The sequence below is a fragment of the Eilatimonas milleporae genome, assembly GCF_003688555.1.
Lineage (GTDB): Bacteria > Pseudomonadota > Alphaproteobacteria > Sphingomonadales > Kordiimonadaceae > Eilatimonas > Eilatimonas milleporae.
Window position 1 is genome coordinate 1 of sequence record NZ_REFR01000002.1, and the last position, 57,671, is coordinate 57,671.

49 protein-coding genes and 1 tRNA gene (1 of these 50 running past the window's edge) are annotated in these 57,671 nt (G+C 60.9%); 17 read left to right on the top strand and 33 right to left on the bottom strand.

All coding sequences use genetic code 11. The annotated features are described in order from the left end of the window. Positions 1 to 91: 91 nt before the first annotated feature. The 4 genes from BXY39_RS00405 to BXY39_RS00420 all read right to left on the bottom strand — a co-directional run bounded on the left by BXY39_RS00405 (position 92) and on the right by BXY39_RS00420 (position 2,892). Positions 92 to 319 (bottom strand): Trm112 family protein, encoded by a 228-nt coding sequence (locus BXY39_RS00405; RefSeq protein ID WP_121936876.1) that lies wholly within the window; start codon positions 317 to 319, stop codon positions 92 to 94. Positions 320 to 353: 34 nt separating this feature from the next. Beyond that, a complete protein-coding gene (locus BXY39_RS00410; protein WP_211332021.1) occupies positions 354 to 1,073 on the bottom strand; it encodes an LON peptidase substrate-binding domain-containing protein in 720 nt (239 codons plus the stop codon). Between the two features lie 94 nt (positions 1,074 to 1,167). Continuing rightward, positions 1,168 to 2,136, bottom strand: coding sequence for a tetratricopeptide repeat protein (locus BXY39_RS00415; protein WP_121936877.1), 969 nt, complete (start codon positions 2,134 to 2,136; stop codon positions 1,168 to 1,170). Positions 2,137 to 2,337: 201 nt separating this feature from the next. Further along, positions 2,338 to 2,892, bottom strand: coding sequence for a prolyl-tRNA synthetase associated domain-containing protein (locus tag BXY39_RS00420; RefSeq protein ID WP_121936878.1), 555 nt, complete (start codon positions 2,890 to 2,892; stop codon positions 2,338 to 2,340). Positions 2,893 to 3,052: 160 nt separating this feature from the next. Here BXY39_RS00420 and BXY39_RS00425 point away from each other — a divergent pair. The 4 genes from BXY39_RS00425 to BXY39_RS00440 all read left to right on the top strand — a co-directional run bounded on the left by BXY39_RS00425 (position 3,053) and on the right by BXY39_RS00440 (position 7,874). Further along, positions 3,053 to 3,127, top strand: a tRNA-Gly gene (locus BXY39_RS00425). A 734-nt stretch (positions 3,128 to 3,861) separates the two neighbouring features. Next, positions 3,862 to 5,199: a hypothetical protein gene (locus BXY39_RS00430; protein ID WP_121936879.1), complete on the top strand. Its 1,338-nt coding sequence runs from the start codon at positions 3,862 to 3,864 to the stop codon at positions 5,197 to 5,199. Positions 5,200 to 5,692: 493 nt separating this feature from the next. Continuing rightward, entirely contained in the window at positions 5,693 to 7,108 is a 1,416-nt protein-coding gene (locus tag BXY39_RS00435; RefSeq protein WP_121936880.1) for an NAD(P)/FAD-dependent oxidoreductase, read from the top strand. A gap of 157 nt (positions 7,109 to 7,265) precedes the next feature. Next, positions 7,266 to 7,874, top strand: a complete 609-nt coding sequence (locus BXY39_RS00440; protein WP_211332022.1) for a glutathione S-transferase family protein — start codon at positions 7,266 to 7,268, stop codon at positions 7,872 to 7,874. Positions 7,875 to 8,115: 241 nt separating this feature from the next. On the opposite strand, the gene BXY39_RS00445 is transcribed toward BXY39_RS00440, so the two are convergent. From BXY39_RS00445 to BXY39_RS00475, 8 genes are all read right to left on the bottom strand, one after another. Beyond that, a complete protein-coding gene (locus BXY39_RS00445; RefSeq protein WP_121936882.1) occupies positions 8,116 to 9,171 on the bottom strand; it encodes a vWA domain-containing protein in 1,056 nt (351 codons plus the stop codon). Between the two features lie 14 nt (positions 9,172 to 9,185). Continuing rightward, positions 9,186 to 10,274, bottom strand: a complete 1,089-nt coding sequence (locus BXY39_RS00450; RefSeq protein ID WP_121936883.1) for a vWA domain-containing protein — start codon at positions 10,272 to 10,274, stop codon at positions 9,186 to 9,188. A 7-nt stretch (positions 10,275 to 10,281) separates the two neighbouring features. Further along, positions 10,282 to 11,088, bottom strand: coding sequence for a MotA/TolQ/ExbB proton channel family protein (locus tag BXY39_RS00455; RefSeq protein ID WP_121936884.1), 807 nt, complete (start codon positions 11,086 to 11,088; stop codon positions 10,282 to 10,284). A 4-nt stretch (positions 11,089 to 11,092) separates the two neighbouring features. Next, entirely contained in the window at positions 11,093 to 11,263 is a 171-nt protein-coding gene (locus BXY39_RS19240) for a hypothetical protein (protein ID WP_170163516.1), read from the bottom strand. Between the two features lie 30 nt (positions 11,264 to 11,293). After that, complete coding sequence (locus BXY39_RS00460) at positions 11,294 to 13,651, bottom strand: PEGA domain-containing protein (RefSeq protein WP_121936885.1); 2,358 nt, start codon at positions 13,649 to 13,651, stop codon at positions 11,294 to 11,296. Then, the gene (locus BXY39_RS00465) at positions 13,648 to 15,030 is read right to left on the bottom strand and encodes a hypothetical protein (protein WP_147453409.1); all 1,383 of its coding nucleotides are present in this window, start codon (positions 15,028 to 15,030) and stop codon (positions 13,648 to 13,650) included. The genes BXY39_RS00460 and BXY39_RS00465 overlap by 4 nt, the downstream gene beginning before the upstream one ends. 78 nt (positions 15,031 to 15,108) lie before the next feature. Then, positions 15,109 to 16,395, bottom strand: a complete 1,287-nt coding sequence (locus BXY39_RS00470; RefSeq protein WP_121936887.1) for a hypothetical protein — start codon at positions 16,393 to 16,395, stop codon at positions 15,109 to 15,111. Beyond that, positions 16,392 to 17,363 (bottom strand): hypothetical protein, encoded by a 972-nt coding sequence (locus BXY39_RS00475; RefSeq protein ID WP_147453410.1) that lies wholly within the window; start codon positions 17,361 to 17,363, stop codon positions 16,392 to 16,394. The genes BXY39_RS00470 and BXY39_RS00475 overlap by 4 nt, the downstream gene beginning before the upstream one ends. 287 nt (positions 17,364 to 17,650) lie before the next feature. Here BXY39_RS00475 and glk point away from each other — a divergent pair, with 287 nt between their 5' ends. The 3 genes from glk (at position 17,651) to BXY39_RS00490 (ending at position 20,769) form a co-directional block, all read left to right on the top strand. Next, positions 17,651 to 18,655, top strand: a complete 1,005-nt coding sequence (gene glk / locus BXY39_RS00480; protein ID WP_170163517.1) for a glucokinase — start codon at positions 17,651 to 17,653, stop codon at positions 18,653 to 18,655. 183 nt (positions 18,656 to 18,838) lie between these two features. Continuing rightward, positions 18,839 to 19,621 (top strand): 3-hydroxybutyrate dehydrogenase, encoded by a 783-nt coding sequence (locus BXY39_RS00485; protein ID WP_121936890.1) that lies wholly within the window; start codon positions 18,839 to 18,841, stop codon positions 19,619 to 19,621. 50 nt (positions 19,622 to 19,671) lie between these two features. Next, positions 19,672 to 20,769 (top strand): patatin-like phospholipase family protein, encoded by a 1,098-nt coding sequence (locus BXY39_RS00490; protein WP_121936936.1) that lies wholly within the window; start codon positions 19,672 to 19,674, stop codon positions 20,767 to 20,769. A gap of 56 nt (positions 20,770 to 20,825) precedes the next feature. Here the strand turns inward: BXY39_RS00490 and BXY39_RS00495 are convergent, their stop codons facing one another. The 4 genes from BXY39_RS00495 to BXY39_RS00510 all read right to left on the bottom strand — a co-directional run bounded on the left by BXY39_RS00495 (position 20,826) and on the right by BXY39_RS00510 (position 25,588). After that, positions 20,826 to 21,584, bottom strand: a complete 759-nt coding sequence (locus BXY39_RS00495) for an enoyl-CoA hydratase (protein WP_121936891.1) — start codon at positions 21,582 to 21,584, stop codon at positions 20,826 to 20,828. Next, the gene (locus BXY39_RS00500) at positions 21,581 to 22,066 is read right to left on the bottom strand and encodes a MarR family winged helix-turn-helix transcriptional regulator (RefSeq protein WP_121936892.1); all 486 of its coding nucleotides are present in this window, start codon (positions 22,064 to 22,066) and stop codon (positions 21,581 to 21,583) included. The genes BXY39_RS00495 and BXY39_RS00500 overlap by 4 nt, the downstream gene beginning before the upstream one ends. 91 nt (positions 22,067 to 22,157) lie before the next feature. Further along, positions 22,158 to 23,936 (bottom strand): alpha/beta hydrolase, encoded by a 1,779-nt coding sequence (locus BXY39_RS00505; RefSeq protein ID WP_121936893.1) that lies wholly within the window; start codon positions 23,934 to 23,936, stop codon positions 22,158 to 22,160. Positions 23,937 to 24,202: 266 nt separating this feature from the next. After that, positions 24,203 to 25,588 (bottom strand): NADP-dependent isocitrate dehydrogenase, encoded by a 1,386-nt coding sequence (locus tag BXY39_RS00510; RefSeq protein WP_425458903.1) that lies wholly within the window; start codon positions 25,586 to 25,588, stop codon positions 24,203 to 24,205. Between the two features lie 282 nt (positions 25,589 to 25,870). Here BXY39_RS00510 and BXY39_RS00515 point away from each other — a divergent pair, with 282 nt between their 5' ends. Together BXY39_RS00515 and BXY39_RS00520 are read left to right on the top strand one after the other, a co-directional pair. Further along, positions 25,871 to 26,848, top strand: a complete 978-nt coding sequence (locus BXY39_RS00515) for a LysR substrate-binding domain-containing protein (protein ID WP_121936894.1) — start codon at positions 25,871 to 25,873, stop codon at positions 26,846 to 26,848. Positions 26,849 to 26,958: 110 nt separating this feature from the next. Then, positions 26,959 to 28,026, top strand: a complete 1,068-nt coding sequence (locus tag BXY39_RS00520) for an alpha/beta fold hydrolase (RefSeq protein ID WP_121936895.1) — start codon at positions 26,959 to 26,961, stop codon at positions 28,024 to 28,026. Positions 28,027 to 28,076: 50 nt separating this feature from the next. Here BXY39_RS00520 and BXY39_RS00525 read toward each other — a convergent pair whose 3' ends face one another. Beyond that, positions 28,077 to 29,861, bottom strand: coding sequence for an AMP-dependent synthetase/ligase (locus tag BXY39_RS00525; RefSeq protein ID WP_121936896.1), 1,785 nt, complete (start codon positions 29,859 to 29,861; stop codon positions 28,077 to 28,079). 444 nt (positions 29,862 to 30,305) lie between these two features. On the opposite strand from BXY39_RS00525, the gene BXY39_RS00530 reads away from it, so the two are divergent. After that, positions 30,306 to 31,499: a PAS domain-containing protein gene (locus tag BXY39_RS00530; RefSeq protein WP_121936897.1), complete on the top strand. Its 1,194-nt coding sequence runs from the start codon at positions 30,306 to 30,308 to the stop codon at positions 31,497 to 31,499. Positions 31,500 to 31,678: 179 nt separating this feature from the next. After that, positions 31,679 to 36,496 (top strand): NAD-glutamate dehydrogenase, encoded by a 4,818-nt coding sequence (locus BXY39_RS00535; protein ID WP_121936898.1) that lies wholly within the window; start codon positions 31,679 to 31,681, stop codon positions 36,494 to 36,496. 103 nt (positions 36,497 to 36,599) lie between these two features. On the opposite strand, the gene BXY39_RS00540 is transcribed toward BXY39_RS00535, so the two are convergent. The 7 genes from BXY39_RS00540 to BXY39_RS00570 form a co-directional block, all read right to left on the bottom strand. Then, positions 36,600 to 37,430, bottom strand: coding sequence for a pirin family protein (locus tag BXY39_RS00540; protein WP_121936899.1), 831 nt, complete (start codon positions 37,428 to 37,430; stop codon positions 36,600 to 36,602). A 50-nt stretch (positions 37,431 to 37,480) separates the two neighbouring features. Further along, positions 37,481 to 38,437, bottom strand: a complete 957-nt coding sequence (locus BXY39_RS00545) for a glutathione S-transferase family protein (RefSeq protein ID WP_121936900.1) — start codon at positions 38,435 to 38,437, stop codon at positions 37,481 to 37,483. Positions 38,438 to 38,603: 166 nt separating this feature from the next. Beyond that, the gene (locus tag BXY39_RS00550) at positions 38,604 to 39,512 is read right to left on the bottom strand and encodes a LysR family transcriptional regulator (protein WP_121936901.1); all 909 of its coding nucleotides are present in this window, start codon (positions 39,510 to 39,512) and stop codon (positions 38,604 to 38,606) included. Positions 39,513 to 39,655: 143 nt separating this feature from the next. After that, a complete protein-coding gene (gene infC, locus BXY39_RS00555) occupies positions 39,656 to 40,144 on the bottom strand; it encodes a translation initiation factor IF-3 (RefSeq protein ID WP_245998929.1) in 489 nt (162 codons plus the stop codon). A 178-nt stretch (positions 40,145 to 40,322) separates the two neighbouring features. After that, positions 40,323 to 42,317, bottom strand: coding sequence for a threonine--tRNA ligase (gene thrS, locus BXY39_RS00560; RefSeq protein WP_121936903.1), 1,995 nt, complete (start codon positions 42,315 to 42,317; stop codon positions 40,323 to 40,325). Positions 42,318 to 42,522: 205 nt separating this feature from the next. Next, the gene (locus tag BXY39_RS00565) at positions 42,523 to 43,080 is read right to left on the bottom strand and encodes a VOC family protein (protein ID WP_121936904.1); all 558 of its coding nucleotides are present in this window, start codon (positions 43,078 to 43,080) and stop codon (positions 42,523 to 42,525) included. A 33-nt stretch (positions 43,081 to 43,113) separates the two neighbouring features. Further along, positions 43,114 to 43,890, bottom strand: a complete 777-nt coding sequence (locus BXY39_RS00570; RefSeq protein ID WP_121936905.1) for an aldo/keto reductase — start codon at positions 43,888 to 43,890, stop codon at positions 43,114 to 43,116. Between the two features lie 131 nt (positions 43,891 to 44,021). Here BXY39_RS00570 and BXY39_RS00575 point away from each other — a divergent pair, with 131 nt between their 5' ends. The 3 genes from BXY39_RS00575 to nth all read left to right on the top strand — a co-directional run bounded on the left by BXY39_RS00575 (position 44,022) and on the right by nth (position 46,467). Next, on the top strand, positions 44,022 to 44,951 hold the full coding sequence (locus BXY39_RS00575; RefSeq protein ID WP_121936906.1) for a LysR family transcriptional regulator: 930 nt from the start codon (positions 44,022 to 44,024) through the stop codon (positions 44,949 to 44,951). A 76-nt stretch (positions 44,952 to 45,027) separates the two neighbouring features. Continuing rightward, on the top strand, positions 45,028 to 45,822 hold the full coding sequence (locus tag BXY39_RS00580; RefSeq protein WP_121936907.1) for an alpha/beta hydrolase: 795 nt from the start codon (positions 45,028 to 45,030) through the stop codon (positions 45,820 to 45,822). Positions 45,823 to 45,831: 9 nt separating this feature from the next. Continuing rightward, a complete protein-coding gene (nth, locus tag BXY39_RS00585) occupies positions 45,832 to 46,467 on the top strand; it encodes an endonuclease III (RefSeq protein ID WP_121936908.1) in 636 nt (211 codons plus the stop codon). Positions 46,468 to 46,500: 33 nt separating this feature from the next. Here the strand turns inward: nth and BXY39_RS00590 are convergent, their stop codons facing one another. The 5 genes from BXY39_RS00590 to BXY39_RS00610 all read right to left on the bottom strand — a co-directional run bounded on the left by BXY39_RS00590 (position 46,501) and on the right by BXY39_RS00610 (position 52,597). Then, complete coding sequence (locus BXY39_RS00590; RefSeq protein WP_121936909.1) at positions 46,501 to 46,950, bottom strand: GNAT family N-acetyltransferase; 450 nt, start codon at positions 46,948 to 46,950, stop codon at positions 46,501 to 46,503. A gap of 12 nt (positions 46,951 to 46,962) precedes the next feature. After that, the gene (purH, locus tag BXY39_RS00595; protein ID WP_121936910.1) at positions 46,963 to 48,567 is read right to left on the bottom strand and encodes a bifunctional phosphoribosylaminoimidazolecarboxamide formyltransferase/IMP cyclohydrolase; all 1,605 of its coding nucleotides are present in this window, start codon (positions 48,565 to 48,567) and stop codon (positions 46,963 to 46,965) included. A 50-nt stretch (positions 48,568 to 48,617) separates the two neighbouring features. Further along, positions 48,618 to 50,351, bottom strand: a complete 1,734-nt coding sequence (locus tag BXY39_RS00600) for a heparinase II/III family protein (RefSeq protein WP_121936911.1) — start codon at positions 50,349 to 50,351, stop codon at positions 48,618 to 48,620. A 61-nt stretch (positions 50,352 to 50,412) separates the two neighbouring features. After that, positions 50,413 to 51,072, bottom strand: coding sequence for a ribulose-phosphate 3-epimerase (gene rpe, locus BXY39_RS00605; protein WP_121936912.1), 660 nt, complete (start codon positions 51,070 to 51,072; stop codon positions 50,413 to 50,415). 127 nt (positions 51,073 to 51,199) lie between these two features. Beyond that, on the bottom strand, positions 51,200 to 52,597 hold the full coding sequence (locus BXY39_RS00610; protein WP_170163518.1) for an RsmB/NOP family class I SAM-dependent RNA methyltransferase: 1,398 nt from the start codon (positions 52,595 to 52,597) through the stop codon (positions 51,200 to 51,202). Between the two features lie 210 nt (positions 52,598 to 52,807). Here BXY39_RS00610 and BXY39_RS00615 point away from each other — a divergent pair, with 210 nt between their 5' ends. From BXY39_RS00615 to olsB, 3 genes are all read left to right on the top strand, one after another. Next, positions 52,808 to 53,572, top strand: coding sequence for a hypothetical protein (locus BXY39_RS00615; RefSeq protein WP_121936914.1), 765 nt, complete (start codon positions 52,808 to 52,810; stop codon positions 53,570 to 53,572). Beyond that, complete coding sequence (locus tag BXY39_RS00620; RefSeq protein ID WP_121936915.1) at positions 53,569 to 54,897, top strand: AmpG family muropeptide MFS transporter; 1,329 nt, start codon at positions 53,569 to 53,571, stop codon at positions 54,895 to 54,897. The genes BXY39_RS00615 and BXY39_RS00620 overlap by 4 nt, the downstream gene beginning before the upstream one ends. A 142-nt stretch (positions 54,898 to 55,039) precedes the next feature. Next, on the top strand, positions 55,040 to 55,930 hold the full coding sequence (gene olsB, locus BXY39_RS00625) for a l-ornithine N(alpha)-acyltransferase (protein WP_121936916.1): 891 nt from the start codon (positions 55,040 to 55,042) through the stop codon (positions 55,928 to 55,930). Between the two features lie 42 nt (positions 55,931 to 55,972). Here olsB and BXY39_RS00630 read toward each other — a convergent pair whose 3' ends face one another. The 4 genes in view from BXY39_RS00630 to BXY39_RS00645 are tightly spaced (at most 25 nt apart) and all read right to left on the bottom strand, a layout consistent with a single transcriptional unit that may run on beyond the window. Further along, on the bottom strand, positions 55,973 to 56,626 hold the full coding sequence (locus tag BXY39_RS00630) for a DUF938 domain-containing protein (protein ID WP_121936917.1): 654 nt from the start codon (positions 56,624 to 56,626) through the stop codon (positions 55,973 to 55,975). 25 nt (positions 56,627 to 56,651) lie between these two features. Then, positions 56,652 to 56,894 carry a DUF6460 domain-containing protein gene (locus BXY39_RS00635; RefSeq protein ID WP_121936918.1) on the bottom strand — a complete coding sequence of 81 codons (243 nt, stop codon included), beginning with the start codon at positions 56,892 to 56,894 and terminating at the stop codon, positions 56,652 to 56,654. Next, a complete protein-coding gene (locus tag BXY39_RS00640; RefSeq protein WP_121936919.1) occupies positions 56,875 to 57,444 on the bottom strand; it encodes a hypothetical protein in 570 nt (189 codons plus the stop codon). Before BXY39_RS00640 ends, BXY39_RS00635 begins: the two co-directional genes overlap by 20 nt. Continuing rightward, positions 57,441 to 57,671: the end of an EI24 domain-containing protein gene (locus BXY39_RS00645; RefSeq protein ID WP_121936920.1), read on the bottom strand. Its footprint extends 471 nt past the window's final position; 231 of the gene's 702 nt are visible here — the last part of the coding sequence; its start codon lies beyond the right edge, outside the window; the stop codon is at positions 57,441 to 57,443. The genes BXY39_RS00640 and BXY39_RS00645 overlap by 4 nt, the downstream gene beginning before the upstream one ends.

The following is a 57,671-nucleotide window of genomic DNA, read 5'->3' on the forward strand; positions in this document are numbered from 1 at the left end:
GCTCAAATCAAAACGCGCCATCATCCAACTCCTTCAAGGAGCTTGAAGCACAACCCACTCTATTTGGGAACCCTGTTTATGGGTACACTGCCTAGTCCGCGCGCAGGTCGCGGGCCTCATCCACCAGTAGGATCGGGATGCCGTCGCGGATGGGGAAGGCGAGACCGGCCTTTTCGCTGATCAGTTCCTGGGCGCCCGCGTCATAGGACAGCGTGGTGTGGGTCAGCGGACAGACCAGTTTTTCCAGAAGCCTGGGGTCGGTGCTGCCGCGCTTGCGGGGGATGCCGGTTTCGGTGGCCGCGTCTGTTGTCGTCCGCATGTGTCGATATGGACCCTGTGATGTGGGGGACGGGTCAGTTGACCGGTGCCGGGCCGTCCTCATCGCTGTCGGACGTTACACCCTCGCCGAGGGCCGAGCCGAAGGTTTCCATGGTCAGCAGGGCGCTGAGCATTTCGCCTCGGTCCGCCAGGCTGCCGGCTTCCAGCAGGGCCTGTTTTTCGGCGGACGCGACCGGCAGGATCATCGACAGCGTGTTGACCAGAACGGCATCGGGCGATTGGGCGATGGCGTCGAAGTCCGCTTCCAGCCCTTTCTGGTCCAGATAGGCCTTCAGATGCGCCAGCAGTCGGTCGCGGGCCACGCCGTCACGCGCCGGCGGTTCGATCTGGTCCTCCGTGAACGCGGACCAGTCGGCATTGACCTGCCGGTAGGGCGTGGTGGCGGACAATTCCTCGATAATGCGGAAGCGACTGATCCCTTTCAGCGCGATCAGAAAACGCCCGTCCGGCGTTTCGCTGCATTCCTCGATCCGGCCGACCCCGCCGATGTCATACAGGCAGGGCGTGGTGCCGCCCGTCTGTTCGCGCGGCTGGATCATGCCGATCAGTTTTGTGCCGGTCAGCGCATCGCGCACCATGGCCAGATAGCGCGGCTCGAAAATATTCAGCGGCAGTGTGTTGCCGGGCAGGAGAATGGCACCGGTCAGCGGAAAAACGGGAATGACGCTGGGCATGGCAAAGGGATCATAGGCGTCCTCGCGGCTGTGATCCATATCGCCGTCATCCTGCATCATGTGCGCCCCTTTTCCCTTGTTTCCCCCGGACAGCATAGCAGATAGACCGATTTGGCCTCATGACCAATATTGCCATGCTGCCCGCTGTCGCCCGTCAACTGAACAGGATCGAGGACAGGCGCCGCCGGTATTTGAGCGTGAAGGGGTCGGTCGGTCCGGCGGCCTCGAACAGTTTGAGAAGCTGTTCGCGGGCCTTGCCGTCCTGCCATTCGCGGTCGCGCAGGATGATGGCAAGCAGCTGTTCCGCCGCCGCCGGGGCATCGCCCCGGCCCTGATAGGCCAGCGCCAGGTCGAACCGGGTGTCCATGTCGTCGGGGGTTTCGGCGATACGGGCCTCAAGCGCGCCGGCGTCGCCCGCATCCGAGGCCTCCGCCGCCAGGGCAAGGGTGGTGCGCACCCTGTCGAAGCGCTGTTTCAAATCAGGTTTGGCCAGGGCGTTTTTGACGATGTCGTCGCTGCCGGCGGCCGCATCGAGCGTGTCGATCACCGACTGTGCCTGATCGCTTTGGCCCAGGGCCAGGGAGGCTTCGGCCAGGCCGACAAGGGCCTGCGGATGACCGGGCTGATGCTGAAGGATCTGCTGATAGATCCGCGCGGCCTGCATCGGCTCGCCGCCGGTGAGCGATTCGTCGGCCTGCGCCAGCGCGGCCTCCAGCGGATCGTCGTCACTGGCGCCCGTGGCTTTCAATATCTGGTCGAGAAATTCTTTCAGCTGTGCCGGCGGCAGCGGCCCCTGAAAACCGTGCACCGGCTGTCCCCGGAAAAAGACAAAGACGCTGGGTACGGTCTGCACGCGCAGTTGCGCCGCCAGCGACTGGCTTTTGTCCATGTCCATCTTGACCAGTGCGACCTTGCCGCGCGTATCGCGCACGGCCCCTTCCAGCACCGGGAGAAACTGTTTGCACACATCGGACAGCGCCATCTGGAAACAGACCAGAACGGGCTGGCTGTCCGATGCCTCGATCACGTCGGCCATGAAGCCGGCTTCACTGCTGTCCTTGATCATGTCGTCCGCCGCGCCGTCTGTCCGGCCCGCACTGTCGCCGACGAGAAAATCTGTCATCTGTCTGTTCGGTCCCTGTTTCTGGCTGATGCTGTTTTTCGCAAAGGCATCTGCCCCGCACTTCCTGTCACGGCCGGGCGGGGCAGGTGCCGCCGCGAACCGTGGTTCGGACCATAGGCATATGCACGGGCTTTTGCCAGCCCCGGTTTTTCAGGTCAATCCTCGGGCGATGCTCGCGGCCGTTTCACAAGGACTTAAGTTTCAAGGGGATACCGTGTCGTCCTGAAGGGCCATGATGCGCGGGATGTGGCCGCAGGCCCGGATAAAGGCGGTGAAACCGTCGCGGTTGACCGACATGGTGGCGGCATTGTGCAGGGGGTGGAAATTCAGCACATCCCCCGTCATCAGCCGCACGTCCAGAATCAGTGCAAACGGCGGCATGGCTGCCCCGTCCACCTGTGCGTTGATCAGGGCAAAGGGTGTCACGGCGCCGGGCACGATGCCCAGATGGTCGCGCAGATTGTCGGCGCTGGCAAAGGACAGGCGGCCAAGACCCAGGGTGTCCGCCACCCGTTTCAGATCGACCGGGCGGCTTTCTTCCGCCACGATCAGGGCGCGCCGCTTTTTCTTGTCGCGCACATAAAGGCATTTGGCATGCAGGCCGGGCAGGTCGCCGCGCAGGCGCGCGGCCTCCGCCACCGTGAAGACGGGCGGGTGGCGATGGGTCCGGGTGGCGATCCCGTGCCGGTCCAGAAAGGCGCGCAAGGGACCCTCGATATCGGGAATGCCGGTTTCCTGAGGGCCATGTGTCTGCATGACAGGGACTTTAGCGTACCATGGCGGCCGATCAAGCGCCGCGATCAGGCTCGCGCGCGGGCCGGCGGGGACGCATGAAAAAACCTGTTGCAAAGCGGAGCGCGATTTGTATTATCGCGCCTCACGAACGGCGGTGCCGTTCCCCCTTTACGCGTTTCGAGCGGGCGTAGCTCAGGGGTAGAGCACAACCTTGCCAAGGTTGGGGTCGTGAGTTCGAATCTCATCGCCCGCTCCATATAAATTCATTACAAATCAGTGAACCAAATGGATCTCCTTTCCGGAGGTCTTTGTCGTTTGATACGGTTGATGCCGGAGCTTTGTGGAGTTTTATTTTTTACAAAGAACAGTTCGGGTAGATTGGTAATTTTTTATGATGAATGATAAATATTATAGTAATATATAATAGAAATAGTGATATTTCTAATATAATATCAATATTGTTCAGTATCATTTTTTGGAATTTTAATGAGATCTAATTTATTTATTTTTACACAAATAATACCAAGGTATATGAAGACGGATTATAGGTACGGTGAGTTCCCTTATTGGGGGAAATTCAGTACGACTTACTGATGAGATGCCCACTCGGATGTTTGCGCCGAAAAACCGCATACTCTATTCGGCAACACTAAATATCTATCGCGTTTCATCTTCTTAAGCGCCTCAGCTTAAACTCTACCGTCTCTAGTGCTGTCATAGCGATGTACTAAGAGGTAGTGCGAATGGGCCTTACGAAGGAATCCTGATTAGAGACAAGGATAGATATCCTTTGATACAATCATAATTGTATATCCTCTGAGAGTATATCTGGGGGCTCCTTCTTTAGTGTATCACAATAATCATGTTGAAATTTATGCTGGTTTAAAGCTGCTCATTTAATACACTCTTGGCAGCATAAAAAACCGCTTAGGTTGACATATCTCTGTTTTTGTGGAGGTTAAAAGTCTTACAAATACGGAGAAGGTGACAATGCAACGGGCAATCACAGGTTTGGAGCTTATCCAAGGGGAAACCGCGAGGTTGATACCTGTGGCTTCCGAAAAAGCGCTAGAGGGCCGGGCAACATCTATTCTATTGGCGACGCTTGCGGTTGTTGAGAATTTTGCTGCTGCAATCCTGAGGACAGTTGGTCAGAGAGTTGGTTCTAGGGCATCAATACAATGCTTTACTGAGGTCGTTCTGTCGCAGGATGGAGACCAAAAAGACCGACCGGACGGGCTTATCGTTGTGACCGTGGGCAAGCGCACATGGTCTGCTCTCATTGAGTCGAAGATTGGTAATGCTGTTATAGATGCCGAACAGATACAGCGCTATTTGGCACTGGCCCGTCAGCATAAAATCGATGCGGTTATAACTATCTCTAACCAGTTTGCCGCTTTACCGACCCACCACCCAATCAAAGTGCCGAAGACTGCAACACGTACGGTGAAGCTGTTCCACTGGTCGTGGACTTCCTTATTGACGCAGGCTGTCTATCAAATAGATGTCGAGCAGGATATTGATCCAGAGCAGCGGTACATTCTCCAAGAATTCTGTCGCTACTTTTCGCATGCATCATCTGGGGTGAAGACTTTTGATGCTATGAACAAAGAGTGGCGGGAAGTCTGTCTGACGGTGAAGAATGGCGGAAAGCTTCTTAAGGCCTCCAATGAGGTCAAGAATACCGTTGGCGCATGGAATCAGGAGCAGCGAGACATTGCTTTACTACTGACGCGCGAGCTCAAAGCGCCAGTGTCTGTGAAGCTCAGAAAGTCGCACCGAGATGATCCCGAGCAAAGACTTAAGGACGATTGCGCGGACCTTGTAAAGACGAATTGCCTCTCAAGCATTTTTGTGATCCCAGATGCAGCAAGTGACCTGACGGTAACTGCAAACCTTGGCTTACGGACCATAACTTGTATGATGGAACTTCAGGCTCCTGCAGATAAAAAGAGTACTAAGGCCCGTGTTAACTGGCTGCTCCGGCAGCTTCAAAGGTCATCCGATGGCACCATTCAGGTCGTGGCAAAGTGGCCAGGGCGTATGCATGATACCGCGACGAGCCTGGAAGTTCTCCGTGTAGACCTCAACGCACTACAATGCGAAAACCAAAGGCTTGCACCATCGCGCTTCCAAGTGGTTCTTGTGCGCGACCTTGCAGGTAAGTTCTCAGGGGCAAAAACGTTCCTAGACGGTATGAACTTGGCTATCACAGATTTTTATCGAGCCGCTGGTGAACATTTGAAGCCTTGGACACCCACTGCGCCAAAGATGCCAGTGAAAGATGACAATGTAGAAGAATTTAAACCCAGCGAAGTAAATACATGAAAGTGGAATTTAGTCTTGGACCGTAAGATCGATAGTTAGAGAGTGAATTGAACGATATATTCGATAAAAAGCTGTGAAGTATTTTTGCCAATTTAAAGAAATTTTTTTGATTTCACCTACGAAAACTACAGAGTATCAGCTTAAAACACTTTTTTTGTTTGTATGAATTGCACGAGCGCTGCGAGGTAATTCCATTTCATTCTCAAAATTTTATTCATCCGAAACACCGTCTGTAATGCTTTGGTGCTTCCGACCCGCATGCCGGTTTCCCGCCTATGCTTTACACATGCCGCCATGACAGGGGCCATACGGAAATCCGGCTGACTGATTGGTCAGTCACCGTGTTCCCAAAAAAGGGCGCTGTCGTACGGTCGTCCCATGATTTTCACCGGGGGACGGCCTGTTGCCTTGCCGGTGCCGCCACCCTGATCTATCTGTTTATTCGTATAAAAATCAATCCGTTACGCATGCCTTTACACGCAGGGAGGATGGCATGACCCTATCCCGACGCCGTTTTCTCGCCACCGGCGGTGCGGCCACCGTCATGGCCGGGCTGACGGCCTGCGCAAAAGACGGAGCCGCTGCGGTTGATGCCGTCCCCGTTTCTGTTCCCGTCTCCGTTCCCGTCTCTGTCCCCAGGGGCGGGCATATTGTCGTCGTCGGTGCCGGTTTTGCCGGTATCGGCGCTGCCGAGCGGCTGCTTGCGGCGGGGTATAGCGTCGATGTTGTCGACGCCCGTGCGCGGGCCGGCGGGCGGGCGCATTCGGTTTCGCTGGGCGGGTTTCCCGCCGACCTGGGGGCGAACTGGCTTCGCCTAGGCGACAATGCCCTGCTGCCGGTGGCGGAAGAACTGGGGCTGATCGGCGGCGGGGCGACCGACTTTGGCGCCGTAACGGCCATTCACGGCGGCCGGCGCCACCCGGTTTCGACCGGCGATCTTTATGACCGCGTGCGGGTGCCCGCGTCATACAGGGATTACGAGGCCAATGACCGCAATGGGGACCCGTCCGGGGGACGCGCGCCGCTGCCCAGTATGGCCGCCCTGCTGGATGGCCGCCTGCCGGTCGACAGCGTTGCCGGGTGCGTGGCACGCCGCCTGATCGAAAGCGAATATGCCACGGAACTGGGCACCCTGTCGGGCAGCATATGGTTCAAGGAAGACCCCGACACCGGATCGTCCGGCCCGGCCGAGCCGACAGTTGCCGGCGGGATGCAGGCCCTGCTTGACGCTTTGATCCGGCGCGCAAAACCCAGCCTTGGCGAAAGGGTCCTGGCGGTCAGGCGGGTGGCGGACGGCGTTGTCGTCACAACCGACAGACGGACGATCCCGGCGGACGCCGCCATCGTGACGGCGTCGATCGGCGTCCTCAAATCGGGTGCGATCGCCCTTGAGCCCGGATTGCCGGCCGGCCACCGGCGCGCCCTGGACGCCATGGATATGGGCAGTTTCACCAAGCTGTGGATCCGCTATCCGTCCGTGACCTGGCCGGCGGGCACAACAATGACGCTTTTGTGCGACACAGCGGCCCTGCTTGCGATTGTCGACTTTTCACGGTCGCACGGCGCGCCCGTGTTTATGGGATATGCCGTCGGCCGGCATGGGCGCGACTGGGAGGGGTTTTCCGACGAAGAGGCGCAAGGCCTGTTCCACAGGGCGTTACAGGATCAGCTGGGCCTGTCGCTGTCGGCGCCGACCGGTTTCACCATGAGCCGCTGGAGCCGGGACCCGTTCGTGGGCGGGGCCTATATGTATCCCAATTCCCTGTACCGTCACGGCGACACCATCACGTTGAGGCAGCCGGTGGCGGGCCGCATCCTGCTGGCCGGGGAAGCCCTGGCCGAGCCGTCCGGCTATGTGGACACGGCCTGGCGGGACGGACGCCGTGCCGCCGACTTGCTGATCGGCTGAGGCGGACGGTACCGCTGTTTGCCCGGCTCATGCCGGGTCGGTCCCTGTTGGACCGCCCATAGGAAAAGCGCTTGACTGATCAGTCAGTCGGTTTCTTGATGACAGGCTCCATTGCCGAGGCCGACCGGCCTGCATGCACCAGCGAAAGGAAAGCGCCATGAAACTGCACCACCTGAATGCTTCGCGCTCACAAAGAATAGTGTGGCTTCTGGAAGAGCTGGGTGTGGAGTATGCGCTTGTCCGCTACAATCGCGATCCGCAGACGCGGCTGGCGCCCGACAGCCTGCGGGACATTCACCCGATGGGAAAAGCACCGCTTTTGGAAAGCGACGGCCATGTGATCGCCGAATCCGGCGCGATCGCCCAGCATCTTCTTGAAAAATTCGATGACGGGCACCGCCTTCATCCCGCGCCGGGCACGCCCGGTCATACCCTGTATCTGGAATGGATGCATGCGGCCGAAGGGGCGCCCTTCCTGCCGGGCCTGTTTCTGGGGTATCTGGCCATGTCGGGGCTGGGCGACCACGGTCTTGGCGACTATCTGCGTCAGGAGAAGGAAAAGGCGTCGCGGTGCATCGAAGACCATCTGAAGGACCATGCCTATTTTGCCGGCGATGCGTTCAGCGCCGCCGACTGCATGATGGGTTTTCAGATCAAACTGGCGGCGGAGGCGGGGAATTTGGCCGACGGGTCGGCCACGCTGGACTGGTTCAACCGTGTTTCCGAGCGCCCCGCTTATCACCGGACGCTTGGGGTCGGTGTTTAGGTTTGTTTTGAGGGGGGTGTTTGGTTTTTGATTTGTAGAGACTGGTTGCCTTTTTTCTGATTTTTATCGGGTAGGGCTTGGCCATCCCTCTCCCCCACCCGGCCACCCACGGGATCGTATGCTATGGGTGGCCGGGTGGGGGAGAGGGATGGCCAAGCCCTTCAAACAATCAAGCCCTTCAAACAATAACGTGACGACGCCCAGGGTCATTCCCGGCAAAACGCGCGTCGCGCGTCCCTTTCTAACGAAATCCGCCCCTCCTTGCCGGTGGTCCGCCACGATGGCGAGGCGGCTCGAAGCGGCTGTTCAGGCCGACGAAGCTGCCGCCATTGTCCTGCGCCAGGGCCCGCATGAGGGCGGCGAAGCGGGTCGAGTTTTCGCTGATGTCCCCCTGCAGGGCGAACAGGGTGGGAAAACCGATGGCGTGGATGCGGACGCGCGGATTGCCGTCTGTGTCGACATAATTGGCCTGGTCCACGGCGCGGACGACCGCCTCGACCGAGCCCGCAGCAAAATCGTCGCCGAAAATATACAGGCTGATTTTCTTGTCGCCGGCGGCGAATTGCCGGATCGAGCGGGTGATGCCCTCCACCGGGCTGGAATTGGAAAAGGGCGCCCAGGTGCGCAGGCGTTTGATCACGGTTTCGCGGCGGGCGGGGGTGTCGGGAATCCAGCGGCCGGCATAGTGGGAAAACATGTAATTTCCCATGTCGTTCATCACCTGAAAGCCGCGCACTTCCGGATAGATGCGCAGCACCTGCTCGACCTTGCTCAGGACCAGCGGCCAGGCGGCTCCATGCATGCTGCCCGATGTGTCGATGATGAAGATGATGTATTCGCTGTCGACCGGGATGCCGCCGATGACGGCGTTGTCGACCGTGGCGCGGGACTGTGCGTCCAGCAGGCGCCGCATCTCCTCGCTCAACGATTGCTGGGCGGTGCGCAGTTCGGCCTCGATCGCGCTTTGCGCCGCGTATTCTCGGTCCTGTATGGCGATCTTTGCCGACAGGCGCGCGCGTTCGTCCTCCAGGCTGGCCAGGCTGGCGCGCGCGGCGGCCAGGGCGTCCCGCGTGCCGGCCAGCGCCGTGTCGACACGCTGCGTTTCCCGCACGATCCGCACATTTTCCTGTTGCAGCCGCTGAACCGTGGCCGTCAGATCCTCGGCGATCCTGGCGATCTGGTCGGGCCCTGAGACCTTGACGATCACCAACAGCAGGACGACCGCGCCGAAGCCGCACGATACCACGTCCAGAAAGGACAGGTTGAAGACATCGACGCTGCGCCGGGTTTTGCTCATGGGCCGGGTTCTGCTCATGGCCAGTCCGCCGTCGGGGTGAGGAACGAGCCTTTCGTCCGGGTGGCCAGCTGCCAGTAGGCGACGGCGGCCACCGGGTCCCCTTCCATGGGGAACAGGATCGTGTTGACGGGAACGGCGCTGCCCAGACGGTCGACCGCGCGGCGGAAATGTTTCAGCCGGGTCTCGCCCGAGACCGTGGCGCGCCGTGGCCGGTTGGCCCCTTGCGTCGGCAGGCCGTCGGTCAGCAGCAGGATATTGTCGGCGCGCGGCAGCAGGGACGATACGACCGCGAACGCCTTGTGCAGGCTGGTGCCGCCCTGCGGCGCCAGCTCCCCGAGGGCGGTGTCTATGCGGTCCATGATGCCGTCCTGCGATGCCGCCAGCCACTGTCCGGCGCTGTCTTTCAGCAGTGGGCGGGCGGTGGTGTCGAAGATATAGATCTGAAACTGGCTGTCCGCCGGCAGATTGGACAGCAGCCACTGTGTGGTGCGCAGCGCATGCGTCCATTTGGCCGCCCGGCGGCGGTCTTCGGGCGCCATGTTGCGCAGGCGGATCACATTGACAATGGTGCGGTCAAGCATGCTGGCCGAGGCATCGAGCAGGATCAGGATCCGCTTGCCGCCCACCTTCAGGCCCGACAGATACTGACGCTCGCCGTCACCGACAAAGGTACGCACCTTGTCACCGCGGGCCGCACTTTCGCGGGCGGCGGCGCGCAGGGCCTCGACCTCGGCGTTCAGACGCAACAGCTGTTGCCGCAGGGCGGCAACCCTGTCCGCGGCCGCTGTGGGGTCACCGCGGTCTCCCGCCGCCAGCCGGCGGATGTCCGCACGGGTGGCGGCGATCAGCGTCTGTATCGCACTTTCCTGCGCCCGGGCGGCGGTCAGGGCGGTGCTGCGTTCATCAAGGATGCGTTCGCGGCTGTTCACGGCGCGTTCCAGCGAGCGCACTTCGCCGCGCAGATCGATGTGTGCCTCCTTGCGGGCGGTGACCGCCAGTCCGCTCAACAGCATGACAAGAAGGACGACCGCACCGAACCCGCAGAACATCACGTCCAGAAAGGCCATGCCGATGGGATTGACTGTGCGGCGGGATGCGGCCATGGCCCGGTCAGCCGGACCTGAGATGCCGCACCAGACGGTCGTCGCAGTAATTGCCGGTGTCGAGGACCAGACGTTCCTGCATCAACTGTATCTGATGGATGATGAACATCAGAATGATGCTCAGCACCAGTGCGACGAAGGTGGAATTGAAGGCGGTGCCCAGGCTTTGGGTGACGCCTGTGATATCCCCCTCGACCGCGCGGTGCGCCTGGCTCAGCGCTTGTCCGATGCCGCGCACGGTGCCGATGAAGCCGACCGAGGGAATGGCCCAGGCGATATAGCGGATGATGGACAGTTCCGATTCCATCCGCTCCGCCTCGGCCTGGCAGACGCCGTGGGCGGTGCCGGCCGCATCCTGAACCTGACCGGTGACGGTGAAGCGTTCCAGGGCGGCGACCAGCGCCCGCGGCAGCAGATAGTCGCGCTGGCGGCGGTCCAGCGTGTCGATATGGGCAATCGCCCCGGGAGCGTCGCCCGGCATGACGACACCGCCTCCATGATTGACCAGCTCCAGATCAAGCTGGCGCTGCTGGCGGTACACCCGCAGCCCTTTGTAGACCAGAATGGCCAGGGCCCAGAACATGAGGATCAGCGCGCTTTCCTGTTCATAATCCTTGAGAATGACGAACAGGGACTGTGCTGCCACATAATCCGGATCTGACTGCATGATCGCATATTGCCGTTCCAGGAAGGCGGCGGCCCGGGGGCGTATCAGGGCCACATAGACGGCGTGGACCAGGATGAAGGAAATCAACAGTGCGAACAGTTGATAGAAGAATTCGACCGGAAAGGCGCGGTTTGGTTGCTGCTGCATAGGTTCAGATATCCACCGGAAAATCGACGATGGTGTCGGCGTTCAGCCGTTCGGTCGGGTTGAAGCGGCCACCGGCGCCGCTTTGGGCAACGGTGTCGCCCGCAAGCGCCGGGCAAAGGGCCGCCAATATGGCAAGCAGGGCATATCGCGACGGTCTGGACGGTGTTTTCGGCATGGCTGCTATCCTGACTAACGGTTTCGCATGTTATTCACTGTCCGCGGTGCGGGCAATCCGGAAGCCCAGATCGATGCGCGGTTCGGAGGCATAATCCCGGTAGCTCAGACGCAGGCGGGAAATGCCCGCCGCGCGCCAGCTGGCCCCGCGCACCACATGGTGGGTGCCGCTTGGCGGTCCGACCGGATCGGTCAGGGCCGTGCCCGGCGCCGGCGCATAGATATCGTAGAAATCATGGCACCATTCGGCGACATTGCTGCCCAGGTCGAAAAATCCGGCCGGGTTGGCGGGATAGCGTCCGACCGGGGCGCTGACGGGCTGTCCGTCATCATAGCCGTCCAGAATGGCGGGCACGATGCCGCGCGCGCTTTCATCGGCGAAATTGCCGGCATTGCCGGTCGGCGGATAGGTACCGCCCCAGGCGAAGCGGACGCTTTGCGGGCGCCCGGCCATGCGGGCCGCCCAGGCCCATTCCGCCTCGCTCGGCAGGCGGTAGCCTGTATTCGGCGGCGATGCCGGCACCATGGCGCCGTCCTTTTCCACATAGGCGGCCGGCAGATTGTCCCTGGCACTGAGCCAGTTCAGATAGCGCGCGGCATCATCCCATGACACCGAGACCGCCGGCTGGTCATCGAGATTGAGGCTTTTGCCCCCTGCCGCCGCGACCGCATGGTCGTTTTTGAAGCGCCGATATTCGCCGTTTGTGACGGTGCGTTCGCTCAGATAATAGCGTCGTGTCAGCAGAACCTCGCGCGCGCGTTCGTTCGCGCGGCGGCCGACCTCGCGGCGGGATGATCCCATGGTGAAACGCCCCGGCGTGACAAGGCGCAGGGCCTGCCCCTCGCCCGTGGTGACGGATGTGGGCGTGTTCAGTCGGCGGGCCTCGGCCTCGGTTTGCAGTGTGACGGTGATCTGGTCGCTCAGGCCCGCTTTCGGTGTGACCTCAGCCGTGTAGGGCACATAGCCGGGCATGGAGATTTCAATCCGGTGCGGCACCGTGGTCAGGCGCAGGCGCTGCACCGCCGAGCCGCGTGGTTCCCCATCGACCGTCAGCAAGGCGTCCGGTGGGTCGGCGCTGACGAAAACGGTGCCGTATTCCGGCTCAAGATCCAGTGCGAGCGTCTGTGCCTCGGTGGGGCCAAGGCGTATCCGCCGTTCGGCAAGCTGATGCCCCGGCAGGGCGGCGCGCAGGATATGGGTCTTGTTCGGCGGCATCTCAATGTTCAGCGGGGACCGGCCGAGGTAAGTGTCGTTCAGCGTGACCGTCGCACCCGTCGGGGCCGTCACCAGCCTGACCCGTGCCGGCGACGGTGTCAGCGCCACCGTGGGAAGCCGTTGATCGACACCGGCCTCCACCGCGATATCGCGGGCGGCGGTTTCGAACAGGGGCTTGCCCACTTCGATCCGCCGGTTGCCCTGCAACAGTTCCAGGTCAACCGGGGTGCGGCCGACAACCACACCGTCGACCGTGACCTCGGCGTCGGCCGGGCTGCTGGATACATGCACGACCGCCCAGGCGGGCTCCAGCGTCACATCGATGCCCTGTGCTTGGTCCATGCCGATAATCTCAACCGTACGGCTGGCCGGGAGATAACGCGGGGCCGTGACCTCGACCGTGCGCTGACCCGCCGGCACCAGGACATCCCGCAGCGGCGTTTCGCCGATGGGTTCGCCGTCCACCGTGACCACGGCGGCGCTGACGGGCGCACTGTTGACGGTCAGCCGGCCGGGCAGTTTTTCCATGGTGAAGGCGAAATCGCCCTCACCGCCCCTGACCGTCAGTGTGGTGTCCAGCGGGTGATAGCCGGTGAGCGTGGCCCGCACGCGGTAGCTGCCCGGCAGGGCAAGCGGCTGGCCGGCAACGCTGACCAGCGGCAGAAAGCCGTCGATCTCGACGGTTTCGGGCTGGGGCGTGATCTCGACCCTGACAGGGGTGGCGAGAAGAACGAAGCCAGCCCCGGCCAGCAGCAGCGCGAACACCCCCAGCATCGCCCGGCCGAGCAGTTTGCGCGTGCGGGCATCCATCCGCTGCTGCGGTGCCGGCGGCGGGGCGGACGGGGCCTTGAGCGCCGGTGCGGCCTCGGCCGCTTCAAGGCGTACCTGTTCACCGCTGATACGGCACAGCCACCGCCGGCCGGCCATCTCCAGCCGGTCGCCGTCCTTCAGCCATGCGGATGCACCGAGGGTCTTGCCGTTGTGGTCTATGCCGTCCGTGATCCCCTGAACGAAAAAATGCCCGCCTTCATAGCCGATATAGGCCAAGATACCGTCCGGCGCGTCGTCAAGAGGCACATTCGCCGCCGCGCCGCCGCCCAGAGACCACGGTTTGTCACCGGCCGGATAATCGCGCGGGCCTTTCGTATCGATGACCGACAGTGTCCGGGTCATATACGGTCCTTACACTCAACTTTCACAGGCGCCGGCACGGTGCCGGGCCGGACCTGAAAATTATGGCGGACATCCCGGTATCCCCGGCAGGCGCCGACGATGACATAATCGCCGGGCAGCAATTCCACCTGCATGGTTGAAAACCGGCCAAGCGGTCCGACCCGGTAGAGCGTGACGTCGGTCGCACCGTCGGAGACCAGATTGACCCTCAGCGGGGTGATGGCGTCCTCTATGGCCGCGGACAGCCGGTCGCGTTGACCGGTCAGGCGCGGGCCGGCGTCCGTAACGGCCAGGGCCCTGGACAGAATCTGCCGGGCGTTTTCAAGGGGTCCGGGCGAATAAAGCCGTGTCGGATCGCCCAGAAAACGCTCAATCCCGGCGTCAAGCGCGGCCCGGTCCCGGCTTTGCTTTTCGCCCTGCTGGGCAAAGGCGACATTGGGGTCGATGGCAAGTGCTTTGGCGTAGGTGTCGGCTGCCCGGGTCCATTGTTCGGCCTGTGTCAGCCGTGTGCCTTCCGCGCGCAGATTTGCAAGCGTGGCCCGGCGGCTTTCCGTTTCCAGCCGTTGCCGCGCCAGTTTCACGTCCGGTGCGCCCGGTCTGTTGCGTGCCGCCGCGTTCAGCGATTTTGCCGCCGCGTCAAACCGTTCGGCCGACAGGGCGGTGTAAAAGGCGGACATATCCCGTGTGAAGACAATATCGGCCAGTTTCCGGTCAACGTCCCGCAGGGCCCTGGCGGCCGGGGTATAGGCCTTGTCCAGGGCGAGGGCGCTGGCGAACGCCCGGCGGGCCTCGGCCCAGGCCTGATTTTCCATATGGGTCGCCCCGTCACGCATGTGGGCGCGCACCGTCTCGAAATTGCGGGCCCGGTCCAGACCGACCGTCGCCGTTTCATTGCCGGGGTCGATGGCCAGCGCGACTGTGTACTGCCGTGCCGCCATATCGGCATCGCCCGCATCATAGGCGTCGGCGCCGGCCGTCAGGGCGGCGGCCAGCCGCTCGGGGCGGGACGCGGTGATGGCGTCGAACTGTTCCATGACCGAGCTATAGGCCCGAGAGGCCGCCTCATAGGCGCCACTGTCGAAGTGCACGTCGCCTTCGGCCAGGGTGCGCAGCGCGGCGTCATAGGCCGCCGGTGCCCATTGATCGACGCGGTTTTCCATCAGATCCGCCTGCGCGCGCAGAACCCGCGCCAGAATGCCTTCGGCGGTGCGTCTGCCTTGCGCCAGTTCAACGGCCTTTTCCGGGGTGACGGGGGCGGGCTGGACGACCGTGTCAGATGTCGGTACCGCCCGGTCGTTCACAATGTCGGGCAGGACCAGCACCACGCCAAGCGCGGCTGCCACAAGGGCCGCCAAAGCGCCAAGAACAAACCTGTTCATCCGCCGGCCCGGCGACCCGGCGGGTGCTGCCGGGGACGGTGCCGGTTTATGCCCCGGCGGGGGCCCGATGTCGTTCATTTAGCAACCCGCGGCAGCGGCGACGACGGCATCCACCTGGGCATCTTCCGTGTTTGCCGTGCAGGTCTGCCCGCCGTCCGGCGCGTTTGTCGCCACAACGGTGATCGTGGCACCGGTTTCGGCGACATGGCGGCGCTGAAGCAATTGACGCCAGCGCATATACTGCACGTCCGCCGAACCGGTCAGCTCGATGGTTTCACCGTCAATCTCAACCACCATCGGCGACACCTCGGCCTCGAAGGACTGGCCCAGTTCCTGAATCGCCACTTCGTGCATTTCCGCCTCGGCACCCTGATTGATCCCGGCCTGGATCGCCATGGCACCGCCGCCCACCATGACGGCTTCCAACGTGCCGGTGTTGTTGCTGCCACCCAGGGCGTCAATGGCGATGGCGCCGAGAATGGCCAGGACCCCGGCCGCGATTTTCGTGCTCGATTCCCGCTCAACCTGTTCCAGTGCCAGAATCTCTTCCAGGCTGGCGCGCCGCCAGTTGGTATAGGAATCCCACATGCCGTTGTAGAATTGTCCATAGTGGGCATTCAGCACATCCGCGAACATGTCGTCGCGGTCCTTCAGGGCAAGCACCCGTGTGTAGAGCGGATCGTCCTCGGACGGCAGCCGTTCGATCATGACACCGCCGCGCGCATCCTCCGACAGATAGTCTTCAAAAGCCGACGGCGCCATGTCCGCTGCAAACCGCAGTGTCGCGGCCTGGCGCACGGTCTCGACCTCCGCGGCCGGCTGCTGCATCAGTATTTCGGCAAGATCGTTTGAAATCTGGTTATAGACATTCTGAAAGGCGTCCTGTTCGCCGGGCGCGGTGCCGTCATAGCTGACCGGCACGGCCCATGTGGAATAGGTCCGCTCCAGCCACAGGGTACCCATGGCATCGCGGGCGGTCACATCCAGGACCAGTTCGCGCCCGTTTGATTGGGCCACCGTCCCGCTGACCAGAAGTTCCGCGCCGACGGTGCCGCGCGGCACCACGCGCACGACCCCCCAATACCCGCTTGATTGCATCGTATCCCGCAGATGCACCGGGATGAAACGGGATTCGGCTTTGCGGATATCGTCGCTGACACCGGTTTCCTCGGCTTCGTCCTCATCCACCTTGCTGGGGGTGAATTGCTCGATCCAGACATCCATCACCCGGTCTTCCGGCAGTTCGGCGCTGGCCATGTTGAGGGGTTTGGGTGCCGCGGGCGTCACGCTGCTTGACGACATGGTGCAGGCGCCGGCGAGTGTGCACAGCACTGTCAGAAAGACTGTTTTAAACCCACGCTTCATTGGGAATTCTCCTCAACAGGCGCACTTGCCGTGCCGCCGATGCTTTTCTTGTAACGACGATATTCCTCCCAAAGGCGCGCGCGCAGTTCGGGGTCTTTTTCTTTCATCGCCGCCTCGCGCAGTTGCCGCGCGACCACATTATCGTCCTGTCCGTCCGGGATGTCCTTGGGGATGTCGGGCGGTGTGTTGTTGCCCGAAGGTGCACCGGGGCTGCCCGCCGCCGGTGCCGGCGGCCCTTGTATCTGCGGGTTTTGGCCGTCGCTGTCCGCATCCATGTCACCCGGCATTCCACCGCCGCTGACGGCTCCTTGTCCGGACTGCCCGCCTTGCCCGCCGGCGCCGGCATTGCCGCCGCTTGCAGCGCTGCCGCCTCTGCTGCCGCCGGCACCGCTGTTGCCGCTACCGGCACCACCGCCGCCCGCGCCGCTGCCACCGCCACTGTTTTGTGCCTGTTGATCAAGAATCTTCTGTTCCCGCAGCAGCAGATCGTCAAACGTGCCGATTGCCGAGTTCAGCTCCGCGTCAATGGCGGCCAGCTGTTCGTCACGCGTGTATGCCGAGGGGGGTATCGCGGTGTTCTGAACCATGGCGGCGGGGGTGCAATAGGCGGTGTGGGCGCCGAGATCCCCGCCCAGGGTGCTGACGGAGGTACAGGCGGATTGTACCTGACGGTCCAGTGCGCGGATAAAGCCCTGAAAATCCTCCGCTTCGCGTGGGTCCAGGGTCTGATTTTGTGCCGCGTCGCGGTAATCGGCCCGTGCCCTGTCCAGGGCACGCTGCGCCGCCGTCAGCCGGTCAAAAGCATCCGCCAGCGCCGATGCCGGGTCGTCGGCATCGGGTTGCGCCACGGTGGTGTCCGTGGTTTCCACGGCCGATGCAGTGTCGCTGGCATCCAGCGACGCGCATGCCGGCAAAGCCGCCAAAAGAACCGCGCGCAATGCGATTTCAACCCAGTGCATGTCAGCCACCGTCAATTTCACCACTTGTTCACCATGCTCCAGTCTAGCGGTACACCACAGGCTTGGCAAAGATACCGTGCGACTTTCCCGGTAAATCGTTCCGGCCATTAATGCATGACAATAATGGACACGGCATGAACGAATACGACATGGGCGTGTAATTTTGTGCCCCGGCACATGATCCGGCGAGATTGCCGCCAGCATGCTTTTGCCGGATACCGTAAGAACAATACGTGCAAAGGCAATACCCACTGCGGTTGCGCGTTTTCTGTTGGCGGATGGGTAAGGACAGGGTCATGACAGCAGTCGGTCTGGTTGCCGACATCGGTGGAACCAATGCACGATTCGCACTTGCCGGGCCGGAATTGCCCGGTGTCCGTGCGGCGGATTCGTTTGTGTGCATGCGGACGCTGAAATGCACCGATCACGCCGGCTTTGTGGATGCGGCCCAGGCATATCTTGCCTCGATAAAAATCGATGCGCGTCCGCGCGCGGCCGTTATTGCCATTGCCGGCCCTGCTGACCGCAATGCGATTGATCCGACCAATCATATGTGGAGCGACGCGGTGGAGGATGTGCGCCATGCCCTGGGTCTGGATATGTTCATTCTTCTGAACGACTGGGAAGCGGTGGCCCATGCCGTCCCGATCCTGCCCGCCCACGTCTTTGCCCGTGTCGGCGAAAGCCGTCCGCCTGCGGGCACGCCGCGCCATCGTGTCCTTGCCGTGACCGGTCCCGGCACCGGGCTGGGGGCGGCGACGCTGGTAATCAGTAATGACGGCACGGAGACCGCGCCGGTGGTGATCGCGACGGAAGCCGGGCATGCCGGTTTTTCCCCACGGACGGACCGTCAACGCGAGATCATGCGGTTTTTGCGCCATGAGCACGACAGGGTCAGCCTGGAACGGATTCTGTCCGGGCCGGGCTTGGTCAATCTGTACCGGGCCATGTCGGCATTAAGCGGGGTGGACATGCCGGACCTGAAGCCGGCGGATATTACCCGCCTGGCCCGTGCGGGCGAGACGCTGGCCTGCGATACGATCGATGAATTCATGGCCATTTTCGGCTCTTACTGCGGCGACCTGGCGCTGATGACCGGTGCGCGGACCGGTGTGCTGATTGGTGGCGGTATTCTGCCGCCGTTGCTCGAAACCCTGCGGGCCGGCCGTTTCCGGGACAGTTTTGAAGACAAGGGCCGGTTTGAGGATTATATGCGCGAAATTCCGACACAGGTCATTATGGCGGAGGAGCCCGGCCTTGCCGGCGCGGCAGTCGTGTTGGGGAGGCTTCTGTCACGCTGATGCGGTTTTTGTTCTGTCCGGCCATTTTCCATCCGTGTCGGGGATGCCGGTTCCATCCACTTTATGTTGCGTTGCAGCAATCAGACGGGTATCACTGTCCTGCATGATGATACAGGCCGGGACCGACCGATGGATGACTGTCCGGGGGTCTGAGACCGGTGTTCGGATTTCAGGAGACAGGCCATGCTGAAAAACCAGGTTGCCATTGTGACGGGATCGACAAGCGGCATCGGGCTGGGCATGGCCCGATCCCTGGCACAGGCCGGTGCCGCCGTTGTGCTGAACGGTCTTGGCGATGCGGACGACATTGAAAAGACCCGTGCCGCCCTCGAAGCCGAGACCGGTTCCACAATTGCCTACCACCCCGCCAATATGCTGCAACCCGCCGAAATTGCCGACATGGTCGCATCGACCCATAAGACATTCGGCCGGCTCGATATCCTTGTGAACAATGCCGGCGTGCAGCATGTGGCCCCGGTCGAGGATTTTCCGCCCGAAAAGTGGGATGCGATTATCGGGATCAATCTGTCGTCCGCCTTCCACAGCATGCGTGCCGCGGTGCCGTTGATGAAACAGGCGGGGCGGGGACGCATCATCAATCTGGCGTCTGCGCATGCGCTGGTGGCATCGCCCTATAAAGCGGCGTATGTGGCGGCCAAGCACGGCATTGCGGGCCTGACCAAGACGGTGGCCCTGGAAGTGGCCACGGACGGTATCACCGTCAATGCCATTTGTCCGGGGTATGTCCTGACCCCGCTTGTCGAGGGGCAGATTCCCGATACCGCCCAGGCGCGCGGTATCACGGAGGAAGAGGTTAAGCGCGATGTCCTGCTTGCGGCACAGCCCACCAAGGAATTCGTCACCACCGATCAGATAGGCGCCCTTGCCGTTTTTCTGGCAGGGGACATGTCGGCGTCGATTACCGGGGCCATACTGCCTGTTGACGGTGGATGGACGGCGCAATAGCCGGAAACCTCTTACCCCGCTGAAGATCCTGCCATTGCATGGAGACCGTCATGGTCAAACGCCCCGATACATCCGGACGATCCCGCAAGGCCGAAGGGCCAGCCAAGGCAAGACGCCAGGGCTGGGTCCGCTCCAACACCAGGCCGGTCAATCTGGCACTGCAGGGCGGTGGGGCGCACGGGGCCTTTACCTGGGGTGTTCTGGACCGTCTTCTCGAAGACGGCCGGCTCAGCATTGAAGGCATGTCCGGGACATCGGCCGGTGCGATGAATGCCGTGGTGACCGCCCATGGCTTTGTCACCGGCGGCGGTGCCGACGGTGCGCGCGAGGCCCTGGCCTGTTTTTGGCAGGCAGTGGCGCGCGAAGGCCAGAAAAGCCCGATTCAACGCAGTCCCTTCAACTGGCTGATCGGGGACTGGAGTCTGGACAATTCCCCAAGCTATTTGCTGTTCGATATTCTCAGCCGTGTCGCGTCACCCTATCAGATGAATCCGCTGAATCTGAACCCCTTGCGGGACCTGCTGACCGAGAGGGTGGATTTTGAACGCATACGCCACTGTCCAGACACCAAGCTGTTCATATCCGCCACCAATGTGCACACCGGTCGGGTCCGTGTGTTTGAAACCGATGAACTGACAGCCGATGTGGTCCTGGCGTCCGCATGCCTGCCCTTTTTGTTTCCGGCTGTCGAAATCGACGATGTGCCCTATTGGGATGGGGGCTATATGGGCAATCCGGCCCTGTTTCCCTTTTTCGACAGCTGTGCCAGCCATGACATTCTGCTTGTCCAGATAAACCCGATGGAACGCAGGGAAACGCCGACATCAGCACGCGAAATCCTGAACCGGGTAAACGAGATCACGTTCAATGCCAGCCTGATGAAGGAATTGCGCGCGATCGAGTTTGTCTCCCGCCTGATTGACGAGGGTCGTCTGGATGCGGACAAATATGCGCAGGAGCGTTTGCACATCATTGCCGACGATACTGCGCTCGGCGATATGTCCGCCTCATCCAAGATGAATACGGAATGGGCTTTTCTCACGCATCTGCGGGATATCGGCCGGGACGCCGCCGAACGTTGGCTGACCGCGCACGGCGATGACGTCGGCAAACGGTCATCGGTGGATATTGCAACACTGATCAATTGAGGCCGGCCCACAGCGACCGGCCCCGATGTAAATCGACAGGCAATCTAAAAGTTATCTCAGCCAAATTTTGGCGGCCGTTTTTCCATGAAGGCGCTGACGGCTTCCATGAATTCGGCGGACTGAAGCTGCCGGACGAAAAGCGCGCTTTCCTCGGCCATGCGTGCCGGCACCTGATCATTGGCGCTTTTCATCAGGCTTTTCGTGGCTTTGACGGCCGCGGGGGCCTTTGCCGACAATGCTGCCGCCAGGCTCGCGGTCTCGCCAGCCAACGCGTCCTGTGTCACGATACGGGATACGATGCCGAGACGCAGGGCCTCTTCCGCCGTAACCGTGCGGCCCGTCAAAAATATATCGTTGGCCCAGGCATGACCGACCCGCTGGGGCAACAACAGACTCGATGCGGCCTCCGGGACCAGAGCGAGATCCACGAACGGCGCCTTGAAGCCGGCGGTCTCCGAGGCAATCACCAGATCGCAGTGCAGCAGCATGGTCAGCCCCACACCGACAGCCAGACCGTTCACGGCGGCGATCAGGGGTTTTTCCGCCGTGGAGATGGCGGACAGAAAACGCGAGACCGGGGTATCCTGGCCGAGAGGTGGGGAATTGCGGAAATCCATCAGATCATTGCCGGATGTAAACATGTCGCCCGTGCCCGTGATAACCACACAGCGGATGGCGTCATTTGTCTGTGCGGCGGCAATTTCCGATGCCAGCCGGTCATACATGGCATGGGTCAGGGCATTTTTTTTGTCCGGGCGGTTCAGTGTCAGGGTCAATACATGGTTGTCTGGAACGACAAGTATGGTGTCACTCATAATATCTCTCGCTTTTGGGCTATCATATAAGAAGGAAGACTGTCGCCGCCCTGTCGGATCAGGTCGGCGCCGTCCGTTGCCAGACGGTCGAGGAATTTCAGGACCACGGCCTGTTCACCGGGACTGAGCAGATCGAGCAGCCGGTCGTTCATGGCGCGTACCAAACCGTTGGTGCGCTTCAGAATATCGCGGCCCCGGTCCGTCAGATGCAGGGCAATGGCCCGTCCGTCATCGGGATCGGCGCGGCGTTCAACGAGCCCCTTTGCCGCCATGCGGTCCAGAAGAGCGCTGGTGGCGGGTGCCTTGAGTCTCAGCACGTCACATAAATCGCCCAATCGCCTGCCGTCACGTTCGCTAAGGGCGAGCAGTACGGCCTGTTGCGACACGCCGATATCTTCTTCCGCACGCAGACGGTCATCGGCTGCACGGAAGATGGCGCGGTGGGCACGGTCAAGAAGATAAAACAGACGGCGTGATGACATACTGACCCCTTTCAGAATATAGTTCGTATACGAAACATGTTCTTAAAGCAAGGGTTTCCCTGATATCCCGCTCAATTTGTCTTTTGCGGGATCAGTACCGCCAGCTTGTCAGATCGGCGCCTTTCGGGGCGCTTTCCGCAATGCGTTTCATGATTTTCGGGACATAGAAACTGTTATAGCGCAGACGGGAAATATGGTTCGGATTGGCATGATCGCCATTCCAGCAATGTTCGGCGCGGTCACCATAATCCACCTCGCCGCCATAAGGCGGATTGTCGGTTGTCTTTAGAAAGGCCTCTGTCAGATAAACGGCATTGTTCAGATAATAATTGTCCATGTCGCCGACATAGATATGCAGTTTTCCTTCCAGCCTGGGGCCAAGGGTTTTCCAGTCCCGCTCCAGAATGTGGCGGAGGTCGTAATGATCGCGCCAGTAAGCGGCGACACTAGGGTCGATGGTGCCGGTCTTTTTGTCCCACAGGCGTTTCGGATATCCGTCCTGTCCCTGCGGTGAGTAAACCGCTTCCCAGATATCCCACTGGCCGCCTGACCTGTTTTTGGTGCCCAGAACCAGTTCCAGATGATTGTCATCCTTAAGCGTACGACTGACCTGGCCGAGCCAGTTTCTGTGACCGGGACGTTCCACGCGGCCAAAAGGCCCGCGGATACGGTAGGCGTTGGCGTCCTCGTAAATATTGACGAGGGTGAAGGCACGAAAGTCGATCGGGTCGGGGCAGGCGGCAAAGGCGCCGTTATAGTCGTCCGGGTAGAAAACCTGTGCGGCCATGGCCTCCCAGCCGCCGGTGGAGCCGCCATAAAGAAACCGTGCCCAGGGCTGACCGATGCCACGGAATTCACGCTCGATATGGGGGATCAGCTCATGGGTGATGGCGTCACCGTAGGGTCCCAGATTGGCCGAATTGACCGCATAGCTGTCATCATAATAGGGATTGGCGTGCTGAATTTCGATGATGAGGAAACGCGGAAAATCCTCCCCTGTCCAGGTTTTGTAAAAATCATAGGCCTCCTGCTCGACAATATGGTTGTAGCAGTCGACCTGAAACCGGTCGCTGAACTCGCACGGTGTGTCCAGGTCCGGCGGCGTGGTCCTGAAGCCGTCAAAGTCGGCAGGGAAATGGCCATGAAACACCATCAGCGGAAAGCGCGCATCCGGGTGGTCGTCAAATCCGTGCGGCAGCAGAACATGGGCGCCCAGATACATGTCCCGCCCCCAGAAATCCGAGAGCAGTTCGCTGCGGATGCGGATATGTTTGACATAGTCCGTATCTTCGGGCGGCACGATCGGGGGAATGACACGGTCAAGGGTGATGCGCAGCGCATCGCCCGACGTCGGGTCAAGGCGCAGCCGAACAGGACTGCTGTAAAGATTGCCGGGCGCGCGGGCCCATTGCTGGCCTTCGCCCCTGTCCATCGGCAGTTTCACCGTATGACCGGTTTTCAGGGTGAAGGTCTCATACCGGTGCAGCACCGCCTGAACCATGTATTCGCCCGCCGGAACCCGGGCCAGGCTGTCCACCGGAAAACCGAAAACATCCTTGTTGAAACGAACCTCTGCGCCCGGAGCCAGACCGGCCACATCGATCCCGAAAACCTGTGCGGTCGTTTTCACACCGGAAGAGACCTGAAAGCGGGGCTCCGTTTTGTCGTCCGTGCTGAAAATCAGGATCATCCGGCCGTCAATCGGGCCCGATATCCCATCGGACCCGCCCGGTGTTCCGTCCAGGGAAACGATGACTTCCGGCGTGTGCCCAATGCCGTCATACGGGGGAGCCGTGCCGGTATCGCAGGCCGCAGTTGTCAGGATGGTGAAAAGCCCAAGACAGGCAGTCAGCAAGTGATTTTTCAGCATGATCTTTCCCCCGGACGTTAAGGCCGAACAGTGTCCCTGCACAGCTTTCTTCATCGCGGCGGCTGGGGAAAGAAAAAAGCGACAGGCGACCCCCTTACTCGGAACCGAGTACTCAAAACAAAGGGGTTACCTGTCGCAGTGGGCTGACGGTCACGCCGCTAGAAGGGGCTGACGTGCGACGGACCGTCACTCAAGCGCTTGGGCAGAGAAGGCGTCAATCAAGCGCTTGGGGGTAGAGGTATCAATTCTCCTTATCCGGCCGGGCTTTACTGGCCCTGTCCCAGCGAATAGCCGAGCTTGCCGTCAAATTCATACAGATGTTCCGTCTTGACGAAATCGACGCCCCGCCCGGCAAGGGTGGACAGGGCGCTTACAATATCTTTATTGCCCGGCGCGGTTCCCTCGCGCGCCATGAAACGGCAGCGCCAGTGGTCGGTGCAGAAGGTCTCCGGCAGGCCGGAGGGCCAGACCTTGACACCGCGATTGGTGATCAGCACCAGGTCGAAGGGGGCGTCCCCGTCCAGAACCAACTGTTCCGCCAGACTGTCGGCATCGCCGCGCCAGTGCGTAAAGATGTCGATCCCGACGAGGTCTTTTTTCAGGGGTTCAGGGCGCGAGTAGGTCGGCACAGCCACGGGTGCCGTAGCCTCGTAGTGCACGGAGGCAAGTTTCTGCGGGGTTTGGCCAAGCCGTGCGATAACGGCATCCGCGAAGGCATCGGTGCCGACCTGCTCGCTGGAGGAAGCCTCATCGAAAATATCGGCGGTATGAACACCGTCTTCGATGGTTTTCAGCCATGCATTGTGAACTTTTTCCGCCACATCCGCCTGGCCGATATGCGTCAGCATCATGACGCCGGCCAGCAGCAGACCCGACGGGTTGGCGATATTCTGCCCGGCAATGGTCGGTGCGGACCCGTGAATGGCCTCGAACATGGCGCAGTGTTGGCCGATATTGGCACTGGGCGCAAAGCCGACCGACCCGGCGATTTGCGCGGCCACATCGGAGATGACGTCGCCGTAAAGATTGCTGGTCACGATCACATCGAAAATCTCGGGCGTGTCGGCAAGCCGCGCGGTGCCGATATCGATGATGAAATGATCCGCCTTGATCTCGGGATACTCTTTCGCCACCTCGTCGAAGACTTCGTTGAACAGGCCGTCCGTCATTTTCATGATGTTGGCCTTGGCGAAGCAGGTGACTTTCTTACGGCCGTTCGCGCGCGCATATTCAAAGGCGTAACGGACGATTTTTTCACAGCCGGGCCGCGAGATCAGCTTCAGGCACTGAACCACTTCGTCCGTTTGCCGGTGTTCAATACCGGCATAAAGGTCTTCTTCATTCTCGCGTACGATGACGATATCCATCACCGGATGTTTCGTGGCCACATAAGGGGCATAGGAAACGCACGGACGGACATTGGCAAAAAGGCCGAGCGATTTGCGCACGGTTACGTTCAGGCTTTTGTAGCCGCCGCCTTCGGGGGTGGTGATGGGTGCCTTGTAAAACACCTTGGTGCCGCGCAGGCTGTCCCAGGCCGTCGGCTCAATTCCCGACGAGTTGCCGCCCAGATATACCTTTTCGCCGATTTCAATGGTTTCAACGCGCAGTTTCGCGCCGGCGGCGTGCAGGATTTTCAGGCTGGCCGCCATGATTTCAGGGCCGATACCGTCGCCGAAGCTGACGGTGATCGGAGTGCCGTCCTTGGCGCCGGTCAGTGCGCTGGCTGTGCTGGTATCGAGATGGCTCGGCAATGGCAAATTCACGAAAAGTCCCCTTCTCAAAACTGTTTTCAGCATGGACATGTTTTTCGTGCACGCTTCAGCGCGCGTTTTTCCATGCCTACAATTATAGATATGGGATTTTGCTTGGCTTTGTAAAATTGATAGTTAAAAACTAATCTATTGAAATTTTCAATAATATGGGGGTAGCCCATGGCTGGTGAAATCGATCTGGACCTGCTCAGGGCCTTTGTAACCGTTGTGGATTGCGGCAGTTTTTCCCGCGCGGCGGAACGCCTGTTGCGCAATCAGTCGACAATTTCGCTGAAACTGAAACGTCTGGAAGACCGGGTGGGCGCACCGCTTCTGATACGCAGCCCGCGCCATGTGGAACTGACGCCGGAGGGGGAGGCGATTCTCGGCGATGCCCGTCGCATGCTCAATCTCAGCGATGCCATGATGGCGCGTGTGAAGGAGCCGGAGATGTCGGGCGTTGTGCGCCTTGGCGCACCCGAGGATTTTGCCACCACCCATTTGCCCAGTGTTCTGGCACGGTTTTCCGAAAGCCATCCGCAGGTATCGCTTGAAGTGACCTGTGCCCTCACACTGGAACTGGTCAATGCCTTTTCCGCCGGGGAACTGGACTTGGCGCTGGTCAAGCGCGACCCGCACGACCAGGGTCCTGCGGCGGATGCCGCCGCCTCCTCGGACGGGCCGGCGCCCAAGGGTGTGGATATGGCCCAGTACGCCACCCCGTCGATCGGCAGCTTTTCGTCCGACGGTACACGGATCTGGCGTGAACCTCTGGTCTGGGCCGCGGCCGAGCGTTTTTCGGACAGTCTGACGGAAAGGCAGTCCAGTGCCGTGCCGCTTGTGGTGTCTCCGCGACCGTGCGTGTACCGGAACCGTGCCGTCAAGGCGCTGGGTGTTGCCAAACGGGACTGGCGTATTGTCTATACCTGTGCCTCATTGTCGGGCACCCAGGCGGCTGTGCGTGCCGGCCTCGGCATCACCGTCCTGCCGAAGGAAATGGTGCCGGCGGATTTTGTCATATTGAACGCGGCCAATTCGGATCTGCCGGATCTGCATGATACGGAAATCGCCCTGCTGGTCGCGCCGCAGATCAGCCGTCCCGCCCATGAATTGAAGGATTTTGTCGTCAGGTCGCTGAGCCATACCATTGGCCGGTAAGGACTTCACAACCCCGAGGTCCCGATTGCGCGCTGACCACACGGGGGGTAAGCTGTCATGCAGGGGTGACAAAAGACGGGGCGACCAAAAAAACAAGGAGCCTTAACTTCATGACGCGACGGCATATGGGCAAAACCGGGTGGGCAGCAGCCTGCTTCCTCACTCTCGCCACATCAATTCCGGTCCTGTCAATACCGCCGGCGGCAGCGGAAGACAGGGATGTCGAATTTACCAATGCAGGTGACGGTGCGCGCCTGCAGGGAACGTTGTCCCTGCCCGAGACGGCAACGGCGGAACAGCCTGTTTGCGGCGCGATTTTGCTGAACGCTGCGGGTCTGCAGGACCGCGATGGCACCATTTTCGAACAAAAACCCTTCAAGGCGCTGTCGGATGCCCTGGTGACGCGCGGCTTTGCCGTCTTGCGCTATGACGACCGGGGTGTGGGCAAATCCAGCGGCGAGGTCAAGACCGCCACAAGCCGCACCTTCGCCGAGGATGCCGAGGCGGCTTTCAGGCGTATGACGGCCGTCCCGCAGGTCCGCCGGGACTGTACAGGTTTTATCGGCCATAGCGAGGGGGCAATACTGGGCGCCATGGTCGCTGACCGCCGGAAGGATGTGGCCTTTCTGGTCATGCTTGCGCCGCCGTCGGTCAGGGGAGATGAAATCCTGCGCAGCCAGACCGCAGCGGCCATGCGCTCGGCCAATGCCCCGTATCGCCTGATCAAGGAGAATGACGGCTATCTGACGCGTCTGATCACGGCCGCATTGGACAGTGACCGTGACAGGTTGGAGCGGGAAGCCAAGGTGATCGCCGATGAAATCGACCAGGGCGAGGCCTGGGTCGAAGGACAGGTCGCGTTTCTGAACAGCGACTGGATGCGGGCCTTTCTCGCCTATGACCCGGCCCCTCTTTACGGGCGGCTGCGTCTTCCGGTGTTGGCTCTTTTCGGTGATAAGGACCAACAGATTCTGTCCCGCATCAATCTGGAACCGGCGAAAGCCGCCCTGTCGGGCAATGACGATGCCGAGGTGACGCTGGTCATCGGAGCCAACCATCTGTTCCAGAAGGCCGAGACCGGGTCGCCGCGTGAATACCAGGATATCGACCACGCCATGCACGGCGGTACACTGGACCTGATCGGGGACTGGCTGGCGCGCAGCATCGCTGCACGCTAGCCGTTTTGTCCCCGACCGCGATCAAACGGCAGGAGACAAAGCGATCCGTTTCAGTAAAGCCCTTCCAGACTGTCGCGGTAGGTTTCGTTCACCACATGGCGCCGCACTTTCAGTGTGGGCGTCATCTGCCGGTTTTCGATGGAGAAGGCTTCATCGGCGATGGTGAAGCGCCGGATTTTTTCCAGGTTGGACAAGCGTTTGTTGACGCGGCTGACAGCGGTGTCGAGAGCCTTGTGCAGATCCGGGTCCGTCTTGAGATCGGCCAGATCGCCGTTTTTGCCGTGTGCCTTGACCCACCCGGCCAGCCATTCGGCATCCGGTACGATCAGGCCGACCAGATGCGGTTTGCGGTCACCGTAAACCATGGCCTGGGCAATCTCGTCTTCCAGTGCGAGCAGGCCTTCGATCCTTTGCGGGGAGACATTGTCGCCCTTGTCGTTGACGATGATGTCTTTCTTGCGGTCGGTGATTTCCAGATATCCGTCTTCGTCCAGGCGGCCGATGTCGCCGGTGTGAAGCCAGCCGTCCATGATGGTGCGGGCGGTGGCGGATTCGTCACGCCAGTATCCCGGCATCACCAGTTCGCCGCGCACAAGGATTTCGCCGTCATCGGCAATTTTGACTTCCGTCTCGGCTAGGAGCTGACCGACCGTATGCATACGCGGTGCGTGCGGCGGATTGACGGAAATGACGGGCCCTGATTCCGTTTGTCCGTAGCCCTGCAGAAGCGGCAGTCCCAGGGCGGCAAAGAAATAGCCGACATCGGGGGCCAGCGGTGCCCCGCCGGAGACAAGCGCCCTCAGACGGCCGCCGAATTTTTTCTGAACCTGACGGCGGACCGTTCTGTCCAGAAACGCGTTTAACAGTCTGTCGATCAGTCCGAGACTGCCGGGATCGGTCAGGTTGCGTGTGCCCAGGTCGAGACAGCGGGCGAACAGTTTCTGTTTCAGGCCGCCTTCCTTTTCGATCTGTCGTGTCAGGCGTGTACGCAGCATCTCGAAAAGACGGGGGACCACGACCATGATGGTGGGTTTGGCCTCCGTCATGTTGACGGCCAGTTTCTCTATCCCTTCGGCGTACCAGATTTCCGCCCCCAATATGATCGGCAGAAACTGGCCCGCCGTGTGCTCATAGGCGTGGCTCAACGGCAGGAAAGAGAGAAAAGCGTTGTCTTCAAGTCCAAGCGGCTCGACGACTTTCCGTGCGCCCTCGCAATTATGCAGGATGGCGCCGTGATGGATCTGAACGCCTTTCGGGGCCCCGCCGGTGCCGCTGGTATAGATCAGGCAGGCGATGTCTTCGCGCTTGACGCCGGCGGCGCGTTCTTTCAGGGCGGCAAGGTCCGGTGTCGCGCTGTCCAGGCACTGTTGCCAGCCGTGCAGCTCCACATTCAGGCTCTGCTCGACACCGGCTTCTTCCATGGTGATGGCATGGATGAGATCGTCGGCCTGATGGGCCGCTTTCAGAAACGTGCGGGCCAGCGGTCTGCTTGAAATAATCGCGGCCTTGGCGCCACTGTTTTCCAGAATATGCAGATAGTCCGGTACTGTGTAGGTGATATAGGTCGGCACGGAAATGGCGCCCAGCGCCATGATCGCCATGTCGGCGATCAGCCACTCGGGGCGGTTTTCGCTGACAAGGACCACCCGGTCCCCCTGTTCCACACCCAGTGCGCTCAGCGCGGCGGCGAGCCGGGCGACACGGTCGGCGATTTCAGTCCAGCTCAGCGACTGCCACTGTCCGTCTTTTTTGGTGAATGTAAGGGGGCGGTCGCCCAATTGCGCGGCCTGCTCGAAAAACATCTCGGTCAGGCTGTTCCAGCGTCTGGCTGCCATTCTTGTCTCCCCCCTCCCTGAGAAATAGTCATACACGGCCTTTGGAGCAAAGCCCTCGAAGACCGGCCCGGCGCGTCCGCGTGAAGGCGGGTCGCCGTCGTGGCCGCGAACTCATGTGCCCCGCACCGTTGCGGGGCCGCATGCAACACCGGCCGGCCAAGCCTGTATGCGCCCTATTTGCCGCATTCATTCCGGCAGGGCAAGCATGCCATATACCATGGACGACCCCCTGTTTACCCCAAATCGGCCTGTGATGCCGGGTTTGGGGATATCGTGTGCCTTCCGGGTCGTTGCATAAAATCACCATGCCGACTGTAAAGTCGTGCCGAGAAGACTTTAAGCTTGCACGGGCAGGGCCGGAATGACATATGCAAAAAGATATTCAGTATTCAAAAGCATTTACACACCGGTCGCCGATTTGACCGGCCCGCGATACAGACGGATATGAGCGAAGGTACACTGACACAGAACGCCCTCCCGGATGGAGAAGACGGCCCCCCCGATCTTGAGCGGCGGCTGCATCTGCGCGCCTTTGATTATTGGCGATCCCTGTGCGGGGATCGCCTGTTGCCGGCGTTCAGCGATTTAAGCCCTGCGGGACTGGCCCCTTTCAAGGCCGCATCCCTGCTGCTTGAGCGCCAGGTGGATGGCACGGTTCTCATCCGTTTCATCGGCAGCGATATCGCGCGGATCGCCGGACCGGACCTGGTTGCCGGCGATGTTCTCGGTGCCGGCGATGTCACCGGTTTTTCCCGGGCCTTGCTGGCCGAGTTGCAGACCATGCGCGGCGACATCAAGGCTGCCGAGTTCGAGTATGTCGAGGTGGATCTGGCCAGCCGCGGTGTCCTGCTGCCGCTGTCGGCGCCGGGCGGGGCCCCGACTTTCACCCTGATCGTCGCCGGCAAGATGCCCCTGGACGGCGACGATCTCATGGATATCCCCGAGGAGGACGCGGCCGCGTCGGGCCATGATGCCGAAGACGCCATTGCGCCTGCGGAAGTGCGGCAAACCGATGACGGTGATAGCGAAAATCTCCATGCCCTGATGGACACGGCCCGTGCCGCCGCCGGAACATTGGCGCATCCCGGTCTCGATGCCCGTGAACAGTTGTATGACACCCTGGCCGCCGCGCTCGCCCTTCATGAAATGGGCGAGGTGGATGCCGCTGCCTATCGTACCCTGTTGCGGGATGCGAACCTGAAACGCCAGGCCCGCGCACCCTTCACCCCGGCCTTGAAGCTGGTTTTTGGCAAGGAATACGACAAGACACGCCTGACCGAATATGCAGCGGCCATTGCCTATGCCCGCCGTTTCGATGTCGCGAGTGACGGTCTGGCCGCTTTTCTGCGTGAACAGCCCGGCGGCATCAAGGGATGCGTCAAGGCGGAACGGGAAGCCAAGCGCGGTGAAAGCGGCAGTCCGGCGGCCCGCCGTCAGGCGGCGGCTCGCCGCCATTTGCGCCAGATGCCGGCCAGAAAACTGAAAAACATGGATATATCCGGTGAATTCGGCCTTGTTCTGGTGCGCCGCAAAGCCGGAGGCGGCACCGAGGCCGTGGCTGCCGCGGAGGTGGCCGACGGCACGGTCGATGCCGTGATCCGCCGCATCGCCGGGCGCCAAAACGACAAGACCTCCTGAAGATACAGCCGGACTGAATGCGGTAAATGCGGCATCTGCGCGGCGGCAACCGGGCAAATGCAGATTTGAAAGCGATTACGCTTGCAAGCGGGTGTGGTGTTTGACAAGACAGCCCCAATATCTTCAGGGTGTTAAGGGCCGGCCCGCACAGGAGCCCGGCGGGAGCGGAGGACATACAAGTGACCCGAGACGAGGATCACAAACGCATCATGGCCGACCTTGGCCGTGTGGCCCATGAACGGTTCGCCGGCGAGGAACTGGAAAGTTTTCTGACGTTTCTGGACTGTTTTTATCCGCCGCAAAGTCCCGACGATCTTCTGGATCAGCCCGTGGAAACCCTGTTTTCCATCGCTGCGGCCATGTGGCGCGCTGCCGCTGAACGCGTTGTCGGCACGCCGTCCCTGACCATCCTCAATCCGCGCGGCCAGGAGGAAGGATGGTCCAGCCGTAACACGATCCTGATGATCGTCAATAACGACATGCCGTTTCTCGTGGATTCTCTGACCGGTGCGCTGTCCCTGACATTGCGTCAGCGGCTGCACATGATGCACCATCCCATTCTGCCCGTGGTGCGGGATGCCGACGGCCGGCGGTTGCCGGAAGAAACCGATGAAGCGTTGTCCCTGCGTGAATCCTACATCTATATCGAGATCGATCCTCAGTCCGACGAGGAAATGCTGGACCATATCCGGCAGACGCTTCTCAGTGTTCTCTCGGATGTCAGCGCGGTGGTCAAGGACTGGAAGGCGATGCTGGCCAAGATCGACGAAACGGTCGCATCGCTGACTGTCAATCCGCCGCCCGTCGATCAGAACGAGGTGGATGAAACGATCCGTTTTCTGCGCTGGCTGGGCGACGATCATTTCACGTTTCTGGGCTTTCGCGAATACCGGTTTGACGTGGCTGCGGAAAATTTCGATTTCGGCCGTGTCGAACGCTCCGGCCTCGGCATTCTGCGTGACACTGAACGCTATGTCCTGCGTGACAAGGATGGCCTGACGCCGATGAGCCGGGAAATCCGTCATTTTCTGACGCAGCCCGAACCCCTGATCATCACAAAGGCCAATGTGAAATCCTCCGTGCACCGTGTGTCGCACATGGATTATGTGGGCGTTAAGATCTTCGACGAAAACGGCGTTGCCGTGGGCGAGCGCCGTTTTGTCGGTCTCTTCACATCGCTGGCTTACAGCCAGTTCGCCCATGATGTGCCGCTCCTGCGCCACAAGGTGGCCCGGATACAGGAACGCGCCCTGTTCGAAAAGCGGAGCCACGCCGGCAAGGCCCTGAGCCATGTGCTTGAAACCTTCCCGAGGGACGAGCTTTTCCAGATATCCGAGGCGCTTCTGTATGAAACCGCCATGGGTATTCTACAGCTGATCGAACGGCCCCGCCCGCGTGCATTCGTCCGCCGGGACGAATTTGAGCGTTTTGTCTCCGCCCTGGTTTATGTTCCACGTGAAAACTATCACACCGGTCTCAGGGCGCGTGTCGAACAGATATTGTGCAATGCCTTCAACGGCGAAGTGTCGGTGTATTATGCGATGCTCAGCGATGCCAGCCTGGCGCGCTGGCATTTCATTATCCGCACGAAACCCGGCGCGGTCCCGTCAGTGGATGAAAAGGACGTCAACGCCCAGATCGCGGAAGCGGCCCAGGGTTGGAATGACCGTCTGCAACTGGCCCTGACGGAGCGTGGCGGCGAGGAACGCGGCAACAAGCTGTTCCATATCTACAAGGACCGTTTCAGCATCGCCTATCGGGAGGCGTTTTCGCCCAAACAGGCGGCCTATGACATTGACAAGCTGGAAACCATCAGCGGCAAGGATGAGGTCGGCGTTGATTTCTACCGTCATCTGGACGACGGGGACGGCCGCTATCGTCTGAAACTGCATCACGGCCAGCGCATGGTGCCACTGTCCGCCTGCATGCCGATCCTGGAAAATATGGGTTTTCGGGCCCTCGTTCAGCATTCCTACCAGATGGTCGGCAGTGGTCAGGGTCATATCCATGATTTCATGCTGGAATGCGCGCGGGTGTGCAGTTTGTCGCTGGACGAACTGAAACCCCTTGTCGAAGCCCTGTTCCTGCGGGTGATGAGCGGTGTCATCGAAAATGACCGCTTCAACGAGCTGACGACACTCGCGTCGATTCCGTGGGACCGTATCCTGGTTTTCCGGGCCTATGGCAAATATCTGCGGCAACTCGGTCTTGGGTATACGCCGACCTATATGGCGCGGTGCCTTGGTGCCCATCCCGATTTCGCGATGAAATTGTGGGATCTGTTTCAGGCCCAGTTCGATCCGGACAGCGTGGACGAGGACCGCGCCGAAGCCCTGGCGGCGGATATCCGTGTTTCGCTCGAGGCCGTCAGCAGCCTGGATGAAGACCGGATTCTGCGCGGATATCTGAACGCCATCCGCGCCACATTGCGCACCAATTTCTATCAGACGGGCGTGGTTGAAGGTAAAAAGCCCCATGCGCTGGCCTTCAAGATCCGTTCGCGCGATGTCGAAGAGGCGCCTCTGCCCCGCCCCTATGCCGAGATCTGGGTCTACAGCCCGCGCGTGGAGGGGGTCCATCTGCGTGGCGGGCCGATTGCCCGCGGGGGCCTGCGATGGTCCGATCGCCGTGAAGATTTTCGCACTGAAATTCTCGGCCTGGTCAAGGCGCAGCAGGTCAAGAACGCCGTCATCGTGCCGCAAGGGGCCAAGGGCGGCTTTTTCGCCAAACGCCTTCCGTCGCCCTCGAAACGCAAGGCATTTCAGGATGAAGGCGTTGCCGCATACAAAACCTTCATCGCCAGTCTCTTGTCCCTGACGGACAATCTGAAACAGGACAAGGTGAAACCCCCGCTGAATGTGGTGCGGCGGGACGGCGATGATCCTTATCTCGTGGTTGCCGCCGACAAGGGAACGGCGACTTTTTCCGATACCGCCAATGCGTTGAGCCAGAAGGCCGGTTTCTGGCTGGACGATGCTTTCGCCTCGGGCGGATCGAAGGGATATGACCACAAGAAAATGGGTATCACCGCGCGCGGGGCATGGGTGTCGGTGCAGCGCCATTTCCGCGAAATGGGCGGCAATGTACAGAATGATCCCATCGATGTGATCGGTGTCGGCGACATGTCCGGAGACGTCTTCGGCAACGGCATGCTGCTGTCCAAGACGATTCGCCTGAAGGCGGCCTTCAACCATGTGCATATTTTCATCGATCCCGACCCGCAGAATGCGGCGGCCCAATGGGATGAGCGCAAGCGTTTGTTCGAGACGCCGGGATCGACCTGGCAGGACTATGACGCGGCCCTTATTTCAAAAGGCGGGGGCGTCTTTTCCCGTACGGACAAGTTCATAGCGCTTAGCCCGGAAATACGGGCCTGGTTGCATGTGGAAGACGCACAATTGACTCCGTCGGCCCTGGTCCACGCCATTTTGAAGGCGAAGGCCGACCTTTTGTGGTTCGGCGGGATCGGCACCTATGTCCGGGCGGAAGAGGAAAGCAATGCCCAGGTCGGTGACCGGGCCAATGATGCGTTGCGGATCACGGCCGATGAACTGCAGGTCAAGGCTGTCGGCGAAGGCGGCAATCTGGGCATGACACAACGTGCCCGTATCGCTTTTGCCCGCCGGGGCGGCCGCGTCAATACCGACTTTATCGACAATTCCGCGGGCGTCGATTGCTCGGACAAGGAAGTGAACATCAAGATCCTGCTGTCGCTGGCGGAAAACCGCGGCAAGCTTACGCGCGACGAGCGGGACGTCCTCCTTGAAGAGATGACCGACGAAGTCTCCGACATCGTTCTGAGCGATAATTATTTGCAGACCCAAGCCATATCGCTTGCCCAAGACGGTGCCGTTTCGGAACGGGAATATCATCTCGGCCTGATCCGGGCCCTGGAACGGGACAGCGATCTCGACCGTGAGATCGAAGTTCTGCCAAGCGACGAAGGCTTTGCCGAACTGGCTGCCGGCGACGCCGGGCTCAGCCGGCCGGAGCTGTCCACTTTGCTGGCCTACGCCAAAATGTCCCTGACCAGCGTTCTGACCCGCAGCAAGCTGATTGATAATCCGGTTCTGCGGCCGGAGCTTGAATGGGGGTTCCCATCCGTTCTGCGCGAGCGTTTCCCGGACGAGATTGCCGACCACCGGCTGCGCCGCGAGATCATTGCCACCGTCCTTGCCAATGCGGTGATCAACTGGGGCGGGCTGAGCTTTGTCTACGAGATTCGCGAAGAAACCGGCCTGGGTGTCGAAGATATTGTCGCGGCCTTCGTCACCGTGCGCGAAGCGTTCGAGATGACACCCCGCTGGGAGGCGATCAATGCCCTGGATTATGACGTGCCGTCGGCCATCCAGCACGACATGCACCGGTCGCTGTCGGAATCGCTGAAAGCGCAGGTGCGCTGGATGCTGCGCAGTCTGCCGCGCCCCCTGGATATTTCCGCACTGGTGGAACGATACCGGCTGGCGGTACGGGCCCTGTTCGATATTGATGTCAAGGTATTAAGCGACCCGGCCCGCGAGGCTTTTGAAGAACGCCGGGAAATCTATAAGACAACCGGCGTGCCCCATGATCTGGCCACCTATGTCGCCGGGCTGGAGTTGTTCCGCTCGGCCTCCGACATTATTGTCGTCGCGGAAAAAACCGGCCGGTCGGTGGGCGATGTGGCGACGGTACATTTCGCACTCGCCGATCTGCTCGGCTTCGACTGGCTGCGCCAGCGCGCCGATCGCATTATACTGGATGACCACTGGGACCGACTGTCGATCCGCGCCGACCTGGAGGACCTGGAAGATCAGCAGCGTATCCTTGTCGAGGCGGTTTGCACCGCCGCTGGTAAGGACACCGATGTCAGCAAGGCGGTCAAGGCCTGGGCCAAGAAGGAAAAGACCCGTGTCATCCGGGCAAAGCGTCTGATCGACGACCTGACGGCCTCCGGGTCCCTGACACCGCCCAAACTCAGCTTTGCCAACCGGCGTCTGCGGTCCATTCTGCGGTAATGTCGCGCAAAGGCGGCTTTTGCCGCCTTTGCGAAAAACGGTTCAACCGTTGACGTGCCCGGCGTTCCGTCATTGCAAGACGGGGCGCCCATACTCCCTGTGATCAGGCGGCCGGGTTTAGGAAACGGCCGGCATTCCAGTCGTCAATGGTGGCAAGAATTTCTTCCCGCGTGTTCATGACGAAAGGTCCGTAGCGCGCCACCGGTTCCCGCGTTGGTGCGCCTGCGGCCAGGATAAAGCGGGTGTCCTTTTCCCCGGTCACGCGCAGGGTGTCGCCATCGCCGAGGATGGCAAGCATGCGCGGGCCGAAGGTTTGGCCCTTTATCTCCGCCTTGCCTGCAATGCCGTAGAGGAAAACGGTGTGGCCCGGTTGCACCGGCAGGATGGCCGTGCCGCCTGCGAGTGTTATGTCGGCATAAAGCGGCCGCACCGCAATATCGCGGACCGGTCCGGTTTTGCCGGCCAGGTCGCCGGCGATCAGCCGGGCTGAATAGCCGTCTCCGGCAATGACGGGAATGTCGGTGGCCGTGATGTCCTGATAGCGCGGCGTTTTCATCTTGTCCTTTGCCGGCAGATTGACCCAAAGCTGCATACCGTGCACGAGTGAGCCGTCCTCGACCGGCATTTCGGAATGGACCAGCCCACGGCCCGCCGTCATCCACTGCACACCGCCGGGTCCGATCACGCCGGCATTGCCCGACGTGTCCTTATGACCGATCCGGCCCGAGAACATATATGTTACCGTCTCAAAGCCACGGTGCGGATGCTCGGGAAAGCCGGCGCCGGTGCCCGGTTTCAGCTCAAACTCGTCCAGCAGCAGAAACGGGTCCACAACCGACAGGTCCTGTCGTCCGATGGTACGGTGTACCGTGGCACCGACACCCTCGCTTTGCCTTTGCGCCCGCACCAGTTTTTCAATACTGCGATTGCTCATGGTTACTCTCCTTATCCTGTCGCCCGTCGGGCGATACGTGCCGGCCCGTTTCAGGCCGTCATCCCGTCCCGGCCATGCGGGAGGGTCAGGTCGCCACCGGTGCCCATCGGTACAATCCCGGTGGGGTTGATGGTGCGGTGGCTCGCATAATAGTGCCGTTTGATATGATCCATGTTGACGGTCCGGGCGATGCCGGGCGTCTGATAAATGTCCCGCGTATAGGCCCAGAGACTGGGATAGTCCTCCACGCGGCGCAGATTGGTCTTGAAATGACCGTGATAGACCGGATCAAACCGCACCAGCGTCGTGAACAGGCGGATGTCCGCCTCCGTCAGTTGTGTGCCGACCAGAAAGCGCTGCGTTGACAGCCGCTCTTCCAGCCAGTCCAGCGTATCGAAGAGCGGGCCGAGCGCTTCCTCGTAAGCGGCCTGCGTGGTCGCGAAGCCGGCCTTGTAGACGCCGTTGTTGACGGTGTCGTAAACCCGCTCGTTCACGGTATCGATTTCTTGCCGCAGGTCTTCGGGATAGAAATTTCCCGCCCTGGCGCCAAAGGAATCGAAGGCTGTGTTGAACATGCGAATGATATCGGACGATTCATTGTTGACGATGGTGTTCGTCTTCGTGTCCCAAAGCACGGGCACCGTCACCCGGCCCGAATAGTCCGGTTTGGCGCGGGTATACAGTTCGTGATGATACCGTGTGCCGTTGACAGTGTCTCCGGTGCTGCCCTCGCCGGTATCGTAGGTCCAGCCATGTTCCAGCATAATGGGGCTGACGGCGGACACACCGATCATGTCTTCCAGACCCTTCAACGCGCGCACGATCAGTGTGCGGTGCGCCCATGGGCAGGCATAGGACACATACAGATGGTATCGCCCCGGTGCCGCCTCGAAGCCCTCTTCGCCAAGCTGATGGCGAAATTGCGAGTCCCTGCGCACGAAACGGCCACCGGTGGAGGCCGTGTCGTACCATTCGTCGCGCCAGGTGCCATCGACCAGAAGTCCCATATCCTTCTCCTTTGTGTCTGTTGGCGGGCATCTGCCGGTGCCGCCGGTCTGTCGGAGAAGATAGGGTGGCGTGCCATGTGCAGCTAGACACCGGGAAACCAAGGGTGTGTTGCGTTCCCCGCAACGACCGCAAGCCCAAGCTCAAAGGCTTTTCATATCAGGGCTGTCAGAGACCTTGCCGGTGGGATGGGTCGGCAAACCAGTTGATCAGGAAATCGATCAGCCTGCGGACCTTGGCGGGCAAATGCCGCCGTTCCGGGAACATGGCGTAAAGTGCGCCGTCACCGGGTCTGCTGTCACTCAGAATTTCGGTTAACCGGCCATCCGTCAGAGCGTCGGCAACAAAAAACCGTGGCAGGCGGGCCACGCCCAGCCCGTTGATAGCCGCACTTGCCTGAAGTTTGCCGGAGTTTGTGACCAGAAAGCCGTCGGGGCGAACCGTTTCCTCACGGCCGGCCACCATGAAACTCCATTCGTTTTGCACCGTCTTGTTGGCATAGAAGACCGCCCTGTGGTTCGTTGCGAAATCCTGCGGTGTCACCGGCACGCCGTGTTGTTTCAAATAAGCGGGACTGGCGACGGTCACGAAGGAGATGGGCGCAATCTTGCGGGCGATCAGGCTGGTATCGTGAAGTTCTGTCGCGATACGCAGGCCAACATCATAGCCTGCGCCGACAATATCGACCCGTTCATCCTTGAGGTCGATATCCATTTTCAGCTTTGGGTTTTCGTCCATGAAACGGCAGAGCGCTTCACCCAGGCACAGGTCGGTGAAGGATTGTGGCGCCGTAAGCCGTAACCGTCCCACAAGCGGACCGTCCGCAGTGTTCAGACTTTGCCGTGCATCTTCCACATCGTCCAGAATACGGACGGCCCGTTCGTAAAACTGCTGGCCTTCGTCGGTCGGTGTCACACCACGGGTCGTGCGGGTGAGAAGCCGGACTTCCAGATCCTCCTCCAATGCGGCAAGACGCCGGGATACGACGGATTTCGTCACATGCAGCATCTGCGCCGCACGTGTCAGGTTGCCGGCTTCAACGGCGCGGCAATAGGTTTCCAGAGCGATCAGATCCATCGGCGCTTCCTCCAGAATACAATGCCAGCCCCCGCAAAATGCGATTCTGGTGTCCCCAGCGCAATGCTTTTCCGGATATTAAAAGCCCTCCGCTGCGGTCTTGCAGCGGAGGGCCTGTTTGATCGAGCGTGCGGATTTGGCGCTTATTTCGGTGCCACGACCATGATCATCTGCCGGCCTTCCATCTTGGGCCGGGCTTCGATCTTGGCGGTTTCCTCCACATCCGCGACAACGCGACTGAGCACATCGGCACCCAGATCCTGGTGCGCCATTTCCCGGCCCCGGAAACGGATGGTGATTTTCACCTTGTCCCCTTCGTCGATGAACTGATGAATCTTCTTCATCTTCACATTGTAGTCGTGGACATCGATGCCGGGACGCATCTTGATTTCCTTGACGTCCTGGGTCTTCTGCTTCTTGCGGGCGGCGTTCGCCTTTTTCTGCTGCTCGTACTTGAACTTGCCATAGTCGAGGATTTTACAGACGGGCGGTTCGGCGTTGGGCGATATCTCGACAAGGTCGAGTCCGGCTTGACGCGCCAGCTCCATGCCCTTTTCCACGGTCACGACACCATGGTTTTCGCCTTCGGCTCCAATCAGGCGGATCTGGGGTACCCGGATCCGGTCATTCACACGCGGGCCTTCAATTGTGGGGGGCCCGGCAAAGCGTCCTCTACGTATGGTCAGTCTCCTTACTTCGGTTTCCGTTTTTCAGTTGCAAACCGGCCGGGCGCGACCGCCCGGCCTTGTTACATAACTATCAATATAGCCGTTTCACAGCCGTTTGGCGAGTCAGCCTGAGGCCGCGTTTTCATGCAGCGGGCGTCGACGACGGCACGCGGGCCTCGTCCACCAGCGCGGCGATGGCATCTTCCAGCGGCATAACCGTCTGATCCTTCGTGCCAAGCCGCCGCACGCTGACACGGCCTTCCTCGGCCTCGCGTTTGCCGACCACGAGGATCGCGGGGACCTTGGCATGGCTGTGTTCGCGGACCTTGTAGTTGATCTTTTCATTGCGCACGTCGAGCTTCACCCTCAGTCCGGCGGTCTTGGCCTGCGCGCAGACCTGTTCGGCATAGGCATCCGCATCGGAGGTGATGGTCGTCACCACGGCCTGCGTCGGCGCGAGCCACAGCGGCAATCGCCCGGCATAATGCTCGATCATAATACCGATAAAGCGCTCCAGCGTGCCGAGGATCGCGCGGTGCAGCATGACAGGCCGGTGCCGTTCACCATCCTCGGCGATATAGCTGGCATCAAGCCGTTCCGGCAGCACGAAATCCAGTTGCAGGGTGCCGCACTGCCATGTACGCCCGATCGCATCGGACAGGTGAAACTCAAGCTTCGGTCCGTAAAACGCGCCTTCGCCGGGGGTGACTTCATACTCAAGCCCGGCGGCGACCAGCGCATCCTCAAGGCCCTTTTCCGCCTTGTCCCATACGGCGTCCTCGCCGGCCCGGACATCCGGTCTGGTGGCAAGCTTGACCTGTACGTCGTCAAAGCCCAGATCCTTGTAAACGCTGATCAGCAGCTGACAGAAAGCGACGCTTTCGCTCGTCACCTGATCCTCGCGGCAGAAGATATGCGCATCATCCTGCGTCATCTGCCGTACGCGCATCAGACCGTGCAGTGCACCATGCGCCTCATTCCGGTGGCAGCAGCCGAATTCGGCAAGCCTGAGCGGCAGGTCGCGGTAGCTTTTGATGCCCTGTTTGAAAATCTGCACATGCGCCGGGCAGTTCATCGGTTTCAACGCCATGAGCCGGCTGTCGCCCGACAGAACGGGGGCGTCCTCGTCCGTGGACGGCACTTCGTCCGGCACGACGAACATGTTTTCGCGGAACTTGGACCAGTGGCCCGACTGTTCCCAGAATTTGCTGTCCAGCAATTGCGGGGTCTTCACCTCGCGGTAGCCGGCGCCTGCCAGACGCATGCGGATATAATTTTCCAGTGCCAGCCAGACGGTGTAGCCGTTCGGGTGCCAGAAGACGGAACCCTGTGCCTCTTCCTGAAGGTGGAACAGGTCCATCTCGCGGCCCAGCTTGCGGTGGTCGCGCTTGGCGGCCTCTTCCAGCCGGTGGAGATAGGCTTTCAGTTCCTTCCTGTCACGCCAGGCGGTGCCGTAAATGCGGGTCAGCATTTCGTTGCGTGCGTCGCCCCGCCAATAGGCACCGGCCACCTTCATCAGCTTGAAGGCCGTGCCCAGCTTGCCGGTGGACGGCAGGTGCGGGCCACGGCACAGATCCTTCCAGTCCCCCTGCCGGTAAACGGTGATCGGTTCACCCTCCGGCAGGTCGGCGATAATCTCGGCCTTGTATATCTCGCCGATGGACTTGAAATGGTCGATGGCCTCGTTCCGGTCCCACACCTCGCGGGTGATGGCTTCGTCCCGCTCGACAATTTCATGCATGCGGGCTTCGATCACGGCAAGGTCATCCTCGGTAAAGGGCTCGTCGCGGGCGAAGTCGTAATAGAAGCCATCTTCGATATTGGGGCCGATGGTGACCTGCGTGCCGGGGAACAGCTCCTGTACCGCCTCGGCCAGCACGTGGGCGGCGTCATGGCGCAGCAGGTCCAGCGCGCCTTCATCCTTGGACGTCATGATCGCCACATCGGCGTCGAAATCGATTTCACGCTTCAGGTCCCACAGGGCGCCGTTCACATAGATGGCCAGCGCCGCCTTGACCAGACCGGGGCCGATATCCCCGGCCAGCCGCAGCCCCGTCACCGGACCGTCAAACGTGCGCACGCTGCCGTCGGGCAGGGTGAGACTGACGGGTTTTTTTACGGGTGCGGGATCGTTCATCGGTTCATGGGTCCTAATGGGTGTTCACAACGGCCTGAATCACAATTGTCGTGCATACAGATAAGCGCAGGTAATGGGGGCTGGGGACAGAGTCAAGGCAGAGCCGGCATTTAGCCCGCAAGGCCCTTAAAATTTCGGGCGGTCCTGTTGCGCTGGGACCGCCCGGTTGATCTGGCCCGTATCGGTTTGTTTATGCGAAGCGACATTAGGGCGTGCTTTTCACGTGCCGATCGACGGTGTCATAGGCTGATAAGGGCGTGAGAAATTCGATCATGTTGCCATTATTGTCGCGAATGAAAATAAGCCGCCGCCCGGATGCGGGGAAGCTGGTGGGCGGCACCAAAAGTACCACGCCGCGCCGCTCAAGTTCCGTTGCCACCGCATCCACATCAGCAGCCAGAAAAGCCAGATGACCGAAACCCCTATCGGATAGGGCTGTGCCCAGATCAGGTGGCGTTTGACGTTCCTGAAACGCTTTGGGTGTGCCGACCACTTCAATGACAAAGCCGTTTAACGCCATATAGGCCAGGCGGGTATCGGCAAAGTCCGGCACGGTCCACTCGTGAATCACGCGAAAGCCCAGTATCTCCTCGTACCAAGCCAGGGTGCCCTCATAATCGCCTGTTGAGATCATGACATGTTCAGCGCGAATTTGCGCCAAAGGATCCGGCCGCATTGAGCTTTCGCCTGTCGCTGTGGCGCTGGTGACGAGCCAAAGCATCAGTGATATTCCAAGTGTGATTGTCTTCGATAAAGATATCATTCCAGATCTCCAAGACTGGCTTTTGGCTGTGGCTTACAGCAGGTCCCAGGCATTGATATTTTCCGCCAGATGGGCCGGCGATGTGGTGCCGGGGATAACGATGATACTGGGCGAACGTTGCAGCAGCCAGGCCAGCGCCGCACCCGGCTCCAGTTTCGCGCCTTTTTGCATCGGATTTGCGCCGAGCGGACCGTAAGGGATGAAGGCGATGTCCTTTTCCGCCGTATAGTCCACAAGCGTGTCATTCCCCGTTTCGGCCATGTTGAAGCGGTTTTGCACACTGGCGATCAGGGCTATGGCCAGGGCCCGGTCCAGATGCGCACGGCTGACGTTGGACAGGCCGATGTGGCGAATGCGGCCGTCGGCCTGTGCCTCCGCCAGGGCGGCGACGGAGACTTCAATGGGTGTCTCGGGATCGACGCGGTGCAACTGAAACAGGTCGATCCGGTCACGCCGTAGATTGATAAGCGTCTTGTCGATCTGTCTGAGCAGCGTGTCCCGCGACCCATCGACGACAATGTTGCCCGGCGCGGGTTTGTCGACACCGCCTTTTGTGGCGATGGTGACAGCGCGGCCCTCCAGTGCCTCGCCAACGATTCTGTCGGCTGTCTCCGGGCCGTAGGCCCAGGCGCTGTCAAAAAAATCGACGCCCAAATCGGCCGCTGTACGCAGGAGGTCAATCCCGCCCTGCCAGTCGGAATAGGCGCCGAAATTGCCGGGTTGTCCTGTCAGGCGCATGGCGCCGTAGCCAAGGCGGTTGACCGTCATGTTACCGCCGAGCCGGTAGGTTCTGGAAGGGGAGGATTGCATGCCATTGTCTCCTGTTTGCATTTGCGCCCGGCCTGTCGCCTTGGGCATGTGTCGTTTACGAGAGAGAAGATGACGGACTGCATGGCTTTTCTGTAGACGATTTATAAAAGTAATAGTTATACGTATTACGTATGAGTAAATCGCTCGACCGGCTGACCCTTCTCGCGACTTTTGCCCGTATTGCCGAACGGGGCTCCATCAGTGCGGCGGCGCGAGACCTGGGCCTGTCGCAGGCATCGGCCAGTCGTCAGCTGGCCGATCTCGAACGCCGTCTCGGCGTTCAGCTCATTCAACGCACGACCCACAGCCTGTCCCTGACGGAGGCCGGGCGGGACTGTCTGGCCGAGGCGCGGATCCTGACGGAGGGATGGGACGCCCTTGTCGAGCGTTACGCGGATGAGGACAGCGCCATACAGGGACGGTTGAAGGTGGTCGCACCCGTCGCTCTCGGTCAGTTGCATCTGGCGGAGGCTGCCTTGCAGTTCCAAAAGGCACACCCCGGTGTTGCCATTGGCTGGATACTGCAGGACGGTGCCATCCGCTTTGCCGAAACGGGGTGTGACCTGTGGGTCAAAATCGGTTCCGTCCCGGATGACAGTCTCGTGGTACGGCCTCTTGGGCGGGTCGAACGCCTTATTGTCGCCGCTCCCGGTCTGCTCAACGGGCGCCATGTGGAAACACCCGCCGATCTTGACGATATTCCCTGCGCGGCGCTGGAGCCGTTTGAGGCCGGCAGTATTCCCCTGATCAGAAAAAAGAGGGCCGGCAAAAAGCGAAAGCAGGTTACCGTCGCTGGCCAGATCGCTCTGACCACCAACAATATTTTCGCGGGCCGCAAGGCCGCGCGCCTTGGTATTGGTTACGCCGTCATGCCGCGCTGGCTTGTGCAAAGGGACCTGGACAGCGGCGTGCTTGTGGATGTTCTGCCGGACTGGCGGGCGCCGTCCCTCATGATCAATGCCGCTTTTTTACCCGCGCGGCGTCAGACAAGACGGCTCAAACTGTTTCTCGGCCATATGGCAGAGACCATTGCGGCCATTTCCGGTGTGGAGGGCGTTTAGCCGCCTGCGTGTGCCTCTTGCCGCACAGCATGGCGCCGCCTATGCTCGCGCTCGATTTTGATTGAAGAGTGTTTGCATGACCGACCAACCCGACTTTTTCGACCATCCGTCCGGCCGCCGACTTGCTTATCATCATACGCCGGGAGCTACCCCCACGGTGGTTTTCCTTGGCGGTTTCATGAGCGATATGACCGGTTCAAAGGCAACCACGCTGGAAGAACACTGTCGCGCCCGGGGGCAGGCTTTTCTGCGGCTGGATTATTCCGGTCACGGGGCCAGTTCCGAGAAGTTTGAGGACGGCACCATCGGCCTCTGGGCCGAGGATGCCGCTGCCGTGATCGACGCGGCAGTCGGGGCGGACGGACCGCTGGTGCTGGTCGGTTCCTCCATGGGCGGGTGGGTCGCCCTGCTGCTGGCCCGCCGATGGCCTTTGCGGGTGCGCGGTCTTGTCGGCATTGCCGCCGCACCGGACTTTACTGAGCGGATGTGGACCCATGAGCTGAACGATGACCTGCGCGCCACCATTTTGCGCGACGGTTTTGTCAAAATCCCCAGCGATTATGGCCCTGACCCCTATATTTTCACCAGAGCATTGTTTGATGACGGCAGAAAGAACAGCGTTCTGACCGGCCCGCTTCCCGTTGCCGGGCCGGTGCGTCTGCTGCAGGGCATGCAGGATGCGGATGTACCGTGGGAGACGGCTGTGACGCTCGCGGAAAAGGTCGACAGCCCCGACCCGGCGCTGACCCTGATCCCGGCAGGAGATCACCGCCTGTCCACCGATCAGGATCTGGCGCGGCTGACCCGCACGGTGGATGAAATCCTCGCCCTCTTGAACGGCCAGGAAACGCCCTCAAGGAACAACCCGTAAGGACATGTCATGGTGAAAAAGGCCGACAGGGAAGACTTTTTCCGCCGCCTTGCGGAGGACAATCCCGACCCGCGCACGGAGCTTGAATTCGTCAACCATTTCACCCTGCTGGTTGCCGTGGTGCTGTCGGCGCAGGCGACGGACAAGGGCGTGAACAAGGCGACAAAGGCATTGTTTGCCATTGCCGACACGCCTGAAAAGATGGTCGCGCTGGGCCTTGACGGTATCACGCAGCATATCAAGACCATCGGCCTCTACCGTAACAAGGCGAAAAATGTGCTGGCCCTGTCGGAGAAACTGGTTGCCGAGCATGGCTCCGAAGTGCCGGACGACCGCGATGCGCTGGAGGCCCTGCCCGGTGTGGGCCGCAAGACTGCCAATGTGGTCTTGAACGAGGCTTTCGGCCACCCGACCTGTGCGGTGGATACCCATATTTTTCGTGTGTCCAACCGCACCGGCCTTGCCCCCGGCAAGACCCCGCTGGAGGTGGAGAAAAAGCTGATGAAGGCGATCCCGCCGGCGTATGCGCGGCCCGCGCATCATTGGCTGATCCTGTTGGGCCGTTATATCTGCAAGGCACGCAAGCCTGACTGTGCCGTATGCAAGGTCTATGATCTTTGCCGTTACAAGGCAAAAACGGCATAGGCCCTGTGAAGTGGGCTCGGCCTTGCGCGTGCGTTACGGTCCGCGCCATTCCATAACGATACGTGTGGCGCTGTCGTCACCTTTCAGACGTTTTGGTGTTTCCCGAAAGCCCAGCTTTTCATAGACATGCCGGGCACGGCTGTTGTCCTCATAAACGTCCAGCCAGACGCGCTGAGCCTGAAGTGCGCCGGTGCAGTAGGTCAGAACAGCTTTTAAAAAGGCGCTGCCGATGCCCTTGTTCGGCTGGTTGACGACGATGCGCCGCAGTTCAACGGCGCCATCGTCCTGTTTGAAAAGAATGCCATATCCGATCGCACCGTCAGCCTTGTTGCGGCCAACCACATAGTGACAGGCGGGGTCAGTGAGCGCCCGGCGATGTTCAGGCTCAGGCCAGCGATGGATGAAACGGTGTTCGCTCCGGGCCTCTTCCAGTAGGACGAAGTCCAGATCGGCCACCGTTCCTTTCTCAAGATGGTCGAACATCCTGCGGATTTTTTAGTGGCGGAAATGCCGCTGGCCGGTGAATACCATGGCCAGCCCCGCCTTGTCGGCGGCGGCGATGACGTCTTCGTCGCGGATCGACCCGCCCGGCTGGATGACGGCTGTCGCGCCGGCCTCCGCTGCCGCCATGAGACCGTCGGCAAAGGGGAAAAAAGCGTCCGACGCGACAACGGACCCTTTCGCGAAACTGTCCGTTTCACCGGCGGCTTCCGCCGCTTCGCCCGCACGAATGGCGGCAATGCGCGAGGAATCACGCCTGTTCATCTGCCCTGCGCCGATCCCGACCGTCATCTGTCCGCGTGCGTAAACGATGGCGTTTGACTTGACATGCTTGGCCACCCGGAAAGCGAACAGGAGATCGGCCATTTCATCGGGTGTCGGCGCGCGCTGCGTCACGACATTCAGCCGGTCCGCACCGATCTGACCGGTGTCGCGTCCCTGCACAAGAAGGCCGCCGGCCACCGTGCGCAGCGTCAGGCCGGGCTGTGCCGGATCGGCAAGGCCGCCGGTGGTCAGCAGACGGAGATTTTTTTTGGCCGCGATGATGCCGGCGGCTTCGTCACTGACGCTGGGCGCCACGATCACCTCGGTAAAGATTTTGACGATTTCCGTTGCCGTGGCGCCGTCCAGTTCACCGTTCAACGCAACGATCCCGCCGAAAGCCGAAACGGGATCGCATATCAGCGCCTTTTCATAAGCCTGTTTGAAACTGTCGGCCGTGGCCACGCCGCACGGATTGGCGTGCTTGATGATGGCAACGGCGGGCCTGTCCGGATCAAATTCGCTGACCAGTTCAAAAGCGGCGTCGGTGTCGTTGAGATTGTTATAGGACAAAGCCTTGCCCTGACGCTGTTTGGCGGTGGCGATACCGGGCCGGTTTTCCACGGTTTCGTAAAAGGCGGCATTCTGATGCGGGTTCTCGCCGTAACGGCAGTCCTGTACCTTTGTGGCGGTAACCGTCAGTCGGTCCGGCAGCACGTCGCCGGTCTCCGTCGCCAGCCAGCCGCTGATCGCGGTGTCATAGGCCGCCGTGCGCTGAAAGGCTTTTTTCGCCAGTCTAAGGCGCGTTTCCGCCGTGGTACCGCCATGCCCGCCTATTTCGGCAAGGATGCCGTCATAATCCGCCGGATCCGTCAGGATTGTGACAAAGGCATGGTTTTTTGCGCTGGCACGAACCATTGCCGGACCGCCGATGTCGATCTGTTCGACCGTATCCCCGAAGGCGGCGCCCTTTGCCACCGTTTCCTCGAAAGGATACAGATTGACCACCACCAGATCGATGCCGCCGATACCGTGATCCTCCATGGCGCTGCGATGAGCGTCCTTGTCGCGGCGTGCCAGGATACCGCCGTGAATCGTCGGGTGCAGCGTTTTCACCCGCCCATCCATGATTTCGGGAAATCCCGTATGGTCGCTGACATCCGTAACCGCGATGCCGGCCTCTTTCAGGGTGCGCGCGGTGCCGCCTGTTGACAGAATTTCAATGCCGTGCCCGGCAAGGGCCTTGCCGAGGTCGATGATGCCGGTCTTATCGGATACCGACAAAAGGGCACGGGTGATCGGGGTGACACTGTTCGTATTGCTTTGACGTTCGCTCATCAGGGCGCGTTTCCTTGGGTCTTGCTTGGATGGATAAAGGCGAAAACCGGTCAGGCGAGTGGATCGCGGGCCAGCCGCCAGACGCAGCCGTCCTCCTTCAGGCTCGAAGGCGTGACAATCACGACAATCTGCTGACAGGCGACAATCTCGTCACGGCGCGGCAGGTAAAGACTGTCATCAAGGGCGATATCCCCGTTGTTGGCGGAAAACAACCAGCCTTCTCCGGACGGCGTCTCAAGGACCACCCGGCCGTCCGGCGCAATGGCGGCCTGGATATCCGGATGAAGATGAAAGCGCAGGCACGCGTTGCACCCGTTCAGGAAACGGCTGGGTTTGCCGACCAGCTTGTCCTGTCCTTCCAACACCAGCCCGTCGGGGCTGAGCGACAGGGTGCGTTGATGCTTCACGCCGAAACGGGCGGCGTAACCGTCATGCACCAGTGTGATGCGGTCCCCTCTCTCACTGCTGTGCCGTTCGATCTGCACGCTGGTGACGCCCTTGCCGATCTGTCCGTTCGGCAGCAGGCGGCTGGAATTCCGGTTGTCCAGAATCAGCGTGCTGTGGGCGGCGCTGGTGCGTGTCAGATCATCCAGTCCGGCGAGAGGCGGCGGTGTATCCGCATGGCCCATATTGACGATCAGGCGCTGACGTCCGCTGGACATCTCGAAGGCGGCCGTGCCCGCATGGGCGCAGGCTGACAGTTTCGGCGCAGGCGGTGGCCCCGCATCGCAGACCACGGTTCCCCGTCCCGCGCTGAGCCGCTGATATCCCGAGTGGGAGGCATTTTCCAATGCTTTGCCGCTTGCATTGCTGGCGGCAAGCAAGGCGTCCAATCCGGTTACATCGTCGTTTGCCGCGCCGTTGACATGGGCAAAACTGCCGTCCGACAGGCGCAATCCGCGTACAAAGGGACCCACTCTGTCCAGGGTGTGCTGGATTGTTTCCGGGGGGACGTCCTCGCGGTCCAGATAGGCGCTGCGCAAGATGACCAGCAGGCGGATGAGCGGCACGAGATCGCCGGGATTCCGGCTTGCCGGCCCGCCGTCGGCCAGGATGAAACGGGCGATGGCCCGGTTCAGTGCCTTTTCCCCGCGCACGCACCACGTCCGGCTTGACGGCAGGGCCAGGCCGGCCAGTGTCAGGGCGGCGGCGCTTCTGACCGGCCCCAGTCCCGGCACCGTGTCACGGTGTGTGTTGGCAAGATGCCGGATTTGGCGGGCCATGCAATGCAGCAGCCTCGACCGGTAAACAAGGTCCAGCGAAGACAACACCAGCGGGGCGTGGACGATCCAGTTGACGATGCGTTCGGCAATGTCATCCGGCGACCATTTCATCGGATTCCAGGCGCAGTCCTCCTCGAGCCAGGCACGCGTCAGCCTTTCAGCGGTTTCGCGTGCGCTTTTTTGGCTGCTCAGCGCCGCCAGATCGCCGAGAAAACGAAAGCATGCGGCATGCCGGGCAAGCGGTGCGGGTGCCGCTGCGACATCACGCCAGAAACCGTCACCCGTTTTCAGATTGTATGGGCCGACGATCATGTCGCCCGCTATCAGGGCCGACCCCCGCGTGCCATTGCCGGGATGCGGGTCGTCAGGACTGCTCAGAAGCTGGACGGGATGACGCCCTTTCAGGCGAAATTCATAAAGTTTTGTGCCATACGCCCAGTGTTTCAGGGCTTTCCACGACCGGGACAGGGCAGGCGGCAGGGATGCACCGCCTTTGGCGCGGAACAGCGTTGTGCGACGCCCCGGCACGGCGGCAAGCGCGATGCTGTCAAAAGCGCTCATGCCTGTTTACCCCTTCTTCGGACCCTGTCCACCCGGCGACAGTGGCGGTCCGGCATGATCGTTATCCTTTCAGACGCCGGATATTCTCTGCATAGGCCGATGGACCGCCCTTGAATGTGGCACTGCCGGCCACAAGAACATCGGCGCCGGCTGCGATCACCTGCGGTGCCGTTTCGGCGTTCACACCACCGTCCACTTCCAGATCAATGTCCAGGCCCAGTGTGTCGATCCGTTTGCGGATCGCGGCAATCTTGCGCAACTGACCGTCAATAAAGCTCTGCCCGCCAAAACCCGGATTGACCGACATGACAAGAATCAGATCCAGATCCTCGTACAGATAATCGATAATGCTTTCGGATGTGGCGGGATTAAGGGAAACGCCTGTTTTGCAGCCCGCCTGTTTTACCCTTTGAAGGGTGCGGTGGGTATGGGCACCCGCCTCGGCATGGACGGTGATGATATCGGCTCCGGCCCCGGCAAAGGCATCGATATAGGGATCGACAGGGGCAATCATCAGATGGACGTCGAAAACCTTGTCCGAATGCGGGCGCAATGCCTTTACCACATCCGGTCCGATCGTAATGTTGGGAACAAAATGACCGTCCATGACATCCACATGGATCCAGTCGGCACCCGCTTCATCGACAGCGCGAACCTCCTCGCCCAGTTTGGCGAAATCGGCGGACAGAATGGACGGGGCGATGCGAACCGGCTTTTGCATGGGGCCTGATTAGCAGCTTGCCTCCGGTGCGGCAAGCATCCTTGCGAACAGGGCCGTCAGTCCCCCGCAACATGACAGGGCCGGCAGCCTGCCGGATCAGGATTTCAGGGTGTTCAACCTGTCTGCGCTAACCGATTTTGGTCAGCCGGGCGGCGAAGAAACCGTCCAGTCTGCCATCACCGGCCATCATGGACGGCCGTGTCATCAGGTCGCCCCGGGATGTGATCAGGTCGCTATGGCCGGCCAGTTCCGCCGGGCTCAGCGGCAGCCGGCGGGCGGCGGGTGTTGCATCGAGGAAGGCGGCGATCCGGTCCGGGCCTTCTTCCGCTTCCAGCGAACAGACGCAGTAAACAAGTGTCCCGCCGGTATCGAGCAGGTCAAAGGCATGGGTAAGCAGGCGCTGTTGCACTGCCGCGAGGCTTTCGATGTCGCCCGGCTGTTTGATCCACAACACGTCCGGATGACGCCGGTAGGTCCCGGTGGCGCTGCAGGGGGCATCGAGAAGGATCCGGTCCGGCGGGCTATCGGGACGAAAGGCGGCGGCGTCCGCGGCGACGGTCTTTGCGGTCAGCCCTGTCCTGGCAAGATTTTCACGGACCCGTTCCAACCGCCGCTCGGACCGGTCGACCGCTGTGACATCCGCGCCGAGAGCGGCCAGTTGCAGGGTTTTTCCACCCGGTGCGGCACACATGTCCAGCACCCGTTCCCCGGTCCGTGCGCCCAGTATTGTGACGGGCAGCTGCGCCGCCTGATCCTGCACCCACCACTGCCCCTGTTCATAGCCGGGCAGCTCTTCAACCCGTGTGCCGGCCGCATCCAGCCGCAGTGCTCCGAGAGGCAGGTGCCGGGCGCCAAGCCGTTCCGCCAGATCCGCGACGTCCGTGTCCGGGTGGACGGCAAGATCAAGCGGTGGGGTGTCCGTCAGTGCAGCGGCAAGCCGCCGCATCTCCCCGTCGCCGAAACGGGTGCGCCAGCGCGCGGCAATCCAGTCCGGCAGCATCAGTTCGGGCCGGGTCTCCAACATTTTCAGAAGGCGGGCGCGGTCCCGCCCCGCCCGGCGCAGGACCGCGTTGACCAGACCGGCCAGGCGGCTTTCATGCGGTGCCAGTGTTTTGACAAGGGCGACGGTCTCATTGACGGCGGCATATTCGGCCGTGCGCAGAAACAGCAGTTGCGACAGGCCCGTCATCAATGCCGCCTCGGCGCGGGTCGTACCTTTCGGCAACCCTTCCCGCACCATGTCGGCCAGTATATGGCGCAAAAATCCGGTATGCCGCACGCTCGTCCCGGCAAGACGGTGTGCGAAAGCCCGGTCGCGCGGGCCGATATCCCCAGTGCCTGTATCCCCAGTGCCTGTATCTCCAGTGCCGGTCCGCTTCAGGGCCTCGGCAAAGGCGGTATCCATGTCACGCCGTTTTTTCAGAACCCCGATCAGGGTCTCGACCGCGATCCGCCGTGGTTGGAGCATAGGGTCCGCCGCCGTGTCATGGCTGGATGTTGTCTGTTTGGAGGGTATCTTTTTCATGCGGCACCGCTTGTGCGCCTTAATGATGAACGGGTCAATACGGGTCATTCACCAGTATTGCTTTCCAAGTATTTTCTGAACTGTTTTCTGTGCTGTTTTCCAGTCTGTGTCCCGTCTGTGTCCCGTCTGTGTCACTGGCCTTGCGCAGACGGACGCTTGCCTGACGGCCTGCGTGCCCGTTAGGAAGGGTGGAGGCACAAGGAGGTTTTGATGCTGCGCACCCTTCAGATCGACAAACGCTATAACGGCCCGCCCGCCAGCGCCAATGGCGGGTATATCTGCGGTCTCATGGCCGAAGGCATCAGCGGCCCGGTGAATGTGGCCCTGAAGGCACCGCCGCCCCTTGAACGTGACCTGACACTGGAAGAGCGTGACGGCGGCCGCCGTTTCCTGTTCGATAGCGGCAGGCTTCTGGCGGAAAGTGCACCGGACAGGCTGGATCTGGACGTGCCGCTGGACCGGGGCAATGTCGGCCCGGACGCCGGCCGGCGGGCGCCAAATAGGGATTCGCCTCCACCGGATGGCGGGTTTGTACCTTTTGGCGGCTGTTTTGTCTGCGGTGAAAACCGTTCTTGGGGGGACGGGCTGAATGTTTTCGCCAAACCTATCGGCGGCGATGATCAGGTTTTGGCCGTATGGCAGCCGCATGTCTCTTTCTGTCACGCCGATGGGACTGTGAAGCCCAAATATATCTGGTGCGCACTGGACTGTCCCGGATACATGGCGGTTGCACGCGGTGAACCCGCCCTTCTGGCCCGTATGACCGGTGAAATTCTTCAACCCCTGGACGGACGGCAGCCGGCCACCGTTATCGGCTGGTCTTTGGACAGGGACGGTCAGACTGGCAGCAGCCGCAAGCGCCGTGCCGGAACGGCCGTTTTTGACGGCGAGGGTCGCCTTGTGGCCAAGGCACAGGCGCTATGGGTTGTCGTTAAACCGGAAATGCTGGCCGAACTTGAAGGGGCCGCGGCGTGACCCGTGCCTTCAGTGACTGGCTGAAGGGATTGGCGCCATATGCTGAAAAACCGGTTCTGGCGACGTTTCTGCTGGGGATGTCGTCAGGGTTTCCGCTGACGCTGGTGATCAGTCTGACAGGCATCTGGCTGTCCAGGTTCGGGGTTTCAAAAGAGACGGTCGGTATTTTCGCGCTGGCGACGACACCCTATGCTTGGAAATTCCTGTGGTCGCCGGCTATCGACCGGGTGCCTCTGGGGTTCCTCAGCCGTTATTTTGGCCGGCGCCGTGCCTGGCTGGTGCTGATACAGGCAGGTCTGGCGGTCGCCATCCTGTATCTGTCAGTCCTTGACCCTGCCGTCGATACGGTTCTGATCGGGTTCGTGGTTTTGGCGGTTGGTTTCCTGTCCGCCAGTCAGGACACGGTGATCGATGCCTACCGTATCGAAGTCCTGCCCAAGGACAGGCTTGGGCACGGTGCATCCATGGTGGCCTTCGGGTACCGGGCCGGCAACCTGATCGCCGGCTATGGTGTTCTCAGGGTCGCCGAAAGCGCCGGCTGGTCCGTGGCCATTGCCCTGCTTGTGCTGCTGCTGTTGCCCGGTCTGGTCGCCGTGATCTGGGTGGGGGAACCGGCGCATAAGGAAGACCCGTTGCTGGTCAGGGACCAGAGCCTCATCGCCAAAGCGAAGGGTCTGGAAAAGGTGCGACTGACCTTGCATGAGGCGGTTGTCCTGCCCTTTGTCGAATTTACCCACAGGCGGGACTGGCTTCTGATTCTGTTGTTCATTTTTCTGTTCAAGGCGGGCGACGCCATTGCCGCGATCATGACCGGACCCCTGATGGTGGATCTGCAATTCACCGAGGGTGAAATGGCCAATGCCAACAAGCTGGTGGGGACCATCGCGCTTTGGGTGGGCATTGCCCTTGGTGCCGTATTGTACCGGGTGGCCGGGGTTTACAGATCACTGGCCCTGTCCGGGATACTCATGATGGTGACCAATCTGGTTTTTGCCTGGCTGGCGACACGCGGCCATGACGTTTTTGCCCTGGCCGTCACCATCGGCTCGGAGAATTTTGCCACCGGCCTCGGCACCACGGTGGTCATCGCCTATCTTTCCAGCCTGTGCAACCTGTCCTTCACCGCAACGCAGTATGCCCTGCTGTCCTCGCTGGCATCACAGGCGCGCGCCATCATGGGCACTTTTTCCGGGGTGCTGGCGGAAAATCTGGGATGGGTGTCGTTTTTTCTGTTTTCGACCCTCGCCGCCGTGCCCGGCCTGATCATGCTGCTGCTTCTGTGGCGCCGGTCCGTCGGTGTGGAACAGGAAACCGGGCAGGGCTGATGCCGGCGGTGTGGGCCGGGAATTTCCCGAAGGGTGTTCGGTAAGAATATGCCGGGAGACGCACGATAAAGAAAAAAACGTCACAGTGCGGTCATCTCGGTGTAACATAATTGTCCTCTCAGGGACGTAGGAGGAGGGGGTTATGAAAAAATACGCACGTCTCAGACCGCGTGTGGCAGCCGCCCAGGCCATGGCCGGTGCCCCAACCTACGTCCGTCAAGGGAATATCGAGGTTCGTCTTGCCCGCTCTTTTCGGGAGATCAAGGCTGCCCAGCGTTTGCGCTACAGTATTTTTTATGAGGAAATGGCGGCGCGTCCGGATTGGCGTGCCCGTGTGACCCGGCGCGACATCGACCCGTATGATGCCGTGTGCGATCATCTTCTGGTGATCGATCATGCGCGCCCGCGCGGCAAACGCATTGTCGGCACCTACCGGTTGCTGCGCCAGGAGGTGGCCGAGGCGCACAAGGGGTTTTATTCCGCCGGCGAGTATGATCTGTCCCCTCTCAGCGGCGAGTCCTTTCGCGCGCTTGTGGGCGAGGGGAAACAGCTTCTCGAACTGGGCCGATCCTGCGTCCATGCGGATTACCGTGCAAACGCGATCATCAATATTTTGTGGAAAGGCATCGCTGAATATCTGAAGCAATACAATATTGCCTACATGTTTGGCTGCGCCAGTTTTCCCGGCACGGACCCGAGCGCTTTCCGCGAGGCTTTTGCCTATCTGCACCACAATCATCTGGTGCCTGACGATTTCAAGGTCCGCGCGCTTGAGGGCCGGTTCGTCGACATGAACACCATGCCGGCCGAAGACGTGGACGCCCGCACGGCACGCCGGGCGCTGCCGCCCTTGATCAAGGGGTATCTGCGTATCGGCTGTTTCATTGGCGAAGGGGCCGTTGTCGACACACAATTCGGCACGACGGATGTGTTTATCCTTTTGCCTGTCGAACGGATCGCCAAGCGGTATCTGAAACATTACAAGGTCGGTGAAGGGGCGAACGACCCCGTCGAGGACGCCGTGGCACTTTAAGCCGTCCCCGGCTTGTTCGTCCGCCCTGCGGCCAGGATGCCGTCAATCCAGTTTCCGGAAGATCAGCGAAAAATTGTTCGCGGGCATTGATCGTATGTCCGGCGGGGCAAACCCGGCTGTCTCCGCCAGGGCCGCCACGTCTTCCATGGCGCGCACGCCCCATGCCGGGTCACGTGCTTTTAAAGAGGCGTCAAACGCTTCGTTCGACGGGGCGGTGTGGGCGCCGTGACGCATGAAGGGGCCGTATAGGTACAGGATACCGCCGGTCTCCAGATACCTTGACGCCCCGGTAATCAGCCCTTCGGCCACATCCCATGATGCGATGTGGATGAGATTAATCGCCGTGATGGCCACAACCGGTGCCGGCAGGCCCGTCAGCATCCAGTCATCGGCCCGTGCGTCCAGCCGCATCGGCGGCAACAGCCGAGGGTTTTGGGCATGCCGGGCCCATGCGGCGATACTGGCCAGATGGGCAGGGTCAACGTCGCTGGGTTGCCAGTAAAGATGCGGCAGCGCTGCGGTCATGTGAACGGCGTGCTCGCCGCTGCCGCTGGCCAGTTCCAGCACCATGCCGGTTTCAGGCAGAATGTCGCGGAGGACTTCGGCGATCGGCTCGCGGTTGCGGGCCGTCGCCGGTGCGAAAAGCCGTTTATCCCTGTCACCATCCTGTTCAGGCGAGAAGAAATCCTTGCTCATTGCGTGTCGTCCTCTCTGCCGGTTGTCAGCGGCTGACCCGTTGTTTCAGGCGCAAAATCAGATAGATGGGGACCACGATACTGGCGCCGAGAAGCAGATAATCCAGACCGGTCCCCGCAAACCAGTTCCACAGGCTGGCCAGTTGATTTGCGACCCAGCCATATATATCGCCGGGGCTGATCCGCAGCCAGTACAGAACTGCGCCGACGATCATACTGATGATGACAAGCCTGAAAATAAGACGCAGATCAAAGGGGGAATTTGACATGGGGAACAGCCCTTTCCGCTGATGGTTCAGGCCCGGGGGCATGACTGTCCGCCCTGCCCGTATCCATACCGATCCTTTCATCCATTGGGGCCGGCATGCCGTTTTGCGGTCGTCTGCCTGGTGCCAGCCCGAGCAGGCACGTCGCCGCGTTCATGGCTTTGCCATCACTGTCGCGGGCCAGAAGGTCGCCGGCACGAAAATGATCCTCGGGATTGGTTTCAAAAAATATCACGTCCAGTGCGCAATCCGTACCCTTATACAACATGATCTGGACATGCCCGTCGCGGCGCACCAGATCGGGTGGACCCAGCCAGTCCTGAACATCCGCCGGTGTCAGGCCAAGAACATGGCCCGGCTCCGCCACATAGGCCGGAATGTCGGGTTTTGTGTCTTCCGAGAGCTGTTCAGCCAGCAGGGCGGGCTGTGCCTCGGCGGATGCGCTGTTTGAGACCTGGTTCCGGGCTGTGCCGCCGGCACAGCCGGCAAGCAGAATAACGCCCATCACGCCCAGCAGCAGGGAGTGGGGCATGGATTCAGACCGGAGCGTCATCGGGGGCCCCGCATGCCGCTGGCGGTCCCACCGCTTTTCAGATGGTGGAAGGCGTGGGTCATCACTGCTGCCCCCAGAATGGGGGCGAGGATATTGAGGAACGGCACGGCGAACATGCCGGCAATGAGAATGCCCGTCATCAGTATGCGGTCGCGGGCCTGTCTGCGCAGGGATAGCATCGCGTCCACGGGCAGGTGCCGCAGGGCCACCATCTCGAAATATTCGCG

Coding starts and splice junctions, on each gene's coding strand:
- BXY39_RS00405 (WP_121936876.1), bottom strand. CDS start 319: ATGCGGACGACAACAGACGCGGCCACCGAAACCGGCATCCCCCGCAAG.
- BXY39_RS00410 (WP_211332021.1), bottom strand. CDS start 1,073: ATGATGCAGGATGACGGCGATATGGATCACAGCCGCGAGGACGCCTAT.
- BXY39_RS00415 (WP_121936877.1), bottom strand. CDS start 2,136: ATGACAGATTTTCTCGTCGGCGACAGTGCGGGCCGGACAGACGGCGCG.
- BXY39_RS00420 (WP_121936878.1), bottom strand. CDS start 2,892: ATGCAGACACATGGCCCTCAGGAAACCGGCATTCCCGATATCGAGGGT.
- BXY39_RS00430 (WP_121936879.1), top strand. CDS start 3,862: ATGCAACGGGCAATCACAGGTTTGGAGCTTATCCAAGGGGAAACCGCG.
- BXY39_RS00435 (WP_121936880.1), top strand. CDS start 5,693: ATGACCCTATCCCGACGCCGTTTTCTCGCCACCGGCGGTGCGGCCACC.
- BXY39_RS00440 (WP_211332022.1), top strand. CDS start 7,266: ATGAAACTGCACCACCTGAATGCTTCGCGCTCACAAAGAATAGTGTGG.
- BXY39_RS00445 (WP_121936882.1), bottom strand. CDS start 9,171: ATGAGCAAAACCCGGCGCAGCGTCGATGTCTTCAACCTGTCCTTTCTG.
- BXY39_RS00450 (WP_121936883.1), bottom strand. CDS start 10,274: ATGGCCGCATCCCGCCGCACAGTCAATCCCATCGGCATGGCCTTTCTG.
- BXY39_RS00455 (WP_121936884.1), bottom strand. CDS start 11,088: ATGCAGCAGCAACCAAACCGCGCCTTTCCGGTCGAATTCTTCTATCAA.
- BXY39_RS19240 (WP_170163516.1), bottom strand. CDS start 11,263: ATGCCGAAAACACCGTCCAGACCGTCGCGATATGCCCTGCTTGCCATA.
- BXY39_RS00460 (WP_121936885.1), bottom strand. CDS start 13,651: ATGACCCGGACACTGTCGGTCATCGATACGAAAGGCCCGCGCGATTAT.
- BXY39_RS00465 (WP_147453409.1), bottom strand. CDS start 15,030: ATGAACAGGTTTGTTCTTGGCGCTTTGGCGGCCCTTGTGGCAGCCGCG.
- BXY39_RS00470 (WP_121936887.1), bottom strand. CDS start 16,395: ATGAAGCGTGGGTTTAAAACAGTCTTTCTGACAGTGCTGTGCACACTC.
- glk (WP_170163517.1), top strand. CDS start 17,651: ATGACAGCAGTCGGTCTGGTTGCCGACATCGGTGGAACCAATGCACGA.
- BXY39_RS00485 (WP_121936890.1), top strand. CDS start 18,839: ATGCTGAAAAACCAGGTTGCCATTGTGACGGGATCGACAAGCGGCATC.
- BXY39_RS00490 (WP_121936936.1), top strand. CDS start 19,672: ATGGTCAAACGCCCCGATACATCCGGACGATCCCGCAAGGCCGAAGGG.
- BXY39_RS00495 (WP_121936891.1), bottom strand. CDS start 21,584: ATGAGTGACACCATACTTGTCGTTCCAGACAACCATGTATTGACCCTG.
- BXY39_RS00500 (WP_121936892.1), bottom strand. CDS start 22,066: ATGTCATCACGCCGTCTGTTTTATCTTCTTGACCGTGCCCACCGCGCC.
- BXY39_RS00505 (WP_121936893.1), bottom strand. CDS start 23,936: ATGCTGAAAAATCACTTGCTGACTGCCTGTCTTGGGCTTTTCACCATC.
- BXY39_RS00510 (WP_425458903.1), bottom strand. CDS start 25,588: ATGGCGGCCAGCCTGAAAATCCTGCACGCCGCCGGCGCGAAACTGCGC.
- BXY39_RS00515 (WP_121936894.1), top strand. CDS start 25,871: ATGGCTGGTGAAATCGATCTGGACCTGCTCAGGGCCTTTGTAACCGTT.
- BXY39_RS00520 (WP_121936895.1), top strand. CDS start 26,959: ATGACGCGACGGCATATGGGCAAAACCGGGTGGGCAGCAGCCTGCTTC.
- BXY39_RS00525 (WP_121936896.1), bottom strand. CDS start 29,861: ATGGCAGCCAGACGCTGGAACAGCCTGACCGAGATGTTTTTCGAGCAG.
- BXY39_RS00530 (WP_121936897.1), top strand. CDS start 30,306: ATGAGCGAAGGTACACTGACACAGAACGCCCTCCCGGATGGAGAAGAC.
- BXY39_RS00540 (WP_121936899.1), bottom strand. CDS start 37,430: ATGAGCAATCGCAGTATTGAAAAACTGGTGCGGGCGCAAAGGCAAAGC.
- BXY39_RS00545 (WP_121936900.1), bottom strand. CDS start 38,437: ATGGGACTTCTGGTCGATGGCACCTGGCGCGACGAATGGTACGACACG.
- BXY39_RS00550 (WP_121936901.1), bottom strand. CDS start 39,512: ATGGATCTGATCGCTCTGGAAACCTATTGCCGCGCCGTTGAAGCCGGC.
- thrS (WP_121936903.1), bottom strand. CDS start 42,317: ATGAACGATCCCGCACCCGTAAAAAAACCCGTCAGTCTCACCCTGCCC.
- BXY39_RS00565 (WP_121936904.1), bottom strand. CDS start 43,080: ATGATATCTTTATCGAAGACAATCACACTTGGAATATCACTGATGCTT.
- BXY39_RS00570 (WP_121936905.1), bottom strand. CDS start 43,890: ATGCAATCCTCCCCTTCCAGAACCTACCGGCTCGGCGGTAACATGACG.
- BXY39_RS00575 (WP_121936906.1), top strand. CDS start 44,022: ATGAGTAAATCGCTCGACCGGCTGACCCTTCTCGCGACTTTTGCCCGT.
- BXY39_RS00580 (WP_121936907.1), top strand. CDS start 45,028: ATGACCGACCAACCCGACTTTTTCGACCATCCGTCCGGCCGCCGACTT.
- nth (WP_121936908.1), top strand. CDS start 45,832: ATGGTGAAAAAGGCCGACAGGGAAGACTTTTTCCGCCGCCTTGCGGAG.
- BXY39_RS00590 (WP_121936909.1), bottom strand. CDS start 46,950: ATGTTCGACCATCTTGAGAAAGGAACGGTGGCCGATCTGGACTTCGTC.
- purH (WP_121936910.1), bottom strand. CDS start 48,567: ATGAGCGAACGTCAAAGCAATACGAACAGTGTCACCCCGATCACCCGT.
- BXY39_RS00600 (WP_121936911.1), bottom strand. CDS start 50,351: ATGAGCGCTTTTGACAGCATCGCGCTTGCCGCCGTGCCGGGGCGTCGC.
- rpe (WP_121936912.1), bottom strand. CDS start 51,072: ATGCAAAAGCCGGTTCGCATCGCCCCGTCCATTCTGTCCGCCGATTTC.
- BXY39_RS00610 (WP_170163518.1), bottom strand. CDS start 52,597: ATGAAAAAGATACCCTCCAAACAGACAACATCCAGCCATGACACGGCG.
- BXY39_RS00615 (WP_121936914.1), top strand. CDS start 52,808: ATGCTGCGCACCCTTCAGATCGACAAACGCTATAACGGCCCGCCCGCC.
- olsB (WP_121936916.1), top strand. CDS start 55,040: ATGAAAAAATACGCACGTCTCAGACCGCGTGTGGCAGCCGCCCAGGCC.
- BXY39_RS00630 (WP_121936917.1), bottom strand. CDS start 56,626: ATGAGCAAGGATTTCTTCTCGCCTGAACAGGATGGTGACAGGGATAAA.
- BXY39_RS00635 (WP_121936918.1), bottom strand. CDS start 56,894: ATGTCAAATTCCCCCTTTGATCTGCGTCTTATTTTCAGGCTTGTCATC.
- BXY39_RS00640 (WP_121936919.1), bottom strand. CDS start 57,444: ATGACGCTCCGGTCTGAATCCATGCCCCACTCCCTGCTGCTGGGCGTG.